General features: G+C 61.0%; 41 protein-coding genes (1 of these 41 only partly in view). 21 read left to right on the top strand and 20 right to left on the bottom strand.

Annotated elements, in window-relative coordinates; translation table 11 throughout:
• Positions 1 to 2,580 carry the 3' portion of an NAD-glutamate dehydrogenase gene (locus LOY36_RS15290; RefSeq protein ID WP_258668635.1) on the top strand. The gene continues 2,328 nt to the left of window position 1, outside the view, so the window shows 2,580 of its 4,908 coding nt (coding positions 2,329-4,908); the start codon falls outside the window, past its left edge; it ends in the stop codon at positions 2,578 to 2,580.
• Between the two features lie 87 nt (positions 2,581 to 2,667).
• Here LOY36_RS15290 and LOY36_RS15285 read toward each other — a convergent pair whose 3' ends face one another.
• From LOY36_RS15285 to LOY36_RS15275, 3 genes are all read right to left on the bottom strand, one after another.
• Positions 2,668 to 3,087 carry a cupin domain-containing protein gene (locus tag LOY36_RS15285; protein WP_258668633.1) on the bottom strand — a complete coding sequence of 140 codons (420 nt, stop codon included), beginning with the start codon at positions 3,085 to 3,087 and terminating at the stop codon, positions 2,668 to 2,670.
• A gap of 306 nt (positions 3,088 to 3,393) precedes the next feature.
• Entirely contained in the window at positions 3,394 to 3,687 is a 294-nt protein-coding gene (locus LOY36_RS15280) for a putative quinol monooxygenase (protein ID WP_258668631.1), read from the bottom strand.
• Positions 3,688 to 3,810: 123 nt separating this feature from the next.
• Entirely contained in the window at positions 3,811 to 5,244 is a 1,434-nt protein-coding gene (locus LOY36_RS15275; RefSeq protein WP_258668629.1) for a PLP-dependent aminotransferase family protein, read from the bottom strand.
• A gap of 208 nt (positions 5,245 to 5,452) precedes the next feature.
• On the opposite strand from LOY36_RS15275, the gene LOY36_RS15270 reads away from it, so the two are divergent.
• The 3 genes from LOY36_RS15270 (at position 5,453) to LOY36_RS15260 (ending at position 7,714) form a co-directional block, all read left to right on the top strand.
• Positions 5,453 to 5,893 carry a carboxymuconolactone decarboxylase family protein gene (locus LOY36_RS15270; protein WP_019579292.1) on the top strand — a complete coding sequence of 147 codons (441 nt, stop codon included), beginning with the start codon at positions 5,453 to 5,455 and terminating at the stop codon, positions 5,891 to 5,893.
• Between the two features lie 92 nt (positions 5,894 to 5,985).
• Positions 5,986 to 6,963, top strand: a complete 978-nt coding sequence (locus tag LOY36_RS15265) for a LysR family transcriptional regulator (RefSeq protein WP_258668627.1) — start codon at positions 5,986 to 5,988, stop codon at positions 6,961 to 6,963.
• A gap of 232 nt (positions 6,964 to 7,195) precedes the next feature.
• On the top strand, positions 7,196 to 7,714 hold the full coding sequence (locus LOY36_RS15260; RefSeq protein WP_258668625.1) for a GNAT family N-acetyltransferase: 519 nt from the start codon (positions 7,196 to 7,198) through the stop codon (positions 7,712 to 7,714).
• A gap of 1 nt (position 7,715) precedes the next feature.
• On the opposite strand, the gene LOY36_RS15255 is transcribed toward LOY36_RS15260, so the two are convergent.
• Entirely contained in the window at positions 7,716 to 8,408 is a 693-nt protein-coding gene (locus LOY36_RS15255; RefSeq protein WP_258668624.1) for an aspartate/glutamate racemase family protein, read from the bottom strand.
• A gap of 77 nt (positions 8,409 to 8,485) precedes the next feature.
• Here LOY36_RS15255 and LOY36_RS15250 point away from each other — a divergent pair, with 77 nt between their 5' ends.
• On the top strand, positions 8,486 to 9,262 hold the full coding sequence (locus LOY36_RS15250) for a helix-turn-helix domain-containing protein (protein ID WP_258668622.1): 777 nt from the start codon (positions 8,486 to 8,488) through the stop codon (positions 9,260 to 9,262).
• A 70-nt stretch (positions 9,263 to 9,332) separates the two neighbouring features.
• Entirely contained in the window at positions 9,333 to 9,827 is a 495-nt protein-coding gene (locus tag LOY36_RS15245; RefSeq protein WP_064618184.1) for a hypothetical protein, read from the top strand.
• Positions 9,828 to 10,021: 194 nt separating this feature from the next.
• Here the strand turns inward: LOY36_RS15245 and LOY36_RS15240 are convergent, their stop codons facing one another.
• Both LOY36_RS15240 and ccoN read right to left on the bottom strand, forming a co-directional pair.
• Positions 10,022 to 10,243 (bottom strand): cbb3-type cytochrome c oxidase subunit 3, encoded by a 222-nt coding sequence (locus tag LOY36_RS15240; protein ID WP_258668620.1) that lies wholly within the window; start codon positions 10,241 to 10,243, stop codon positions 10,022 to 10,024.
• 15 nt (positions 10,244 to 10,258) lie between these two features.
• Positions 10,259 to 11,686 (bottom strand): cytochrome-c oxidase, cbb3-type subunit I, encoded by a 1,428-nt coding sequence (gene ccoN, locus LOY36_RS15235; RefSeq protein WP_026286424.1) that lies wholly within the window; start codon positions 11,684 to 11,686, stop codon positions 10,259 to 10,261.
• Between the two features lie 427 nt (positions 11,687 to 12,113).
• Here ccoN and LOY36_RS15230 point away from each other — a divergent pair, with 427 nt between their 5' ends.
• From LOY36_RS15230 to LOY36_RS15215, 4 genes are all read left to right on the top strand, one after another.
• Entirely contained in the window at positions 12,114 to 13,787 is a 1,674-nt protein-coding gene (locus tag LOY36_RS15230) for a nitrite/sulfite reductase (RefSeq protein WP_258668618.1), read from the top strand.
• Positions 13,784 to 14,278, top strand: a complete 495-nt coding sequence (locus LOY36_RS15225; RefSeq protein WP_258668616.1) for a DUF934 domain-containing protein — start codon at positions 13,784 to 13,786, stop codon at positions 14,276 to 14,278. Before LOY36_RS15230 ends, LOY36_RS15225 begins: the two co-directional genes overlap by 4 nt.
• Before the next feature lie 86 nt (positions 14,279 to 14,364).
• Entirely contained in the window at positions 14,365 to 15,333 is a 969-nt protein-coding gene (locus tag LOY36_RS15220; protein ID WP_258612123.1) for a hypothetical protein, read from the top strand.
• Positions 15,334 to 15,453: 120 nt separating this feature from the next.
• Positions 15,454 to 16,125 carry a DUF3313 domain-containing protein gene (locus tag LOY36_RS15215; protein ID WP_019650018.1) on the top strand — a complete coding sequence of 224 codons (672 nt, stop codon included), beginning with the start codon at positions 15,454 to 15,456 and terminating at the stop codon, positions 16,123 to 16,125.
• Between the two features lie 59 nt (positions 16,126 to 16,184).
• Here the strand turns inward: LOY36_RS15215 and LOY36_RS15210 are convergent, their stop codons facing one another.
• Both LOY36_RS15210 and LOY36_RS15205 read right to left on the bottom strand, forming a co-directional pair.
• Positions 16,185 to 16,322, bottom strand: a complete 138-nt coding sequence (locus LOY36_RS15210; RefSeq protein WP_019650017.1) for a hypothetical protein — start codon at positions 16,320 to 16,322, stop codon at positions 16,185 to 16,187.
• 127 nt (positions 16,323 to 16,449) lie between these two features.
• A complete protein-coding gene (locus tag LOY36_RS15205) occupies positions 16,450 to 16,875 on the bottom strand; it encodes a YciI family protein (RefSeq protein WP_192350688.1) in 426 nt (141 codons plus the stop codon).
• Between the two features lie 194 nt (positions 16,876 to 17,069).
• On the opposite strand from LOY36_RS15205, the gene LOY36_RS15200 reads away from it, so the two are divergent.
• The 8 genes from LOY36_RS15200 to LOY36_RS15165 all read left to right on the top strand — a co-directional run bounded on the left by LOY36_RS15200 (position 17,070) and on the right by LOY36_RS15165 (position 30,920).
• Positions 17,070 to 17,513: a polyketide cyclase gene (locus LOY36_RS15200; protein WP_258668614.1), complete on the top strand. Its 444-nt coding sequence runs from the start codon at positions 17,070 to 17,072 to the stop codon at positions 17,511 to 17,513.
• A 149-nt stretch (positions 17,514 to 17,662) separates the two neighbouring features.
• Entirely contained in the window at positions 17,663 to 18,163 is a 501-nt protein-coding gene (gene tpx / locus LOY36_RS15195; RefSeq protein WP_018926141.1) for a thiol peroxidase, read from the top strand.
• Positions 18,164 to 18,342: 179 nt separating this feature from the next.
• Positions 18,343 to 19,659, top strand: a complete 1,317-nt coding sequence (locus LOY36_RS15190; protein WP_258668613.1) for an MdtA/MuxA family multidrug efflux RND transporter periplasmic adaptor subunit — start codon at positions 18,343 to 18,345, stop codon at positions 19,657 to 19,659.
• Entirely contained in the window at positions 19,656 to 22,751 is a 3,096-nt protein-coding gene (locus LOY36_RS15185; RefSeq protein WP_258668612.1) for an MdtB/MuxB family multidrug efflux RND transporter permease subunit, read from the top strand. The genes LOY36_RS15190 and LOY36_RS15185 overlap by 4 nt, the downstream gene beginning before the upstream one ends.
• Before the next feature lie 247 nt (positions 22,752 to 22,998).
• Positions 22,999 to 26,106 (top strand): efflux RND transporter permease subunit, encoded by a 3,108-nt coding sequence (locus LOY36_RS15180; protein ID WP_258668611.1) that lies wholly within the window; start codon positions 22,999 to 23,001, stop codon positions 26,104 to 26,106.
• A complete protein-coding gene (locus LOY36_RS15175; protein WP_258668610.1) occupies positions 26,103 to 27,584 on the top strand; it encodes an efflux transporter outer membrane subunit in 1,482 nt (493 codons plus the stop codon). Before LOY36_RS15180 ends, LOY36_RS15175 begins: the two co-directional genes overlap by 4 nt.
• 260 nt (positions 27,585 to 27,844) lie before the next feature.
• Positions 27,845 to 29,980, top strand: a complete 2,136-nt coding sequence (locus LOY36_RS15170; RefSeq protein WP_258668609.1) for a bifunctional diguanylate cyclase/phosphodiesterase — start codon at positions 27,845 to 27,847, stop codon at positions 29,978 to 29,980.
• 193 nt (positions 29,981 to 30,173) lie between these two features.
• Positions 30,174 to 30,920: an SDR family oxidoreductase gene (locus LOY36_RS15165; RefSeq protein ID WP_018926135.1), complete on the top strand. Its 747-nt coding sequence runs from the start codon at positions 30,174 to 30,176 to the stop codon at positions 30,918 to 30,920.
• 82 nt (positions 30,921 to 31,002) lie between these two features.
• On the opposite strand, the gene mapR is transcribed toward LOY36_RS15165, so the two are convergent.
• The 3 genes from mapR to LOY36_RS15150 form a co-directional block, all read right to left on the bottom strand.
• The gene (gene mapR / locus LOY36_RS15160) at positions 31,003 to 32,412 is read right to left on the bottom strand and encodes a GntR family transcriptional regulator MpaR (RefSeq protein WP_018926134.1); all 1,410 of its coding nucleotides are present in this window, start codon (positions 32,410 to 32,412) and stop codon (positions 31,003 to 31,005) included.
• A gap of 174 nt (positions 32,413 to 32,586) precedes the next feature.
• The gene (gene ccoG / locus LOY36_RS15155; RefSeq protein WP_258668608.1) at positions 32,587 to 34,017 is read right to left on the bottom strand and encodes a cytochrome c oxidase accessory protein CcoG; all 1,431 of its coding nucleotides are present in this window, start codon (positions 34,015 to 34,017) and stop codon (positions 32,587 to 32,589) included.
• A 195-nt stretch (positions 34,018 to 34,212) separates the two neighbouring features.
• Positions 34,213 to 34,446, bottom strand: a complete 234-nt coding sequence (locus LOY36_RS15150; RefSeq protein WP_258668607.1) for a DUF3203 family protein — start codon at positions 34,444 to 34,446, stop codon at positions 34,213 to 34,215.
• Between the two features lie 264 nt (positions 34,447 to 34,710).
• Between LOY36_RS15150 and LOY36_RS15145 the strand changes: the two genes are divergently transcribed.
• From LOY36_RS15145 to glgB, 3 genes are all read left to right on the top strand, one after another.
• Complete coding sequence (locus LOY36_RS15145; protein WP_258668605.1) at positions 34,711 to 36,708, top strand: alpha-1,4-glucan--maltose-1-phosphate maltosyltransferase; 1,998 nt, start codon at positions 34,711 to 34,713, stop codon at positions 36,706 to 36,708.
• Positions 36,709 to 36,886: 178 nt separating this feature from the next.
• Positions 36,887 to 40,228, top strand: a complete 3,342-nt coding sequence (treS, locus tag LOY36_RS15140; protein WP_258668603.1) for a maltose alpha-D-glucosyltransferase — start codon at positions 36,887 to 36,889, stop codon at positions 40,226 to 40,228.
• A 2-nt stretch (positions 40,229 to 40,230) separates the two neighbouring features.
• Positions 40,231 to 42,462, top strand: a complete 2,232-nt coding sequence (gene glgB, locus LOY36_RS15135; RefSeq protein WP_258668602.1) for a 1,4-alpha-glucan branching protein GlgB — start codon at positions 40,231 to 40,233, stop codon at positions 42,460 to 42,462.
• Between the two features lie 109 nt (positions 42,463 to 42,571).
• Here the strand turns inward: glgB and LOY36_RS15130 are convergent, their stop codons facing one another.
• The 9 genes from LOY36_RS15130 to glgA form a co-directional block, all read right to left on the bottom strand.
• Entirely contained in the window at positions 42,572 to 43,636 is a 1,065-nt protein-coding gene (locus LOY36_RS15130) for an autotransporter outer membrane beta-barrel domain-containing protein (protein ID WP_258668601.1), read from the bottom strand.
• A 426-nt stretch (positions 43,637 to 44,062) separates the two neighbouring features.
• Positions 44,063 to 44,863, bottom strand: a complete 801-nt coding sequence (locus LOY36_RS15125) for an endonuclease/exonuclease/phosphatase family protein (protein WP_019650001.1) — start codon at positions 44,861 to 44,863, stop codon at positions 44,063 to 44,065.
• Positions 44,864 to 45,114: 251 nt separating this feature from the next.
• A complete protein-coding gene (locus LOY36_RS15120) occupies positions 45,115 to 45,873 on the bottom strand; it encodes a PIG-L deacetylase family protein (RefSeq protein WP_019650000.1) in 759 nt (252 codons plus the stop codon).
• A gap of 402 nt (positions 45,874 to 46,275) precedes the next feature.
• Positions 46,276 to 48,432, bottom strand: a complete 2,157-nt coding sequence (gene glgX / locus LOY36_RS15115; RefSeq protein WP_019579260.1) for a glycogen debranching protein GlgX — start codon at positions 48,430 to 48,432, stop codon at positions 46,276 to 46,278.
• A 93-nt stretch (positions 48,433 to 48,525) separates the two neighbouring features.
• On the bottom strand, positions 48,526 to 48,867 hold the full coding sequence (locus LOY36_RS15110) for a DUF2934 domain-containing protein (RefSeq protein ID WP_258668599.1): 342 nt from the start codon (positions 48,865 to 48,867) through the stop codon (positions 48,526 to 48,528).
• 21 nt (positions 48,868 to 48,888) lie between these two features.
• The gene (locus LOY36_RS15105; RefSeq protein ID WP_258668596.1) at positions 48,889 to 51,675 is read right to left on the bottom strand and encodes a malto-oligosyltrehalose synthase; all 2,787 of its coding nucleotides are present in this window, start codon (positions 51,673 to 51,675) and stop codon (positions 48,889 to 48,891) included.
• Positions 51,672 to 53,750, bottom strand: a complete 2,079-nt coding sequence (malQ, locus tag LOY36_RS15100) for a 4-alpha-glucanotransferase (RefSeq protein ID WP_258668594.1) — start codon at positions 53,748 to 53,750, stop codon at positions 51,672 to 51,674. The genes LOY36_RS15105 and malQ overlap by 4 nt, the downstream gene beginning before the upstream one ends.
• Positions 53,747 to 55,543 (bottom strand): malto-oligosyltrehalose trehalohydrolase, encoded by a 1,797-nt coding sequence (gene treZ / locus LOY36_RS15095; protein WP_258668593.1) that lies wholly within the window; start codon positions 55,541 to 55,543, stop codon positions 53,747 to 53,749. Before treZ ends, malQ begins: the two co-directional genes overlap by 4 nt.
• Positions 55,544 to 55,556: 13 nt before the next feature.
• Entirely contained in the window at positions 55,557 to 57,143 is a 1,587-nt protein-coding gene (gene glgA, locus LOY36_RS15090; protein WP_258668592.1) for a glycogen synthase GlgA, read from the bottom strand.
• Positions 57,144 to 57,671: the final 528 nt, after the last annotated feature.

Below are 57,671 nucleotides of genomic sequence, written 5' to 3'. Positions count from 1 at the left end.
TTCAGCTTCAAGTTCAACCCGCACCAGATTCCAGAGCTGCCGAAGCCGGTTCCGAAGTTCGAAATCTTCGTTTACTCGCCGCGCGTCGAAGGTGTGCACCTGCGCTTCGGCAACGTGGCTCGCGGCGGTCTGCGCTGGTCCGACCGTGAAGAAGACTTCCGCACCGAAGTCCTGGGCCTGGTAAAAGCCCAGCAAGTGAAGAACTCGGTCATCGTGCCGGTGGGTGCGAAGGGCGGCTTCCTGCCGCGTCGCCTGCCACTGGGCGGCAGCCGTGACGAGATCGCGGCCGAGGGCATCGCCTGCTACCGCATCTTCATCTCGGGCCTGTTGGACATCACCGACAACCTGAAAGACGGCGCGCTGGTACCGCCGGCCAACGTCGTGCGTCATGACGACGATGACCCGTACCTGGTGGTAGCAGCGGACAAGGGCACTGCGACCTTCTCCGACATCGCCAACGGTATCGCCATCGACTACGGCTTCTGGCTCGGCGACGCGTTCGCATCTGGCGGTTCCGCTGGTTACGACCACAAGAAAATGGGTATCACCGCCAAGGGCGCGTGGGTCGGCGTACAACGCCACTTCCGCGAACGCGGTATCAACGTCCAGGAAGACAGCATCACCGTGGTGGGCGTCGGCGACATGGCCGGTGACGTGTTCGGTAACGGCTTGCTGATGTCCGACAAGCTGCAACTGGTCGCAGCCTTCAACCACCTGCACATCTTCATCGACCCGAACCCGGAGCCTGCCAGCAGCTTCGCCGAGCGTCAGCGCCTGTTCGACCTGCCGCGTTCGGCCTGGTCGGATTACGACACCAGCATCATGTCCGAAGGCGGCGGTATCTTCTCCCGTAGCGCGAAGAGCATTGCCATCTCCGAGCAGATGAAAGAGCGCTTCGACATTCAGGCCGACAAGCTGACCCCGACCGAACTGCTCAACGCCTTGCTCAAGGCACCGGTAGACCTGTTGTGGAACGGCGGTATCGGTACGTACGTCAAAGCCAGCAGCGAAAGCCACGCCGATGTCGGCGACAAGGCCAACGATGCACTGCGCGTGAACGGTAACGAACTGCGCTGCAAGGTTGTGGGCGAGGGCGGTAACCTCGGTATGACTCAGCTGGGTCGCGTCGAGTTCGGCCTCAATGGCGGCGGTTCCAACACCGACTTCATTGACAACGCCGGTGGCGTGGACTGCTCCGACCACGAAGTGAACATCAAGATCCTGCTGAACGAAGTGGTTCAGGCCGGCGACATGACCGACAAGCAACGTAACCAGTTGCTGGCGAGCATGACCGACGAAGTCGGTGGCCTGGTGTTGGGCAACAACTACAAGCAGACCCAGGCATTGTCGCTGGCGGCCCGTCGCGCGTTGCCACGGATCGCTGAATACAAGCGCCTGATGAACGATCTGGAAGCCCGTGGCAAGCTGGATCGCGCCATCGAGTTCCTGCCGTCGGAAGATGCGATCAACGAGCGCGTCGCGGCAGGCCATGGCCTGACCCGTGCCGAGCTGTCGGTGCTGATCTCCTACAGCAAGATCGACCTCAAGGAGCAGTTGCTGGGCTCCCTGGTGCCGGACGACGACTACCTGACCCGCGACATGGAAACCGCTTTCCCGCCGACGCTGGTCAGCAAGTTCTCTGCCGCCATGCGCCGTCACCGCCTGAAGCGCGAAATCGTCAGCACCCAGATCGCCAACGATCTGGTCAACCACATGGGCATCACCTTCGTTCAACGGCTCAAAGAGTCGACCGGCATGAGCCCGGCGAACGTGGCCGGTGCGTATGTGATCGTGCGTGACATTTTCCACCTCCCGCACTGGTTCCGTCAGATCGAGTCCCTGGACTACCTGGTCTCCGCTGATGTGCAACTGGAGCTGATGGACGAGCTGATGCGTCTGGGCCGTCGCGCTACGCGCTGGTTCCTGCGTGCCCGCCGCAACGAGCAGAATGCTGCCCGCGACGTCGCGCATTTCGGTCCGCACCTGAAAGAGTTGGGCCTCAAGCTTGACGAACTGCTCAGTGGCGAGATTCGCGACACCTGGCAGGCTCGCTATCAGGCGTACGTCGAAGCCGGTGTTCCGGAGTTGCTGGCACGCATGGTGGCTGGCACCACGCACCTGTACACCCTGCTGCCGATCATCGAGGCTTCCGACGTGACCGGCCAGGACCCAGCGGACGTGGCCAAGGCCTACTTCGCCGTGGGCAGCGCGCTGGACATTACCTGGTACCTGCAACAGATCAGCGCTCTGCCGGTTGAAAACAACTGGCAGGCCCTGGCCCGTGAAGCGTTCCGCGATGACGTCGACTGGCAACAACGTGCGATCACCATCTCGGTCCTGCAACAGGGCGACGGCACCCAGGACGTGGAAACACGCCTGGAGCTGTGGATGGAGCAGAACGAAGGCATGATCGAACGCTGGCGCGCCATGCTGGTGGAAATCCGTGCCGCCAGCGGCACTGACTACGCCATGTACGCGGTGGCCAACCGTGAATTGCTGGATGTGGCGTTGAGCGGTCAAGCGGTGGTGCCTGCGGCTGTCACTAGCAGCGCAGACGCCGAGCTGGAGCCGGCGGCCTGATAAGCGCTGAATGAAAAAGCCCCGCTCTCGAAAGAGGCGGGGCTTTTTTATGCCTGAAGATTTTGTGGTGGCTGATGGCCTCAGCTATCAGTTTTCCAAAGGAATCAGCACTTTCTCATCCGGGGCCAACACCATGAACACCAACAGCTTGGCGGGTTGGGTAGCGCTGGCGTTTTTCGACACCAGATGTTCAGACCCGGCCGGTTCGTACCAGAATTCGCCAGCCTTGTAGGTGGTCGCTTTTTCGCCTTTGACTTGAGAAGTGATCTCCCCCGATAGCACGTAGGCCATGGCCGTACCCTGGTGTTTATGGGCAATGGAAGATTGGCCCGGCTGGTAATCGACTTCGATCATCAGGGCTTTTTTGCCGGGTGCGTTTTTCAGCATCTGGTCTTGCAGGATGGTGACATTTTCCGAAGGGGCGGCGGTTTCGTGGGCGAATACCGAGGCTGAAACGGTTAGCGTCAGGGCGGCGAAAGAGGCAGCAAAAAAGCGAAGCGCATTCATGGTTGATTACCTGTGGTGGTGAGTCGTCAGGGACCACAGTAAGCGGCGCTATCGGCTAATCAAACGGCCAATTTTCCGGAAGATCAGGGGACCAATCACCGAGGCTACATTACCCGTAGCAGCTGTCGAGCCTGCGAGGCTGCGTTCGGCTGCGAAGCAGTCGTCAAACCAGAGCTTGCGGTACGTCAGGCAGACCGTGTCAGCCGGACTCACGACTGCTTCGCAGCCGAACGCAGCCTCGCAAGCTCGACAGCTGCTACAAGCGAACGCAAGCTGCTATCGGGGTTGCGATCTTTTGATCTTGTTTCAAACGATAGGAAAGCTGTTGAAGTCGACGGCATTGGCCAACCGGCTGTCGATCAGGCCGATAAAACCTTGCACTTCGGGGCGGTTGAAATGCGCTTGCATCGCCGCTTCCGATTGCCAGTGGGCGCTGACCGTCCAGCGGGTGTCGTCCTCGGGGCAGCGGTCGACCATATAGGCGTCACAGCCCGGAAGTTCGCGCAGGGTGTCGACAATCTTTTGCAGTTGTTTGCCCAGTTCGTCCGAGCGACCGGCGGCAGCTCGTATCTTTACGGTGTTGAACACTTGGTTGGACATTACTCACACTCCTGAATCAGGCCGGACGAATCCTGCTCATTGAGGGATAACGCCCATGCAGGATAGGCCTGCCCCCTTGGGCCGCCAATAGCCAATCACCGGATAAAACCGCAGACCAATCCCTCAACCAACCTGCTGCAAAATGTCCCGCAAACGGTCCAGGGCGATGTCGATGTCCAGGGTTTCGATCGCCCCGAACCCCAGGAAAAGCCCGGCCCGTGGCGTTTGCTGGTAAAAAAAGTCGTCCAGGGTATAGAGTCCCACTTCGACTTTTTTCGCGAGTTCGATCACCAACGGAATATCGACCGGCACCTTGCACAGTACCGCCATGTGAAACCCGGCTGTGGTCGGCACCGCTTCGAACCATGGCGAAAGGTCGCCCGCCATCCGCGCCAGGATCCGTTCGCGGCGCCCGGCGTAAATCGTATGGCAACGCCGGATGTGCTTGAGCAGACAGCCCTCGGCGATGAACTTGGCCAGCGCCCATTGGGGCAGGGTGGAGGTGTGCCGGTCGGTGAGCTGCTTGGCGCTGATCACCGCTTCGAGAATCGCCGGCGGCAAAATCGCATACCCCAGCCGCAACTCCGGCAACAGGGTCTTCGAGAAGGTGCCGACGTAGGCGACGATGCCGCGTTCATCCAGGCTTTGCAGCGAGTCGGTGGGCCGGCCTTCATAGCGGAACTCGCTGTCGTAATCGTCCTCGATGATGATCGCCCCCAGTTCGTGGGCCCGCTCCAGCAGCGCCACCCGACGCTCGTGGCTCATGGGCATGCCCAAGGGGAACTGGTGCGAGGGGGTGACATAAATCAGCCGCGTGCCGTCGGGAATGTGCTCGACCTGGATGCCTTGCGCATCGACCGGCACGCCGACCACCGTTGCGCCATGAGTCCCGAACAACAGGCGCGCCGGAGGGTAACCGGGGTCCTCCATGGCCACGAGGCTGCCCGGTTGGGTCAACACCCGGGAAATCAGGTCCAGCGCTTGCTGCGCGCCATTGCACACCACCACGTCTTCGTCCCGACAATTGACCCCGCGGGAAAATGCGATGTGCTGTGCGATTGCATTGCGCAACGCCGGCAGGCCTTCGGGCTGGCTGTAGAAACCCTTGGAACCGGCGATCTGGCGCAAGGCATGGGAGGTACAACGGCGCCAGTCGTCCTGCGGAAACTGGCCCTTGCTGGTTGCACCACCGATAAAGTCGTAGCGCAGCGAGCCTTCCAGCGTCGGGTGGCGCAAGAACGTCGGCAACTTGCGCCAGCTCTCGATGACATCGAAGCTGGCCAATTCCGAATGGCTCTGTTTACGGACGACTTTTGCCGCCCGGGCATTGACGTAGGTGCCTTTGCCGATCACCCCGGTGAGGAAGTTTTCGTAGGTCAGTTGCGCATAGGTGTCGGAAATGGTCTTGCGCGAAATCCCCAGTTGTTCGGCCAGCAAACGGCTGGGCGGCAGCTGCGTGCCGGCTGCCAGGCGCCCGGATTCAATGGCGCTGCGCAGTTGCCGGTACAGCTGGCCTGCCAGATCCTTGCGGCCGTTGATGACAACGTGAAGTTCCATACCGGCGGGGCTCCTGGGGCGATTGTGAGGCGACTGTGCGTCGCGCCAGATTACCTGCATGAGTGACTGCACAGAAGTTGTGTGGGCGAAAAACCGGCAATTGGTCTTCTGTCGGGCGGTCCATGGCTTTTTCGCTGAATTGGCTCTGTAACGCTCGTGCATCAGCGCCTAACGTGGAGATACCGATTCGCGCCACGAGGCCGCCGCCATGACCGTTCGCCTGGATTACTACAGCGCATCGCCCAAGGCGATGAAAGCCATGATCGCCATGGAGGCCTTGACCCGTGATCTGAGCATCGAACCGGCGTTGCTGAACCTGATCAAGATCCGCGCCTCGCAGCTCAATGGTTGCGCCTTCTGCACTGACATGCACTCGGTGGACGCACGTCGTATCGGCGAGACCGATCGGCGGCTGTATGCAATCGTGGTCTGGCGCGACAGCGGCTTTTTCAGCCCTCGGGAGCGGGCGGCCCTGGCCTGGACCGAAGCGGTGACCCTGCTCGCGCAAAGCCATGTGCCGGACGATGTTTATGCACTGGCCCGGGAGCAGTTCGGTGAAGGGGAACTGGTCGACCTGACGATGGCCATCAGCGCCATCAACAGCTGGAATCGCCTGGCGGTGAGCTTTCGGCAAACGCCCAGCAGTTGATTATTGGTTTGGTTTTTACCCGTTTGTCACATCAGATTCATGAACGATCAGCAGGATGAAACGGTCAAGGACAGATCGACAGGGAGTCATCGATGTCATTCATGGAATCCGCCGGGCGTCAGGGCGTGGCCGAGTACCGTTCGCCCGTAGAACACAGCAACGCCTCTCACGCACGGATAGCCGGAATCGATCCGGTGTTACTGCTGGCCTTCAGGGTCAGCGCCCGCTGTGGCTGTTTCATGCAAGCGGCCCGCAGTCTCAACATCAAGTCGACCCAGTTGCGTAAACAATTGGCGCAACTTGAAGCACAACTGCAGCGCTCGCTGTTCTGCCATTCGGGCAATGGCTTTGCCCTCAGTCGTGACGGGTTGCAGCTTCAGGCGCAGTTGATGGCCTTGGCCCGTGAGCGCGATTTGCCAGTGATCGAACAGCCGTTGGTGCGCCTGGCCGTGGCCGAGTCGATCCTGCACGACATCCTCGGTCGCGACCTGGTCTCGCTGCTGCGACGCAACGCCAGCGTGCGCCTGGACATCATCTCCCTCGACAGCGAACTGTCCCTGCGGGCGATCAGCGCCGATGTGGTGGTGTGGCTGGCGGGCACAGATTCGCCGTTACCAGGCCCCAGTTTCGCCATCACCGAGCCCCGGCGTCTGGCACGGCTGGACTACCTGCCGCACATCGCCAAACGCTATTCGCGGGTCGCGGCCCGCCCGGACAGCCTGGGCGACCTGGCCGATTTCATGCTGGTGCAATGGCAACACGACCGCCAGGTCGGCGCCTTCGGGCCGTGGAACAGTCTGGTGGAGCAGCGTCTGGCGGGAGTGGTGCAGTTGCATTCCTATGAGCTGATGCTGGAGATGATCCGCTGCAGCGCCTGTATCGGTTTGCTGCCGCACTACATGAGCCAATTCGATAGGGGGCTGGTGGCATTGCCAGGGCTCTTCAGCCAACCGATGGAGCGCCAGGTGTGGATGGCGATCAATGCCGACTCCCGAAATGAAGCTGCGGTGCAGGCGATCGTCGAGCTGATCCACAATACCTTTAATGAGCGAAGGGAGTGGTTCGAGTAGCTCGACGGATCTTCTGGCAAGAACACTTTTGTGGCGAGGGAGCTTGCTCCCGCTGGGGCGCGTAGCACCCCCAAAACCATTCAAACCGGTGCATCAGACAAACCGGGTTCTCAGAATGGGGGCTGCTTCGCAACCCAACGGGGCGGTGCGGCGTTCCGACAAGCTCCCTCGCCACAGAGGTTTGCACCGTTATAGAGTAAGCGGCCACGTACGCATCAAGGACGAAACACTCATGCCCGCCGACTCCGTCATTACCCTCGAGCGCTTCAGCGAATCCCACATCGAGGGCGTCACCGCCCTCTACAACGACCCGGCTGTGGCCCGTCAGGTGCTGCAAATGCCGTTTCAGTCCACCGAGGTCTGGCGCCAACGCCTGATGGCGGACAACGAACGGGCGGTGAAATTGGTGGCGCTGCATCAGGGCTCGGTCATCGGTAACATCGGCCTGGAACAGTTTTCGCGAATCCGCCGCAGCCATGCAGGCAGCTTCGGCATGGGGGTTGCCGTGGCTTGGCAGGGCAAGGGTGTCGGTTCGAAACTGCTGGCGGCGGCGCTTGATGTCGCCGACAACTGGATGAACCTGCAACGGGTCGAACTCTCGGTGTACGCCGACAACGAAGCGGCCATCGGCCTGTACCGGAAATTTGGCTTCGAGACCGAAGGCCTGTTTCGCGACTACGCCGTGCGTGACGGTCGGCTGGTCGATACCCTGAGCATGGCGCGCCTGCGTCGCACGCCCAAGGCCGATTGAGTCAGTCGCCCAAGGCAAACGCCACCGCCGCCTGCGCGTGCAGTTCGGTGGTGTCGAGCAAGGGCAGGGTGCTGTGCTCGGGTTTGATCAGCAGGCCGATTTCGGTGCAGCCGAGGATGATCGCCTGAGCGCCGCGTTCGGTCAGCGATTCGATTACCCGTCGATAGACCTGGCGCGACGCCTCGCTGATTATCCCGACGCACAACTCGTCATAGATGATCCGGTGCACCGCCTGACGCTCCTCGACCTCCGGCACCAGCACCGTCAGGCCCCAGTCCGTCAGGCGCGCCTTGAGAAAATCCTGTTCCATGGTGAACGCAGTCCCCAGCAAACCCACCCGCAACGCACCGGCGTCCAGTGCCGCCTGACCGGCCGGGTCGGCAATGTGCAGGAACGGAATATCGATCGCAGACTGAATCTGCCCGGCCACCTTATGCATGGTGTTGGTACACAGCACCACGCAGTCGGCACCGCCAGCCTCCAGACGTCGCGCGGCATCCACCAGAATCGCCGCCGCATCGTCCCAGCGCCCGGCATGCTGGGCCTGTTCGACAGGGCCGAAGTCGACGCTGTACATTAGCAATTTCGCCGAACGCAACGGCCCGAGGCGGTCGCGTACCTGTTGGTTGATGAGGCGGTAATACTCAGCGCTGGACTCCCAGCTCATGCCGCCGATAAGGCCGATGGTGCGCATGTCGTGCTCCTGTGAATGGCAAACCCTTGGGGAGAGTGTCCAGTGGATCCTTGTTCCGATCTATCAGGAAATTTCACATGCCGGGTGTGCTGAGCGAGAACCTGTTGGGCGGCAGACTCTGCCTGCGACTCTTGCCCCGTGCGCCTTACAGTGCGCGGGATCCGGCGCAGTCGCGAACCCTCGGGGTGACGCTGGAACGTCAGCAAGGCGTGCATGCGATCGACTCTGACCGACGGACGGATTTCGATACCTGGCCGGGCGTATTGGCGTACACGCCGGTCGGCGTGGAGGTGTTTTCCGAATCGGCCACTGGTGGCGAGTATCTGTTGATGCGGCTGGATGAGCCGTTCGCCAGTGAACTGTTACCGGTCGCCGCTCACCGCATGCAATCTTGCGGCAATCGGCGTGCGCTGACCCTGGCGCGAGATATACGGCGTCAGCTGCTCGCCACGCAGCCCGACCTGCTGGCGCTTGAGCAATGTGCCGTCGCGCTGGTTGGCGTCGCGGGTTCGATAACCGATACAACGCTGCGTGCCACGCCCAAGGCCTTCGCCCGAGTCATGGAGCAGATCGCCGAGCAGTCCCAGCACCCCCTGACGCTGGAACAATTGGCTGCCACCTATGGGCACAACGAACTGCGCTTTCTGCGCGATTTCACCCAGGCTATTGGCCTGACGCCTCACGCCTACCTCATTGAAGTGCGGCTTCAGGCCGCACGCAGGCTGATCGAGCGCACGGCTCTGCCCTTGGCCAGCATCGCTCTGGATGCCGGCTTCGCCCATCAATCCCACATGGGCAGTGCCTTTCGCAAATACCTGGCCATGACCCCTAGCCAGTACCGCTCGCGCTTTTAGTCGTACGCCGGCAGCGCGCATCTGCCATGCTCAAAGTCCGCAGCACCGCTTCAACCAAAGGAACACCGCAATGGACGACGTACAGCAACTGGGCGAGATGCTTCGCCACTACGCAGAAAGCGAAGCGCACAAGAAGCAACTGTTTGAGGCGCAATCGGCCGTGTGGGCGACGCGCATCGGGGAGTTGTTCGATCAGATCCAGCAGTGGCTGGCACCGGTCCTGGCGCCGAACCTGCTGGAAGTGAGCCGCGAGGCGTATGTCGCATCCGGGCCGAGTGTGCCGGTGGAGACGTCGACGTTCAAGACCGAGAAACTGAGCGTCGTTATCGCCGGCAAACCGGTGGAGTTTGTGCCGGACGTGATGGGCGTTGGTGGGCAGATTTCCCTTGCCGTGATGGGGTTGACCGCGGCGCGCTATGGCAGTATTTCGCTGGTGTGCCTGCCACCGTCCAGCGCCTGGCAATGGCGCAAGACCAACGGCCTGAAAGACCCGGACACGTTTGCCTTCGATGCAAACTTTTTGGCGCAGCAACTGCAGAGCCTGATTCCCCGCGAGCGCAACTAATGTCCATGTGATCGACACTCAACCCTGTGGGAACGGGCTTTTGTGGCGAGGGGGCTTGTCGGACCGCCGCACCGCCCCGTTGGGCCGCGCAGCGGACCCAGAACCTGCGAGCGCTGCGCACTCGAACGGGGCGGTGCGGCGGTCCGACAAGCCCCCTCGCCACAAGCCCGCTCCCACAGTGAATTGGGTGTACCTCAGATTTCGAGGTTGCCCCAGCCCGGTTTCAGCTCTTCCGGCGCCACCGCTTTCACGGTTTTGCCGGTCGCCAGTTCAACCCGCCGCGCCACCTCGGGATCATCGGCAAACGGAATCAGGCTGGCATCGTCCAGGCTTTCGGCCGTCTGGTGTTTCAGGCAGTACTCGATCGCCAGCCAAAGCCCCAGCACACCCAATAAATTCAACGCCATTTCGATCATGTCAGGCTCCTTGCCTCAGGCATACTGCGCTTCAAGTTCGGCCATCTTCACATCTGCAACCCGCACCGTACGCCACACGTTATAAGCCATCAGCAGCATGCCGCTGAGGAAAAACACCCCGCCGACAAACCGCACGATGAAGCCCGGATGGCTGGCCTGCAACGCCTCGACGAACGAGTAGGTCAGCGTGCCGTCGTCGTTGATCGCGCGCCACATCAAGCCCTGGGTGATGCCGTTGACCCACATCGAGGCGATGTACAGCACGGTGCCGATGGTCGCCAGCCAGAAGTGCAGGTTAATCAGCGGCACGCTGTGCATTTGCGTGCGGCCGAAGACTTTCGGAACCATGTGATAGATGGCGCCGAAGGTGATCATCGCCACCCAGCCGAGCGCGCCGGCGTGCACGTGGCCGATGGTCCAGTCGGTGTAGTGGGAGAGGGCGTTGACGGTCTTGATCGCCATCATCGGCCCTTCGAAGGTCGACATGCCATAGAAGGCCAGGGACAGCACCAGAAACCGCAGGATCGGGTCGGTGCGCAACTTATGCCAGGCCCCCGACAGCGTCATCATGCCGTTGATCATCCCGCCCCAGCTCGGCGCCAGCAGAATCAGCGACATCGCCATGCCCAGGGACTGCGCCCAGTCCGGCAGCGCGGTGTAGTGCAAATGGTGCGGACCCGCCCAGATGTACAGGGTGATCAGCGCCCAGAAGTGCACGATCGACAAACGATAGGAATACACCGGTCGACCCACCTGTTTCGGCACGAAGTAATACATCATCCCGAGAAACCCGGTGGTGAGGAAAAAGCCTACGGCGTTGTGCCCGTACCACCACTGCACCATGGCGTCGGTGGCCCCGGAGTACACCGGATACGACTTGAACCAGTCCACCGGAATCGACAGGTGATTGACCACATGCAACATGGCGATCACCACGATGAACGCACCGAAAAACCAGTTACCGACGTAGATATGTTTGGTCTTGCGGCGCACCACGGTGGTGAAGAACACGATGGCATAGGCGAGCCAGACCACCGTCATCCACACCGCGCCGGAGAACTCGATCTCGGCGTATTCCTTGGTTGTCGTGTAGCCCAGCGGCAGGCTGATCAGCATCACCACGATCACCGATTGCCAGCCCCAGAAGGTGAATGCAGCGAGTTTGTCCGAGAACAGCCGCACCTGGCAGGTGCGCTGCACGGCGTAGTAACTGGCGGCGAATTGCGCGCTGCCGGCAAAGCCGAAAATCACCAGGCTGGTGTGCAGCGGACGCAAGCGGCCGAAGGTGGTCCACGGCAGGTCGAGGTTCATCTCGGGCCATACCAGTTGCGAGGCGATCCATACCCCCATTGCCATCCCGACGACGCCCCATACCACGGTTGCCACGACGAATTGGCGGACGACCTTGTAGTTATAGGCCAGTCCGATTGTTGCTGTGCTCATGGTCAGTTCTTCCACGGTTGCAAAGTCTTGCCAGGCCACCCGGTCTGGCATGCGATGAACTGTAGAAACCCTGCCGGAAACAAAACAGTCTCAGGAAACTTTCATTTATACGGATCAGATGCGGGGCACGCCTGCGGCCATCAGTCGCGTCCTGATACGGTTTTTTAGTGTTTAGCTGAATCTGTAACACGCTGCGCTGCTGCCGCATAGTTGCACCCCAAGAACGAGCCGCAGAGTTCGATCCACCGCAACTCCTGTGGGAGCTCCTGTGGCGAGGGGGCTTGCCCCCGTTTGAGTGCGTAGCACTCACAAGATCTTCGGTGTATCAGAGATTTTGGGGCTGCTTCGCAACCCAACGGGGGAAAGCCCCCTCGCCACAGGGGCTCCCACAGGTTCTGCGCAAAATTCCTGATGAGGTGGCAGCCACATGTATCAATACGATGACTATGACCGGGCCCTGGTGTTCGAGCGAGTTGCGCAGTTTCGCGATCAGGTCGAGCGTTTCATGGCCGGCGAATTGAGCGAAGAAGAGTTCCTGCCCCTGCGTTTGCAGAACGGCCTGTATATGCAAAAACACGCCTACATGCTGCGCGTGGCGATACCTTACGGCACCCTGAACGCCAGGCAAATGCGCACCCTGGCGAGCATTGCCCGGGACTACGATCGTGGTTACGGCCACTTCACCACCCGGCAGAACATGCAGTTCAACTGGATCGAACTGGCTCAGGTCCCGGACATCCTCGAACGCCTGGCCGAGGTGGAAATGCACGCGATCCAGACCTCCGGCAACTGCGTGCGCAACATCACCACCGAAGCCTTTGCCGGTGTCGCCGCGGACGAGCTGATGGACCCGCGTCCGCTGGCGGAGATTCTGCGGCAATGGTCGACCATCAACCCGGAATTCCTGTTCCTGCCGCGCAAGTTCAAGATCGCCATCTGCTCGGCGAAACAGGACCGCGCGGCAATCATGATGCATGACATCGGCCTTTATCTTTATCGCGACGACAGTGGGCAAATGCTCCTGCGAGTGATTGTTGGCGGCGGGTTGGGGCGCACGCCGATCCTCGGTCTGCAGATTCGCGAAGGCTTGCCGTGGCAGCATTTGCTGTCTTATGTCGAGGCGGTGCTGCGGGTCTACAACCGCCACGGGCGGCGCGATAACAAGTACAAGGCGCGGATCAAGATTCTGGTCAAAGCCCTGGGGATCGAAGCGTTCGCCAAGGAAGTGGAGGAGGAGTGGCAACACCTCAAGGACGGTCCGGCGCAGTTGACCGACGTCGAGTATGAACGTGTTGCCAGCGCCTTTGTGCCACCCGATTACCGTTCACTGGTCGGCACCGACCTGGACTTCGGCACACGCCTGGCCGAGCACCCGGCGTTCGCCCGTTGGGTGACGCGTAACGTTCAGCCGCACAAGGTGCCGGGTTACGCCAGTGTGGTGCTGTCGACCAAACCGGGCATCGCCTCGCCGCCGGGAGATGTCACGGCCGAGCAAATGGACGCGGTGGCGCAATGGTCCGAGCAGTTCGGTTTCGGCGAAATACGCATCGCCCATGAACAGAACATCGTCCTGCCGGACGTGCCCAAGACCGATCTTTACGCGCTGTGGTGCCTGGCCTGCGAGCAAGGCCTGGGGAGTGCCAATATCGGCTTGCTGACCGACATCATCGCGTGCCCCGGCGGCGACTTCTGCGCCCTGGCGAATGCCAAGTCGATCCCCATCGCGCAAGCGATTCAGGCGCGTTTCGACGATCTGGATTACCTGCATGACCTGGGCGACATCAGCCTGAACATCTCCGGCTGCATGAACGCCTGCGGCCACCACCATATCGGCAACATCGGCATCCTTGGCGTCGACAAGAACGGCAGCGAGTGGTACCAGATCACCCTCGGCGGCGCCCAGGGCAAGGACAGCGCGTTGGGCAAGGTCATCGGCCCGTCCTTCAGCGCCGCCGAAGTGCCCGATGTGATTGAACGGATCATCGGCACGTTCGTGCGCTACCGCGAGAGCGAAGAACTGTTCGTCGATACCCTGGCGCGCATCGGTCTGGAGCCATTCAAGGAGCGGGTTTATCCGAAGGTGCTGGAGGTGTCGGCATGAACAATGTGCTGCGTTTGCGAGAGGGCGGCGCCGAGTGGGTGCGCGATGATCCGTGGCAGTTGATTCGTGAAACGACCGGTGAACTGCCGGCCGGGCCGCTGATCCTGCCATTACCCCAGTGGCTGGCCCTTAACGCCGACACCACGACTGCACTCGAAGGTGTCTGGCTCGGTCCTGACGACGAAGTGACAAACCTGACCCCGTGGTTTCCCGACCTGCCGCTGATTGCCCTGGACTTCCCGAGTTTTCGCGACGGACGCGCTTACAGCCAGGCCTATCTGTTGCGCACGCGATTCGGTTGGCAAGGAGAACTGCGCGCGATTGGCGATGTGCTGCGCGATCAACTCAGCCACATGCGCCAATGTGGCTTCGACAGCTTTGCCGTGCGCGAAGACAAGTCTGCCGAAGATGCGCTGAAGGGACTGGCGGGGATGAGCGTGTTGTATGGGCGTTCGGTAATCGAGCCGCGGCCGTTGTTTCGGCGGCGGTAGGGCATCGAGATCTTTTGCTTGGGCCAGTGATGGCATTTTGATAGAGTCCGCGTCTCATAAGGAGTTGGTGAAGAAAGGAGTCTGGTTTGGGCGCGGGCAAGAAGATTTTAGGGTTGATAGCGCTGTTGCTGATGGCGGCCCTGTGGGGCAGTTATTTTTACGTGTTCAAAGAGAACCGTAACGGCCAGCTCGGGGATGCGTTCGACAGCTACGCCTGGTGCGGCACGCCGCCGGCCAGCGATAGCGGCGGGCAGGGCAAGGATCAACTGTCGCTGCGCATCACCAACAACGTTCGCGGCGAGTTCATGCTCTCGGGGGCGGTTGTCGTTTCCGAGCGAACCTTTGATCGCTACGACCTGGGCCGCAACGAACTGCGGCTGCGCATGGAGCCGCTACAGTGGTCCTACGGCGTTGCGCCGATTTTCATGGAACAGGTCAAGATCAAACCCCTGAGCCGTAACCTGTCTTCAGTCAACAAAAGTGCCTACGCCGAACTTGAGTCCCGGCCCATCGACGTCCAGGGGCGTGCGACGGATTTTCCGTTCGACACCTACCGCTACGGTTACAAACCGGTGTTGTACTACCTCAAGGGTAACGAGCGTGTCGATCTGCGCTTCAAAAACGTCACCACCAGCATGCAGATGTCCAACACCTTTACGCCGATCCAGAAGTACAACCGTGTCGAGTACATCAACGAGAAAAATTCGCTGATCAGTGAGCAGGACTACAAGCCCTACGGCGCCAACGAATGCGCGTTCAGCGTCGAGCGCAAGGGCTCGTTCAAGGTGATTGTGTTGCTGTTGTTGCTGGTGATGTGCCTGCCGCTGCTACACGTGTTCTATCGCGACGAGCCGGGCATCGACTTTCTCGCGACGCTGGTGAGTATTGGCGCGATCCGGGTGTTCCTGGTGGGGCCGTTGAACGATTTCCAGTTGTATACCATCGACTTCCTGTTCGGCGCGGTGATCATCCTGGTGGGCACGGTGTCGTTGATCAAGGCGATGCGGGCCAATAGCCGGCGGGAGTTGGCAGCGAAAAGCGGGTCTTCGTGGTGATTATCGCGACCGTGGCGAGAGCTGAAAATTGTGATTTTCGATACAAAAACGCCGGGCATTAGCTATACCTGTAACTCTCGTAGGCAATACCGTTGCCGTCCTTCTGACAGGAGTTAAAGCATGAAGCTTGCGTTAATGATGAGCACACTGTGCATCGCCTCTCTTGGGGTGGCGGGTTGCGCCAGCAAAGTCGTCGAGCCAGACCAGTACTCCGGCTTTCTCAAGGACTACAGCCAGCTCAAGGAAGCCAAGTCGCCATCGGGCGCCGTGGTGATGCGCTGGGTCGATCCCAAGCTCAACGTCAACAAATACACCAGTGCCTACATCGAGCCGACTCAGCTCTATCCCAAACCGCAGCCGACAGCGAAAATCCCTCAGACCACACTGAACGGCATCACCAGCTACTACGATCAGGCGCTCAAGCGCGAACTGGGTAAATCCCTGCCACTGGCCAGCGGTCCCGGCCCAGGCGTGATCGTGGTACGTGCAGCGATTACCGCCGTCAGCAGCAAGACCGAAAGCCTCAAGCCGTATGAAGTGATCCCGATCGCCCTGGTGGCAGCGGCCGTCACCACCGCCAGCGGTGCTCGCGATCAGCAAACCGATCTGGCCACCGAAGCGGTGTTTCTCGATGGCGGCACCAACAAGGTCATCGCCCAGGTGGTGCGCAAGGGCACCGGCAAACCGCTGGAAAACGAAGCTCAGGTGATGAAAGCCGATGACGTGAAAAACGTGATCGATGGCTGGGCTTCGGACATGAATCAATCGTTTGTAAAATTCAAGTCCAAGTAACGCGGGTTTATTGTTCGCGAAGGATCGTTCCCAGGCATGGGAACGATCGATCCCCTTGGCTATTCCCCCGGGATGTCGGCCGGTATGACAGTGAGCGCAACCGGCGCCGCATGACTTTGCATTGTCTGGGCACCGACACCACAACTGGCGAAAAGCGCCATCAGGCTGAATGCCGCGACGCGAAGCAAACCTTTCATAGACGTTTCCTCATTTTCCGACGATGACATTCGGTCTGGCCTGCATGAAGGCTTTTTTTACTCTAGCAGGTGGTTGTCGCGTCAACTGTCTAATCATGCTGCTCCGTTTCAGGGAGTCAGGTTTGCTTCATTGCTTCTTCGCCTGTGCCCGCACGCGCTCTTCCTGTTCGCGCAGTTCCGGGGTGAACTCGGCACCGAAATCTTCGGCCTCGAACACCTGGCGAATTTCGATCTCGGCCTCTGTACCCGGCATCGGGTTGGGGCAGCGCTTGACCCACTCGATCGCTTCCTCTTTCGACTTCACCTGCCACAGCCAGTAGCCGGCGATCAGCTCTTTGGTTTCGGCGAACGGGCCATCGATCACTGTGCGTTTATCTCCCGAGAAGCGCACACGGGCACCTTTACTGCTGGGCTGCAGGCCATCGCAATCGATGAGGATGCCGGCCTTGGCCAGTTCCTCGTTGTAATTGCCCATTGCGGTCATCAGTTCTTCGCTGGGCATCACGCCGGCCTCGGAATCGGGGCTGGCTTTTACAATGATCATGAATCGCATGGTCTTGTCTCCGTTGAAGTTGAGTGATTCATTGCATAGTCGAATGGGCGTGACTTGAATCGACAATGCACCTAAACAAAAATTGTCCTTTTCGTTTTAGTCGATGTTGTAGAAAACAGATGTATTTTCGACATCCTCCTCGCGATCAAATATTCCTGTGAAAACCATCCAACGACCAACGGAAGGTGCCCTCCATGCCCATACTGGAACTCACTACACTGATCCCCGACCGCACTCCGGGGCAAGTCCTCGACTTCTGCCTGGAAGGCGCCAATTTCCCGAAGATCTTTCCGGAACGCGTCACGTCGCGGGGTGATATCGACCTGGATAACCTGCGCATCGAAGTCGGGCGCGAGTTTCGCTTCAGGCACTGGATGTTCAACCTGATCCCGTCGAACTGGACGGTGGTGATCCGGGAGGTCGGCGACATGCATTTCATCGATGAAATGCTCAAGGGGCCGCTGCGTGCCTTTCGTCATGAACATCGGGTGGCGGCGGGAGAGGGCGGTACGCTGTACACCGACCGCGTGACCTATGCGGCGATTGGCGGTGCTTTGACTGAAGGGCTGCTGGTGAATGCCTACATGCGGCGGATTTTCGCGGCGCGGCACCGCAATATGCTGCGGTTGCTCGGGTAGTGCACGTGCATCCAGCCCTGTTGAATTGCAGGTTTGCCTCTCCCGCCACTCATGACAATTTGTGTTTTTGCATAGGTCCCCGGCTCATTTCGTGGTTAACTTCGGCCTCGTCAAAATTCTCTACATCAACGTTCAGAAGGACTCCGTTCATGGCTCAAGTCACTCTTAAAGGCAACCCGGTTCAAGTCAACGGCCAACTGCCACAAGCCGGTTCCCAGGCGCCAGCCTTTTCCCTGGTTGCCGGCAATCTGTCCGACGTGACACTGGCGAGCTTCGCCGGCAAGCGCAAAGTGTTGAACATCTTCCCAAGCGTCGACACCCCGACCTGCGCCACCTCCGTGCGCAAGTTCAACGCCCAGGCCAATGACGTGGCCAACACCGTCGTGCTGTGCATCTCCGCCGACCTGCCGTTCGCCCAAGCCCGCTTCTGCGGCGCCGAAGGCCTGGAAAACGTACAGAACCTGTCGACTCTGCGCGGTGCCGAGTTCAAGGAAAACTACGGCGTGGCCATCGCCGATGGTCCACTCAAAGGCCTGACCGCCCGTGCCGTCGTGGTTCTGGACGAAAACGACAAGGTCCTGCACAGCGAACTGGTCAAGGAAATCGCTGAAGAACCGAACTACGACGCAGCGCTCGCCGTTCTGAAGTAAGCAAAGTTTTACAATTGTTAACGGCCTGGCTCTGTCCAGGCCGTTTTCATTTGTGCTTCAGTGTCTTAGCTAAACCTCCTGTTCCGTAAGCCAAAGGTAAATTGCCGGTAAAGGCGCTTTGCTTAATTCCCGCCAGTGCTTATCGTTCAGCCTCCCGTAGAAAAAAGCGCACGCGCCCAATGGTTGATCATTCCATGCAATCCTCCGCTTCCCGCAATCCTCGTCGCTGGCTGTTCGGCCTGCTTGTCCTGTTGGTCATCGCCGGCCTGTGCTGGAAGTTCTGGCCCGCTGGCAGCAGCCCGAAGGAGGGCGCAGGGCAGAAAGCCGTTGCCGGGCATACTGGTCGTTCGGGGGGGATGCGTCCGGGATTCGGCGGGGCGACGGGACCGGTTCCGGTGCGCGTGGCGCCGGTGGTCAAAGGCGATTTTCCGCTGTATTACAAGGCGCTGGGCACGGTCACGGCGCTGAACACCATCAATGTGCGCAGCCGCGTCGGTGGCGAACTGGTCAAGGTCTATTTCGAAGAAGGGCAGATGGTCAAGGCGGGTGACCTGCTGGCCGAGATCGATCCACGTCCTTATCAGAATGCCTTGCTCCAGGCCGAAGGCACCTTGCTGCAGAATCAGGCGCAATTGAAAAACGCCCAGGTCGACGTCGAGCGCTATCGTGGCCTGTACCGCGAAGACAGCATCGCCAAGCAAACCCTGGACACCGCCGAAGCGCTGGTCGCCCAGTATCAGGGCACGGTCAAGACCAATCAGGCGGCGGTCAACGACGCCAAGCTCAATCTCGAATTCACCAAGATCCGCGCTCCGATCGCCGGGCGCGTGGGCTTGCGGCAGCTGGACGTCGGCAACCTCGTGGCGCCCAACGACACCACGGCGCTGGTGATCATCACCCAGACCCAACCGATCAGCGTGGCGTTTACCTTGCCGGAAAACAGCCTGGACACCGTGCTGACCCGCTATCGCACTGGCGCCAAGCTGCCCGCCGAAGCCTGGGACCGTGGCGACACCCAATTGCAGGCCACCGGCGTGTTGCAGAGCCTCGATAACCAGATTGACGTCACCACCGGCACCCTGAAATTCAAGGCCCGCTACGAGAACCGCGATCAAGCGCTGTTCCCGAATCAGTTCGTCAACGTGCACCTGCTGGCCGATACCCTTAAAGATGTGGTGCTGGCGCCCTCGGCGGCGATCCAGTTCGGCACCAACGGCACGTTCGTCTATGCGCTGGACGGCGACAAGAAGGTTGCCATCCGTCAGTTGAAAGTCGGCGCCAGTGACGGGGAAAACACCGTGATTACCGAAGGCCTGGCCGTCGGTGATCGGGTGGTGCTGGAAGGCACCGACCGCCTGAAGGACGGCAGCGAAGTGGAAGTGGTCAACGACAGCAAGGATGTACCGACCACCCCGACCGAACACCTGCAAGGCAAGTCAGCCGTCACTGCGCCTGACGCGATGGCCACCGACAAGGCGAAAAAGGGCGGCGCATGAACATCTCGCGGCTGTTCATCCTTCGCCCGGTCGCCACGACCCTGAGCATGCTGGCCATTATTCTCGCCGGTGTGATCGCTTATCGGCTGCTGCCGGTGTCGGCATTACCCCAGGTCGATTACCCGACCATCCGCGTCATGACGCTCTATCCCGGCGCCAGCCCGGATGTCATGACCAGCGCCGTGACCGCGCCGCTGGAACGTCAGTTCGGTCAGATGCCCGGCCTGACCCAGATGGCTTCGACCAGTTCCGGTGGTGCCTCGGTGCTGACCCTGCGGTTCAGCCTCGACATCAATATGGACGTCGCCGAGCAGCAAGTGCAGGCGGCGATCAACGCCGCGACCAATTTGCTGCCCAAGGATCTGCCCGCGCCGCCGGTGTACAACAAGGTCAACCCGGCGGATACCCCGGTGCTGACCCTGGCCATCACTTCCAAAACCATGCTGCTGCCCAAGCTCAATGACTTGGTCGACACCCGTATGGCACAGAAAATCGCCCAGATCAGCGGCGTCGGCATGGTCACTATTGCCGGCGGTCAGCGTCAGGCGGTGCGGATCAAGGTCAACCCCGAGGCCCTGGCGGCCAACGGCCTGAACCTGTCGGACGTGCGCACCTTGATCGGTGCCTCCAACGTCAACCAGCCCAAGGGCAACTTCGACGGCCCGACCCGGGTGTCGATGCTCGACGCCAACGACCAGCTGACGTCGCCCAAGGACTACGCCAACCTGATTCTGGCCTATAAAAACGGCGCGCCGTTGCGGCTCAAGGACGTGGCACAAATCGTCGATGGCGCCGAGAACGAACGCCTGGCGGCATGGGCCAATGAAAGCCAGGCCGTGCTGCTGAACATCCAGCGTCAGCCCGGCGCCAACGTCATCGAGGTGGTTGACCGGATCAAGGCCTTGCTGCCGAGCATCACCGACAACCTGCCGGCCGGCCTCGACGTCACCGTGCTCACCGACCGCACCCAGACCATCCGCGCCTCGGTCACCGACGTGCAACACGAACTGCTGATCGCCATCGCCCTGGTGGTGATGGTCACGTTCCTGTTCCTGCGGCGGGCCAGCGCCACGATCATTCCGTCGGTGGCGGTGCCGCTGTCGTTGATCGGCACCTTCGGCGTGATGTACCTCGCCGGGTTTTCGGTCAACAACCTGACCCTGATGGCGCTGACCATCGCCACCGGTTTCGTGGTGGATGATGCGATCGTCATGCTGGAGAACATTTCTCGATTCATCGAAGAGGGCGACAGCCCGCTGCAAGCGGCGCTCAAGGGTGCCAAGCAGATCGGCTTCACCCTGATTTCCCTGACCCTGTCGTTGATCGCGGTGCTGATTCCGTTGCTGTTCATGGCCGACGTGGTGGGGCGTTTGTTCCGCGAGTTCGCGATCACGTTGGCGGTGGCGATCCTGATTTCGCTGGTGGTGTCCCTGACCCTGACGCCGATGATGTGCGCGCGGTTGCTCAAGCGTGAGCCCAAGGAAAAAGATCAGGGCTGGTTCTACCGCTCCAGTGGCGCGACCATCGACTGGATGATCGCCGCCTACGGGCGCAAGTTGCAGTGGGTGCTCAAGCATCAGCCACTGACCTTGCTGGTGGCCATCGGCACCCTGGCATTGACCGTATTCCTGTACATGGTGGTGCCCAAGGGCTTTTTCCCGGTGCAGGACACCGGGGTGATCCAGGGGATTTCTGAGGCGCCGCAGTCGATTTCCTTCGCGGCGATGAGCGAGCGCCAGCAGGAATTGGCCAAGGTGATTCTGGCTGACCCTGCGGTCGAGAGCCTGTCGTCCTACATCGGGGTCGATGGCGACAACTCGACGCTTAATAGCGGTCGGTTACTGATCAACCTCAAGTCTCACAGCCACCGCAACCTGAGCGCCACCCAAGTCATTGCCCGCTTGCAACCGGAGCTGGACAAGCTGGTCGGCATTCGCCTGTTCATGCAGCCGGTGCAGGACCTGACCATCGAAGATAGGGTCAGCCGTACTCAGTACCAGTTCAGCATGTCGTCGCCGGATGCCGAGTTGCTCAACCTGTGGAGCGGGCGTCTGGTCGAAGCCTTGGCGCAACGGCCGGAACTGACCGATGTCGCCAGCGATTTGCAGGACAAGGGTTTGCAGGTTTATCTGGTGATCGACCGCGATGCGGCGTCGCGGGTCGGCGTATCGGTGTCGAACATCACCGACGCGCTGTACGACGCCTTCGGCCAGCGGCAGATTTCCACCATTTACACCCAGGCCAGCCAGTACCGCGTGGTGCTGCAATCGCAGTCCGGCGAGAAGATCGGCCCCGATGCGCTGAACCAGATTCACGTCAAGACCAGCGATGGCGGGCAAGTGCGCCTGTCCAGCCTGGCGCATGTCGAGGAGCGTCAGGCGCAACTGGCGATCACCCACATCGGCCAGTTCCCGGCGGTGATGATGTCATTCAACCTGGCGCCCGGCGTGGCGTTGGGGCATGCGGTGCAGATCATCGATCAGGTGCAGAAAGACATCGGCATGCCGATTGGCGTGCAGACCCAGTTCCAGGGCGCGGCCGAAGCATTCCAGGCGTCTCTGTCGAGCACCTTGCTGCTGATCCTGGCGGCGGTGGTGACCATGTACATCGTGCTCGGCGTGCTCTATGAGAGCTATATCCATCCGATCACCATCCTCTCGACCTTGCCCTCGGCGGCGGTCGGCGCCTTGCTGGCGCTGCTGTTGAGCGGTAATGACCTGGGGATGATCGCGATCATCGGCATCATCTTGCTGATTGGTATCGTGAAAAAGAACGCGATCATGATGATCGACTTCGCCCTCGAGGCTGAACGTAATCAGGGCATGGACCCGCAAGCGGCGATCTATCAGGCGGCACTGCTGCGCTTCCGGCCGATTCTGATGACGACACTGGCGGCGTTGTTCGGCGCGGTGCCACTGATGCTCGCCACCGGCTCCGGCGCGGAATTGCGCCAGCCGCTGGGTCTGGTAATGGTCGGTGGCTTGCTGGTGAGTCAGGTGCTGACGCTGTTCACCACGCCCGTTATCTACTTGTACTTCGACCGCCTGGGACGCCGTTTCGGCAAGTCCGACGCCGAAGAGGTGGAAGTATGATGGCGTCGGGCGGCAAACTCACACATGCGCACGCCCTCAATGCCAGGCGCACACTTTGTGGGAGCGAGCCTCTGTGGCGAGGGGGCTTGCCCCCGTTGGGTCGCGAAGCGGCCCCAAAAACTGCAATCGAGGTGCGCCAGGTACACCGCATGCGGTGGTTTTACGACTGCTACGCAGCCGTACGGGGGCAAGCCCCCTCGCCACAGAGGTTCGCTCCCACAGGGGTGGATGTCGGGAGTGGGCATCGATGAACCTGTCCGGACCTTTCATCAAGCGCCCGGTCGCGACGATGCTGCTGAGCCTGGCGATCATGCTGCTGGGCGGCGTGAGCTTCGGCCTGTTGCCGGTATCGCCACTGCCGCAGATGGATTTCCCGGTGATCGTGGTTCAGGCCAGTCTGCCCGGCGCGAGCCCGGAGGTCATGGCCTCGACCGTGGCCACGCCGCTGGAGCGCTCCTTCGGCACCATCGCCGGGGTCAACACCATGAGCAGCCGTTCCAGTCAGGGCTCGACCCGGGTGATTCTGCAGTTCGACCTGGACCGCGACATCAACGGCGCGGCGCGGGAAGTGCAGGCGGCGATCAACGCCTCGCGCAACTTGCTGCCGAGCGGGATGCGCAGCATGCCGACCTACAAGAAGGTCAACCCGTCCCAGGCGCCGATCATGGTGCTGTCGCTGACCTCGGATGTGCTGGAAAAAGGCCAGCTCTATGACTTGGCCTCGACCATTCTGTCCCAGAGCCTGTCCCAGGTGCAGGGCGTAGGTGAAGTGCAGATCGGCGGCAGTTCGTTGCCGGCGGTGCGCATCGAACTCGAACCCCAGGCGCTCAACCAGTACGGCGTGGCGCTGGACGATGTGCGTACCACCATCGCCAACGCCAACGTGCGCCGGCCCAAGGGCTCAGTCGAAGACGGCCAGCGGCTGTGGCAGGTCCAGGCCAACGATCAACTGGAAAAAGCCAAGGATTACGAGTCGCTGATCATTCACTACGCAGACGGCGCGGCCCTGCGCCTGAAGGATGTGGCCAAGGTCAGCGACAGCGTCGAGGACCGCTATAACAGCGGGTTCTTCAATGACGACGCAGCGGTGTTGCTGGTGATCAACCGCCAGGCCGGCGCCAACATCATCGAGACGGTCAACGAGATCAAGGCGCAGTTGCCGGCATTGCAGGCGGTGCTGCCGGCCAGCGTCAAGCTGAACCTGGCGATGGACCGTTCGCCGGTGATCAAGGCCACCCTGCACGAAGCGGAAATGACCCTGCTGATTGCCGTGGCGCTGGTGATTCTGGTGGTGTTCCTGTTCCTCGGTAATTTTCGCGCCTCGCTGATCCCGACCCTGGCGGTGCCGGTATCGCTGGTGGGCACGTTTGCGGTGATGTACCTCTATGGGTTCTCCCTGAACAACCTGTCGTTGATGGCGCTGATTCTGGCCACCGGGCTGGTAGTGGACGATGCCATCGTTGTGCTGGAGAACATTTCCCGACACATCGACAAGGGCGTACCGCCGATGAAGGCCGCGTACCTCGGGGCGCAGGAAGTCGGCTTCACGCTGCTTTCGATGAACGTCTCGCTGGTGGCGGTGTTCCTGTCGATCCTGTTCATGGGCGGGATCATCGAAAGCCTGTTCCGCGAGTTTTCCATCACCCTGGCGGCGGCCATCGTGGTGTCGTTGCTGGTGTCGCTGACGCTGACGCCGATGCTCTGCGCGCGCTGGCTCAAGCCGCATACGCCGGGGCAGGAAAACCGTCTGCAACGCTGGAGCCAGCGGGCCAATGAGTGGATGGTCGGCAAATACGCCACCAGCCTCGACTGGGTGCTGCGTCATCGCCGACTGACCTTGCTCAGTCTGATCGTGACAATTGGCGTAAACATTGCGCTGTATGTTGTTGTTCCTAAAACCTTTCTTCCACAGCAAGACACCGGCCAGCTGATCGGTTTCGTGCGTGGCGATAATGGCCTGTCGTTCAGCGTGATGCAGCCGAAGATGGAAACCTTCCGCCGCGCGGTGTTGAAAGACGAAGCGGTGCAAAGCGTCGCCGGGTTCATCGGTGGCAACAACGGCACCAATAACGCGTTCATGCTGGTGCGGCTCAAGCCGATCAAGGAACGCAACCTGTCCGCGCAGAAAGTCATCGAGCGTTTGCGCAAGGAAATGCCCAAGGTGCCCGGTGCGCAGTTGATGCTGATGGCCGACCAGGACCTGCAATTCGGTGGCGGTCGCGAGCAAACCACCTCGCAGTATTCCTACATCCTGCAAAGTGGCGATCTCGGTGCGTTACGCGAGTGGTATCCGAAAGTCGTTGCCGCCTTCAAGGCCCTGCCTGAGCTGACGGCGATCGACGCCCGCGAAGGCCGTGGCGCCCAGCAAGTGACGCTGATCGTCGATCGCGACCAGGCCAAGCGGCTGGGCGTGGACATGAACATGGTCACGGCGGTGCTGAACAACGCCTATAGCCAGCGGCAGATTTCGACGATCTACGACAGCCTCAACCAGTATCAGGTGGTGATGGAGGTCAATCCGAAATACGCCCAGGACCCGGTCACCCTGAACCAGGTCAAAGTGATCACTGCTGACGGCGCGCGAATTCCGTTGTCGACCATCGCCCACTATGAAAACAGCCTGGAAGGCGACCGGGTCAGCCACGAAGGCCAGTTCGCTTCGGAAAGCATCGCCTTCGACATGGCCGAAGGGGTGACGGTGGAGCAGGGCTCGGCAGCCATCGAACGAGCGATTGCCAAGGTCGGCCTGCCGGAAGACGTGATCGCGAAAATGGCCGGCACCGCCGACGCCTTCGCCGCCGCACAGAAGAGCCAGCCGTGGATGATTCTCGGCGCGCTGGTCGCGGTGTATCTGGTGCTGGGTGTGCTGTATGAAAGCTACATTCATCCGCTGACCATTCTTTCGACCTTGCCGTCGGCCGGGGTCGGCGCGCTGCTGTCGATCTATGTGCTGGGCGGTGAGTTCAGCCTGATCTCCTTGCTCGGGCTGTTCCTGCTGATCGGCGTGGTGAAGAAAAACGCCATTCTGATGATCGACCTGGCGCTGCAACTGGAACGGCACCAAGGCCTGGAGCCGCTGGAATCGATCCGCAGCGCCTGCCTGCAACGGCTGCGACCGATTCTGATGACCACCCTGGCGGCGATCCTCGGTGCCTTGCCGCTGCTGCTGAGCCGCGCCGAAGGGGCGGAAATGCGTCAGCCGCTGGGCCTGACCATCATCGGCGGGCTGGTCTTCAGCCAGGTGCTGACCCTTTACACCACCCCGGTGGTTTACCTCTATCTCGACAAACTGCGCCATCGTTTCAACCGCTGGCGTGGGGTGCGTACCGATGCTGCTCTGGAAACTCCGCTATGACTGACCGTTCGCTTCTCAACCTGGCTGCACCGCTGATCACGGCCCGAGGCTCGCGTTTGCTGAGCTTGTCGCTGTGCGTGGCAATGCTCAGCGCCTGCGCCATCGGCCCGGATTACCAGCGCCCGCAAACCGCCGCACCTGCGCAGTACAAAGAGGCGGCCGGCTGGCGTCAGGCCAACCCCAGCGACTCGTTGGCGCGCGGTGCCTGGTGGGAGCTGTATGGCGATCAGCAGCTCAACGGCCTGATCGAAAAGCTTAACAGCGCCAACCAGACCGTTGCCCAGTCCGAGGCCCAGTTCCGTCAGGCCCAGGCCTTGGTGCGCAGTGCCCGGGGGGCATTTTTCCCGACGGTGGACCTGACTGTCAGCAAGAACCGCTCCAGCCAGGGCACCGGCAGCAGCAGTTCGAGCCTGAGCAGTTCGTCCAGCGGCATCCGTGACACTTATTCGGCACAGGCCGGGGTCAGTTGGGAAGCCGATATCTGGGGCAAATTGCGCCGAGGCCTGGAAGCCGACACGGCCAATGCCCAGGCGAGTTTTGCCGACCTGGCGGCGATGCGCCTGAGCCAGCAATCGGAGCTGGTGCAGAACTACCTGCAATTGCGGGTGATCGACGAACAGAAACGCCTGCTGGAAGCGACAGTCGAGGCCTATCAGCGCTCGCTGAAAATGACCGAAAACCAGTACCGCGCCGGCGTCTCCGGCAAGGATGCGGTGGCCCAGGCCACCACTCAGCTCAAAACCACTCAGGCGGAAATGGTCGACCTGATCTGGCAGCGCGCGCAGTTCGAGAACGCCATCGCCGTGCTGATCGGCCTGCCGCCGGCCGAATTCAGCCTGGCCGAAACCAAAGACATTCCGGCGTTGCCTCAAGTGCCGCTGAGCCTGCCTTCACAGTTGCTGGAACGCCGTCCGGACATCGCCTCCGCCGAGCGCTCGGTGATGGCCGCCAACGCCAACATCGGCGTGGCCAAAGCTGCCTATTACCCGGACCTTACCCTGAACATGAACGGCGGTTATAGCAGCAGCACCTACGCCAACTGGATCAGCCTGCCGAACCGTTTCTGGTCGGTCGGCCCACAACTGGCCATGACCCTGTTCGACGGTGGCCAGCGCTCGGCGGAGGTCGATCGCAGCGAAGCGGCCTACGACGAGACTGTCGCCAAATACCGCCAGACCGTGCTCGATGGTTTTCGCGAGGTAGAAAATTACCTGGTGCAGCTCAAGGTGCTGGAAGACGAAGCGGTCGTGCGCCAGGAAGCTCTGGATGCGGCGCGCGAGTCCCTTCGCTTGACCCAGAACCAGTACAAGGCCGGGTTGATCGCTTATCTGGATGTGGTGGTGGTTCAGGCCACGGCGTTGAACAACGAACGCAACGTGCTGAACTTGTTGCAGAGTCGGTTGATTGCCAGCGTGCAATTGATTGCCGCGCTGGGCGGTGGGTGGGACGGGCAGCTTCAGGTGAGTGACAAGCAATAACCCCGTCCCTGTGGCGAGGGAGCTTGCTCCCGCTCGGCTGCGAAGCAGTCGCAAACCGATTGATCCGGTTTTGACTGAATGTACGCGTGAGCATCTTTGGGACGGCTTCGCCGTCCAGCGGGAGCAAGCTCCCTCGCCACAATCATCTTGGTGGCCTTTTGATTACTTTGTGAGTGCGTTCGTCCGCGGAATCAGTACAATCGCCGGCTTTGCTCCCCGAGAACAAACACAGTATGGCGGGGGCTGTTGCGAGAAATCCCATGCTCATTGGTAGTTATTCCCTTACGCTGGTTTTCATATCGCTGTGCGTGGCGATACTGGCCTCTTATACCGCGCTTGACCTCACCGGACGCATCGCCACGGCCAAGGGCCAAGCGGTGCATTTATGGACGGCGGGCGGCGCTTTTGCGATGGGCATCGGCGTGTGGTCGATGCATTTCATCGGCATGCTTGCGTTCACATTGCCGATCGACCTGGGCTACGACACCACCCTCACGGCACTGTCGCTGTTGATCGCGGTGCTGTCTTGCGGCTTTGCCCTGTGGCTGGTCAGTCAGCCACGGTTGCCGGCCTGGCAACTGGCGTTCGGCGCGCTGGTCATGGGCGCTGGTATCAGCGCCATGCATTACACCGGCATGGCCGCCATGCGCATGCAGCCGGGCATCGATTACGACCCGACTCTGTTTGGCGCGTCGCTGCTGATTGCCGTCGGCGCGTCGGGCGCGGCGTTATGGATCGCTTTCCGCCTGCGCCAGCACACGCCGCATGTTCGCCTGTTCCGTGCGGGTGCTGCAGTCATCATGGGTATCGCCATCGTCGGCATGCACTATACCGGCATGGCCGCGGCGCGCTTTGCCGTCGGCAGTTTCTGTGGTGCGGCGGTCAGCGGCTTGAACGGCAAGGGGCTGGACAGCCTGGTGCTGATCACCACCTTGGCGATACTGAGCATCGCCTTGCTGACGTCGATCCTCGATGCCCGCCTGGAGGCTCGCACTGCGGACCTCGCCCATTCGCTGACCGTGGCCAACCGCGAACTCACTCAGCTGGCCCTGCACGATACCCTGACCGGTTTGCCCAACCGCATGTTGCTGGCCGACCGTATCGATCAGGCCATGTCGAAAGTGCAGGAGCAGGGCGGCTGTTTTGCGTTGATGTTCATTGATCTGGACGGCTTCAAACCGGTCAACGATGCGTTTGGCCATCACATGGGCGACCAGCTATTGCGCGAAGTTGCACTGCGCCTGCGCGAAGACCTGCGTAGCCAGGACACCCTGGCGCGGATCGGCGGCGACGAGTTCGTGTTGCTGGTGCGCCTGAACGAGCCGAACGATGCGCTGAGCCTGGCGGAGCGTCAGGTCGGGTTGATTGCGCGCTCGTTCCGGGTCGCCGAACATGACTTGCAGATTTCCGCCAGTGTCGGCATCGCGCTCTATCCGGGCAACGGTCAGACGGCCGATGAGTTGCTGATGAACGCCGATGCCGCGATGTACCACGCCAAAGGCGCCGGGAAAAACGGTCATCGCTTCTTCGACGCCTCGATGAACAGCAACGCGCGCAAACAGCTGCAATTGCTCCAGGACTTGCGCAGTGCCGTCGATCAGCAACAGTTCAAACTTTATTACCAGCCCAAATTCGACGCCGGTCATGGCCGACCGGTGGGCGCCGAGGCGTTGCTGCGCTGGGAGCATCCGACCTTGGGCCTGCTGCAGCCGGACACGTTCATTGACCTTGCGGAGAAGACCGGGCTGATCATTCCGATTGGCGAGTGGGTGCTCAACGAGGCCTGCCGGCAGATGCGCGAGTGGTACGTGCTCGGTTACACCGATTGGCGTATCGCGGTGAACCTCTCGGCCTTGCAATTCTGCCATGCGGGGCTGGTGCAGAGCGTTGCCAAAGCCCTGGCCACCCATCATCTGCCGGCCAACAGCCTGACCCTGGAAATCACCGAAACCACCGCCATGAGCGACGCCGATGCGAGCATGACGGTGTTGCAGGAGCTGTCGGAAATGGGCGTCGACCTGTCCATCGATGACTTCGGTACCGGCTATTCGAGCTTGATGTACCTCAAGCGCCTGCCGGCTAATGAGCTGAAGATCGACCGGGGTTTTGTCCGCGATCTGGAGCACGATAGTGACGACGCGGCCATTGTCTCGGCCATCGTCGCCCTGGGCCAGGCGCTGGGCCTGCGGATCGTCGCCGAAGGGGTGGAAACCGGTGTCCAGCAGGACTTCCTGACCCAGCTGGGCTGCGACTCGTTGCAGGGCTACCTGCTCGGGCACCCGCTACCGGCCGATCGCTTCATGGTCGACATTCACCGAGCGGAACAGGTTGGGGACGTCGTACCTGTAGCAGTTGCCGAGCCTGCGAGGCTGCGTTCGGCGGCGAAGCCGTCGTAAACCCTGCATGCAAGGTTGTACCGACACACCGCGATAGCCCATTTCACGACGGCTTCGCCGCCGAACGCAGCCTCGCAGGCTCGGCAGCTGCTACAAGATGTACCATGCCCCTTGATGTGGACCCATGCAAAACCCGCCAATGGCGGTTATTCTTGGCCCCGACTGCTTACGCTTGGAACGGGGGAAAGCCAGCATGGACAAAGTTATCGTCATCACCGGCGGCAGCCGTGGAATCGGCGCCGCCACGGCCCTGTTGGCCGCCGAACAAGGTTATCGGATCTGCATCAATTATCAGTCCGACGAACAGGCGGCGCTCAGTGTGCTGGAGCAAGTCCGCGCACGCGGTGCTCAAGCCATCGCCGTGCGTGCCGACGTCAGCATCGAAGACGAAGTGATCGCTCTGTTTCATCGGGTGGACACCGAACTGGGCCGGGTCACGGCGCTGGTGAACAACGCCGGCACCGTCGGGCAAAAGTCGCGAATCGACGAAATGTCGGAATTCCGCATTCTGAAAATCCTCAAGACCAACGTCCTGGCGCCGATCCTCTGCGCCAAACACGCGATTTTGCGCATGTCGCCCAAACACGGCGGGCAGGGCGGCAGCATCGTCAACGTCTCCTCGGTCGCCTCGCGTTTGGGCTCACCCAACGAGTACGTGGATTACGCCGCGTCAAAGGGGGCGCTGGACACCTTCACCATCGGCCTGTCCAAGGAAGTGGCGGGCGAGGGGATTCGCGTCAATGCGGTGCGTCCGGGTTACATCTACACCGATTTCCATGCATTGAGCGGCGATCCGGACCGGGTCAGCAAGCTGGAATCGGCGATTCCGATGGCACGCGGTGGGCGGCCGGATGAAGTGGCGGAGGCGATTGTGTGGTTGTTGTCGGATAAGGCGTCGTATGCGACCGGGACTTTCGTCGATCTTGGTGGTGGGCGGTAGAGATCAGGAGCAAGATCAAAAGATCAAAAGCAAGATCAAAAGATCGCAGCCTTCGGCCGCTCCTACGCGCCTGTGGGCGCTGTTAAAAGGACCTGACAATCCGCCCCAACGTCTCCATCGCCTTCTCCGAATCCTCGGTCCACGGGCTGCCGTAATTCAACCGGATACAATTTCTGAACCGCTGGGTCGGTGAGAAAATCGGCCCCGGTGCAATGCTGATCCCCTGCGCCAATGCCATCTGGAACAACTTCAACGAATCCATCTGCGGCGGCAGTTCCAGCCACAGGAAGTAACCGCCGGCCGGTTGGCTTACGCGGGTCTGGGCCGGGAAGTAGCGGGCGATGGCGGCGAGCATGGCACTTTGCTGTTCTTCCAGGGCGTAACGCAGTTTGCGCAGGTGCCGGTCGTAGCCGCCGTGTTGCAGGTAATCGGCGATGGCGGCCTGGGCGGGCATCGAAGCGCACAGCGAGGTCATGAGTTTCAGCCGTTCGATTTTCTGCGCATAGCGCCCGGCGGCGACCCAGCCGATGCGGTAGCCGGGGGCCAGGCTCTTGGCGAACGAACCGCAATGCATCACCAGCCCTTCGGTATCGAACGCCTTGGCCGGTTTTGGCGCCTGTTGGCCGTAATAGAGCTCGGCGTAGACGTCATCCTCGATCAGCGGCACCTGATGGCTGCGCAACAACTCCACCAGTTCCTGTTTCTTCGCCTCGGGCATGGTCGCGCCCATGGGGTTCTGGAAACTGGTCATGCACCAGCAGGCCTTGATCGGGTGCCGTTCCAGGGTCTGGGCGAGTACGCCGAGGTCGATGCCGTCTCGCGGGTGGACGGGGATTTCCACGGCTTTGAGCTTCAGCCGTTCCAGCACTTGCAGGCTGGCGTAAAACGCCGGGGCTTCGATGGCCACCAGATCGCCAGGCTCGGTGACGGCTTGCAGGCACAGGTTCAGCGCTTCCAGCGCACCGTTGGTGATCAGCAGTTCTTCCATCGGCAGCATCAGCCCGCCGACCATGTAGCGCAGGGCGATTTGCCGACGCAGTTGCGGGTTGCCCGGCGACATGTCGGTGACCACCATGCGCGGGTCCATCTCCCGGGAAGCACTGGCCAGCGAGCGGGACAAGCGCTGCAGCGGGAACAGCGTGGGGCTGGGGAAGGCCGAGCCGAAGGGTACTGTGGTCGGGTCCTTGATCGAGTCCAGCACTGAGAACACCAGTTCGCTGACGTCGACTTCGGTGGACTCGTTGACCTGGCTGCTGATCACCGGCTCCGAGAACGGGCTTGGTGCATGCGCATTGACGAAGTAGCCGGAACGCGGTCGCGCGCGGATCAGGCCACGACGTTCGAGCAGGTAATAGGCCTGGAACACCGTGGACGGGCTGACGCCGTAGGTCTGGCTGGCGTAGCGTACCGACGGCACCCGATGGCCGGGGCCAAGTACGCCGGAGCGGATCAGTTCAGCGATGTCGTCGGCGAATTTTTCGTAGCGTTTCATCGAGTGCCCGGTTAGTGAATTGTGCATTTTGTGGCGAGGGGGCTTGCCCCCGTTCGGCTGCGCAGCAGTCGTAAACCAGACTGCTCGATATATCTGAATAATGTAGGGGGCCGCTTCGCGACCCAACGGGGGCAAGCCCCCTCGCCACAGGACAAAGGATTGCATCTTAAAGGCTCAGCGGTTCATCGGTGCAACAAACCGGCTCTTGGCCACGCTATAGATGTCCGGCTCATCGCTGTCGACAATTTTGAAACTGATCGTCTGCGAGCTGCTACTTGGCCGTTCCGTGGTCATCGCCACCGACACCGGCACATCGACAATTTCACCGGGGGCCAGGCTCAGTTCGGTCTTGCCTTGCAACTGGAAGCCGTCGTCATCGACCAGCGTCAGACGGTAATCCTGACGTTGCTGGGTCTTGTTGATGACCTTCAGGCTGTAGATGTTTTCGATCTGGCCTTCACTGTTCTCGCGGAACAGGCCACGGTCCTTGCTCACGTCCAGCGACACCATCGGCCGTTCCACCAGGGCCAGGGCGAAGGCGCCGATCATCACCAACAGCACCGCGGTGTAACCGATCAGGCGCGGGCGCAGCAGGTGGGTCTTGCCACCCTGCAATTGATGCTCCGAGGTGTAGCTGATCAGCCCTCGGTCGTAACCCATTTTGTCCATGATCGAATCGCAGGCGTCGATGCATGCGGCGCAACCGATGCATTCCATCTGCAAGCCATCGCGGATGTCGATGCCGGTCGGGCAAACCTGGACGCACACCTGACAGTCGATGCAATCGCCCAGTCCGACCTCGGCGGGTTTCACTTCACGTTTGCGCGGGCCACGGTTTTCGCCGCGAGCCACGTCGTAGGAAATGGTCAGGGTGTCCTTGTCGAACATCACGCTCTGGAACCGCGCATACGGGCACATGTGCATGCACACGGCTTCACGTAGCCAGCCGGCGTTGATGTAAGTGGCGCCGGTGAAAAACAGCACCCAGAACAGGCTGACACCGCCGATTTGCAAAGTCAGCAGCTCTTCGGCCAGGGGCCGGATCGGTGTGAAGTAGCCGACAAAGGTCAGGCCGGTGAGCAGGCTGATCGCCAGCCACAAGGTGTGTTTGGCCGAGCGGCGGAGCAGTTTGTTCAGGCCCCAGGGCGCGGCTTGCAGCTTGATCCGCTGGTTGCGCTCGCCTTCGGTGATCTTCTCGCACCACATGAAGATCCAGGTCCAGGAGCTCTGCGGGCAGGTGTAACCGCACCAGACCCGGCCTGCGAACACGGTGATCGCAAACAGACCGAAGGCGGCAATGATCAGCAGCGCCGACAGCAGGATGAAATCCTGGGGCCAGAAGGTCGCGCCGAAGATGTGGAACTTGCTTTCGGACAGGTCCCAGAGCACCGCCTGGCGGCCGCCCCAGTTCAGCCACACCGTGCCGAAGAACAGCAGAAACAGAAACCCCGCGCCGCTCATGCGCAGGGTGCGGAACAGGCCGGTGAAGCTGCGGGTGTGGATCAGGTTGTCGCTGGACTTGGCCTTCATCTTTGGACGCGAAGGCTCGTTGTTTTTTATGAATGAGGCAGGTTCAACGGTTCGGACGGGGATTCTATCGCTCATGGTCTTTCGCTCATCAGCCTCCATCAGGCCTGAGCACTATGACCAGCGATCTGTTTGCATAACAGACTCAGCTAACGCAATAAAAAGCGGATCAGATGGATTGCCAACACCCGCCTGCGACAACTTGATGCACCCGCAAGGGCGGGCTGCAAGTGCCTGTGTCAGGCGCTGGCGGGGTGTGTTGATACGGGTCAGTCAAATCACCGAATCACTGTTCGTGGCCTTCAAATGCCGGCGACCGTCCACGGCGCCTGCTACGGTCAATGCATCGGCTTCTGCTTCGGTGATGTAGAAGCGCTGGCCGTCGAGGTCCACTGCCGACATGGATTTTTCCTCGTCAGTGATTATGGTGATATCAGGGCAAAGGCGAATTTCTTCGCTGTCCTCGGTGATGAAGAAGCAGGTCTGGTTTTCGATTCGCAAAGTCATAGAGGAGGCCTTTTTGCGGATTCATTAAGTGTTAGGACGCATTGGCCGGTGATTGTTCTGTGCAACCGATAGATGGCGTGAGTCGTGCTTAAGTTAGTTGACCCGTGCCGGGAGGATTCGATTCCCGAAAGACCTGGCAGATCCCTCTGAACTTTGCCGGCGCCTGTCGCTCGGAAGCTATGTAAGTTCATCCCGGGGCAGACTGCTCCGTGTGAACGATGACCAGGCACAAGAGCGTCCTTGGGGCGTAAGGAGAGATGCTCGATGACCGCTGAAAAACCCACAGAACTGAGCTACAACCCGCATATACCGCTGTCCCAGGCGTTACTGCTGCCGCGTATCGTGATTGAAAACACCATGCCGACCCTCGATGGCGGGCAATTCGCCGTTAAAGCCGTGGTCGGTCAGGACGTGGTGGTGACCAGCAAAGTGTTTGCCGACGGTCACGACAAACTGGCCGTGCGCATCCGCTGGCGTGCCGAAGGCGACGACACCTGGCAGAGCGAGGTGATGGCCGAACTGGGCAATAACGGCTGGAAGGGCCAGTTCCGTGTCGAGAAGCAGGGCCGCTATGTGTTCTGCCTTGAAGCGTGGATCGATCAGTACGCCAGCTTTTGTTATGAGCTGGAAAAAAAGCACATGGCCGGCGTCTCGGTCAGCCTGGAGCTGCAGGAAGGGCGCACTCATGTGCAGCAGGCGGCCGAACGCAGCGAAGGCCAACTGAGCGAACAACTGGCGGCGTTGCACCATGAGTTGTCCGGTCTGCTCGAAACCGAGCAGGTCGCCTTGTTTTTGCACCAACGCAGCGCGGACTTGATGGCCCAGGCCGACCATCGGCCCTTCGTGAGTCTGAGTCCTGAGTACCCGGTGGATGTTGAGCGGGAGTTGGCGCAGTTCGCCAGTTGGTATGAATTGTTCCCGCGCTCGATCACTGATGACCCGACCCGGCATGGCACCTTCAACGATGTGCATACGCGGCTGGCGATGATCCAGGACATGGGTTTCGACGTGCTGTATTTCACGCCGATCCACCCGATCGGCCGCAGCTTCCGCAAAGGCCCGAATAACTCGCTGACCGCCGGCCCTGACGATCCGGGCAGCCCTTACGCCATCGGCAGCGAAGAAGGCGGGCATGAGGCGATTCACTCGGAACTGGGCAGCCGCGAAGATTTTCGCCGGCTGGTCGCGGCGGCGGCCGAGCACGGGCTGGAAGTGGCCCTCGACTTCGCGATTCAGTGTTCCCAGGATCACCCGTGGCTCAAACAGCATCCGGGCTGGTTCAACTGGCGGCCGGACGGCACGATCAAATACGCCGAGAACCCGCCGAAGAAGTACCAGGACATCGTCAACGTCGATTTCTATGCCGTGGACGCGATTCCCAGCCTGTGGGTCGAGTTGCGCGACATCGTGGTGGGTTGGGTCGAGGAGGGCGTGAAGCTGTTTCGCGTTGATAACCCCCACACCAAACCGTTGCCGTTCTGGCAGTGGTTGATCGCCGATGTGCGGGCGCTGTACCCCGATGTGATTTTTCTGGCGGAAGCCTTTACCACGCCGGCAATGATGGCGCGTCTGGGCAAGGTCGGTTATTCCCAGAGCTACACCTATTTCACCTGGCGCAACACCAAGACCGAACTGGCGACCTATTTCACCGAACTCAACGAGTCGCCGTGGCGCGAATGCTACCGACCGAATTTTTTCGTCAATACGCCGGACATCAACCCGGCATTCCTGCATGACTCCGGGCGCCCCGGTTTTCTGATTCGTGCCGCGCTGGCGACCATGGGCTCCGGTTTGTGGGGCATGTATTCGGGCTTTGAACTGTGTGAAGCGGCGCCGGTGCCGGGTAAGGAGGAGTACCTCAATTCCGAGAAGTACGAGATTCGCCCACGGGACTTCACCGCGCCGGGCAACATCATTGCCGAAATCGCCCAGCTGAACCGCATCCGCCGGCAGAACCCGGCGCTGCACACGCACCTGGGCCTGAAGGTCTACAACGCCTGGAACGACAACATTCTGTACTTCGGCAAACGCAGTGTGGACGGCAGCAATTTCATTCTGGTGGCCGTCAGCCTCGATCCGCATAACGTCCAGGAAGCGAATTTTGAATTGCCGCTGTGGGAAATGGGCCTGCCCGACGATGCCAGCACCCAGGGCGAAGACTTGATGAACGGCCACCGCTGGACCTGGCACGGCAAGTACCAGTTCATGCGGATCGAACCGTGGCATCTGCCGTTCGGGATTTGGCGGATTACCGCTTCTTGACTGTGGCGAGGGGGCTTTTGTGGCGAGGGGGCTTGCTCCCGCTGGGTCGCGCAGCGGCCCCAGACAATATGTCAGTCACACCTCTTTTGCAGGTTTTACGACTGCTTCGCAGCCGAGCGGGAGCAAGCTCCCTCGCCACAGGTCCGGCGGTTTTATTCGAATTAAACAGGAGTTTCAAATGGCGAAGAAACCCAGGTCAGCCACCTTCATCAAAGACCCGCTCTGGTACAAGGATGCGGTGATCTACCAGGTTCACGTTAAGTCTTTTTTCGACTCCAACAATGACGGGATCGGCGACTTTCCCGGCCTTATCGCCAAACTCGATTACATTGCCGATCTGGGCGTCAACACCATCTGGCTGTTGCCGTTCTACCCCTCGCCACGACGCGACGATGGCTATGACATCGCCGAATACCGTGGCGTGCACCCCGACTACGGCACTCTGGCCGATGCCAAGCGTTTCATTGCCGAGGCCCACGAACGTGGCTTGCGGGTGATTACCGAACTGGTCATCAACCACACCTCGGACCAGCACCCGTGGTTCCAGCGCGCGCGCAAGGCCAAGCCCGGCTCGGCGGCCCGCGACTTCTATGTCTGGTCCGATAACGACCAGAAATACGACGGCACCCGCATCATCTTTCTCGACACCGAGAAGTCCAACTGGACCTGGGATCCGGTGGCCGGTCAGTATTTCTGGCACCGCTTCTATTCCCACCAGCCGGACCTGAATTTCGACAACCCGCAAGTGATGAAAGCGGTGCTGTCGGTGATGCGCTACTGGCTCGACATGGGCATCGACGGCCTGCGGCTGGACGCGATCCCGTACCTGATCGAGCGCGACGGCACCAACAACGAAAACCTCCCCGAGACCCACGACGTCCTCAAGCAGATCCGCGCCGAGATAGACGCCAATTACCCCGACCGCATGCTGCTGGCCGAGGCTAATCAGTGGCCGGAAGACACTCAGTTGTATTTTGGAAACACCGACGCCAAAGGCCAGAACGGCGACGAATGCCACATGGCGTTTCACTTCCCGCTGATGCCGCGCATGTACATGGCGCTGGCCCAGGAAGATCGTTTCCCGATTACCGACATTCTGCGCCAGACACCGGAAATCCCTGCCAACTGCCAGTGGGCGATTTTCCTGCGCAACCACGATGAACTGACCCTGGAAATGGTCACCGACAAGGAGCGCGATTACCTGTGGAACTACTACGCGGCCGACCGTCGGGCGCGGATCAACCTGGGGATTCGCCGGCGTCTGGCGCCATTGATGGAGCGCGATCGTCGTCGCGTGGAGCTGCTCAACAGTCTGTTGCTGTCGATGCCCGGCACGCCGACCCTGTATTACGGCGATGAAATCGGCATGGGTGACAACATCTACCTCGGCGACCGCGACGGTGTGCGCACGCCGATGCAATGGTCAATCGACCGTAACGGCGGCTTTTCCCGCGCCGATCCGGCCAGCCTGGTGTTGCCGCCGATCATGGACCCGCAATACGGCTATCTGTCGGTTAACGTCGAAACCCAGGCCGGTGATCCTCATTCATTGTTGAACTGGACCCGGCGCATGCTCGCGATACGCAAGCAGTCCAAGGCCTTCGGTCGCGGCACGCTGAAGATGCTGTCGCCGAGCAATCGACGGATCCTGGCCTATACCCGCGAATTCACCGGGGCGGACGGCAAGCACGAGATCATTTTGTGCGTGGCCAACGTGTCCCGCAGCGCACAAGCGGCGGAGCTGGATTTGTCGGCGTATGTCGGCATGGTCCCGGTGGAGATGCTCGGCGGCAATGCGTTTCCGCCGATCGGCCAGTTGAATTTCCTGTTGACGCTGGCGCCTTACGGCTTCTATTGGTTCGGCCTGGCGGCGGAGAACCAGATGCCGAGCTGGCACGTGGAGCCGGCGCAAAGCCTGCCGGATTTCACCACCCTGGTGCTGATGAAGCGCATGGAAGAGCTGCTCGAAGCGCCGTCCCGGCACTCGCTGGAGCAGGGTATTTTGCCGAGCTGGTTGCAGAATCGCCGCTGGTTCGCCGGTAAGGACGGCACCATCGACAGCGTCAATCTCGCTTACGGCGTGCGCTTCGGCGACCCGCAGCATCCGGTGCTGTTGAGTGAAATCGACGTCACCAGCGCTGGCCAGACCAGCCGCTATCAATTGCCGTTCGGCTTTATTTCCGAGGAACAGGTTGGCGCGGCGTTGCCGCAGCAATTGGCGCTGGCCAGGGTCCGGCGCGGTCGCCAGGTCGGCCTGATCACCGACGCCTTCAGCCTCGACAGCTTTGTTCATGCGGTGTTGCAGGGGTTGCAGGCCAGCACGGTGCTGCCGTCGGACGGTGGCGAGATCCGTTTCGAGCCAACCGACGAATTGGCCAAACTGGGGCTGAGCGCCGAGTCGGAAGTGCGTTACCTGTCTGCCGAGCAATCCAACAGTTCGGTGGTGATCGGCGCCAGTCTGGTGTTGAAGTTGATCCGCAAGGTCGCGTCAGGGGTGCACCCGGAACTGGAAATGAGCGCGTACCTGACCCATGCCGGTTTCAAAAATATTTCGCCGCTGCTGGGGGCGGTGATCCGTCGCGATGCGGCGGGCTTGGACACGCTGTTGATGATCGCCCAAGGTTACTTGAGCAATCAGGGCGACGCGTGGGAATGGACCCAGAACAACCTCGAACGAGCGCTTCGCGATGAGCTCGCCGATGCCGTGTCCGAGCAGGAGCAGCACTACAACGCCCTCGGCGAGCTGAAGGATTTTGCCGGCATGCTCGGCCAGCGCCTGGGGGAGATGCATCAGGTACTGGCGACCCCAAGCGCCAACCTGGACTTTGCCCCACACATCATGAGTCAGAAAGATGCCCTGGCCTCGGCCAAGGACGTGGCGGCGCAGCTGGAGCATGCACTGAAGCTGCTCAAGCAGCATCAAACCGAACTGAGCGCGGCGGATCAGGCATTGGTCAGCCGATTGCTGGACAACAAAAAAGCCATCCTCAGCCATGTTCAGGAGTTGGGTAAAAAGACTGCTGGCGGCTTGCGTATTCGCGTCCATGGCGACTTGCACCTGGGGCAAGTGCTGGTGATCAAGGGCGATGCCTACCTGATCGATTTTGAGGGTGAACCCGCGCGGCCGCTGCGTGAGCGCCGCGGTAAACACAGCCCCTATAAAGACGTCAGCGGCGTGTTGCGCTCCTTCGATTACGCCGCGGCGATGGCGATCAATGTACACAACGTCGACAACACGGCGGATGCCCAGGCGGCGCGTCAACGGGTCGCCGATCGCTATTTGAAAGAGGCGCGACAATCATTTGTCGACGCTTATCGGCTGGCGGCAGCTAGTCTTGCTCATGCATGGCAAGATCCCGAAGGCGAGGACGCTGCGCTGGCGTTGTTCGGGCTGGAGAAGGCGGCTTATGAAGTGGCCTATGAGGCGGAAAATCGCCCCACCTGGCTACCGGTGCCGTTACACGGTTTATATGGATTATTGAGTGGGCTTAAACCCTTTTCCGATCTTGGTGGAGAGTAGTCATGAGTTTCTCGAACAAGGAACAGGGGCACGTTAAAGAGGCGCTGCTGCCCAAGGCGCGGGACATCGACGCATTGGTACGCGCCGAACATCAGGATCCCTTCTCAATTCTCGGCCCGCACGGCGATGGCGCCGGCGGGCAATTCATTCGGGCCTATCTGCCGGATGCCTTGAGTGTGCAAGTGGTGGACAAGGCCTCCGGAGAAGAACTCGGCAGCCTTGAGGCCACCCAAACCCCGGGGCTGTTCGTCGGTCATTTCGAACAGGCACGGCCCTATTTGTTGCGAACCCGTTGGGCCGGCGGCGAGCAACTGGCCGAAGACCCCTACAGCTTTGGCCCGTTACTCGGTGAGATGGACTTGTACCTGTTCGCCGAGGGCAATCACCGCGACCTGAGCGGTTGCCTCGGCGCACAGCTGAAGACGGTCGATGGCGCGGATGGCGTGCGTTTCGCCGTGTGGGCACCGAATGCCAGAAGGGTCTCGGTGGTCGGCGATTTCAACGTCTGGGACGGTCGTCGGCATCCGATGCGCCTGCGTCATCCTTCCGGTGTCTGGGAGTTGTTCATTCCGCGCCTGCAAGCGGGGGAAGCCTACAAATACGAAATCCTCGGCGCCCACGGCATTCTGCCGCTCAAGGCCGACCCGATGGCCCTGGCCACCGCGCTGCCTCCGGACACCGCATCAAAAGTCGCCTCGCCACTGAAAGTCGACTGGCAGGACCAGGACTGGATGCAGTCCCGCAGCGAGCGTCAGCGAACCAGTGCACCGCTGTCGATCTATGAGTTGCATGCCGGTTCCTGGCAATGCGAACTGGATGACCTGGGCGAAGTCGCCCGTCAGTACACCTGGCCCGAGCTGGCCGAGCGGCTGATTCCGTATGTGAAAGAGCTGGGTTTCACTCACATCGAATTGATGCCGATCATGGAACATCCGTTCGGTGGTTCGTGGGGTTATCAACTGTTGTCGCAATTCGCCCCGAGCGCCCGTTACGGCTCGCCGGATGAATTTGCCGCTTTCGTCAACGCCTGTCACCAGGCCGAAATCGGCGTGATCCTTGATTGGGTGCCGGCGCATTTCCCGACCGATGTCCATGGCCTGGCGCAGTTCGACGGCACCGCGTTGTACGAATACGGCAACCCGATGGAGGGCTTTCACCAGGACTGGGACACGCTGATCTACAACCTGGGCCGCACCGAGGTGCACGGCTACATGCTGGCGTCGGCGCTGCACTGGCTCAAGCATTTCCATGTCGATGGACTGCGGGTCGACGCAGTGGCGTCGATGCTGTATCGCGATTACTCGCGCAAGGCTGGCGAGTGGGTGCCCAACCGTCACGGCGGTCGGGAGAATCTGGAGGCCATCGATTTCCTTCGCCATCTCAATGACGTGGTGGCCCTGGAAGCACCGGGTGCACTGGTGATTGCCGAAGAGTCCACCGCGTGGCCGGGTGTCAGCCAGAGCACGCAACAGGGCGGGCTGGGTTTTGCCTATAAGTGGAACATGGGCTGGATGCACGATTCGCTGCATTACATTCAGCAGGATCCGGTGTACCGCGCCCATCATCACAATGAACTGAGTTTCGGCCTGGTGTATGCCTGGTCCGAGCGTTTCATCCTGCCGATTTCCCACGACGAAGTGGTACACGGCAAGCATTCGCTGATCGACAAAATGCCCGGCGACCGTTGGCAGAAGTTTGCCAACCTGCGGGCTTACCTGAGTTTCATGTGGACCCATCCGGGCAAGAAACTGTTGTTCATGGGCTGCGAGTTCGGCCAGTGGCGCGAATGGAATCACGATCAGCAGCTGGACTGGTACTTGCTGCAATATCCGGAACACCAGGGTGTGCGCAAACTGGTCGGCGACTTGAATCGGTTGTATCGCGAAGAGCCGGCCCTGCACGATCAGGACGATGTACCGCAGGGCTTCCAGTGGTTGATCGGCGACGACGCGATCAACAGCGTTTATGCCTGGCTACGCTGGAGCAAGGAGGGCAGGCCGGTATTGGTGGTGGCCAACTTCACCCCGGTGCCGCGTCAGTCCTACCGCGTCGGCGTGCCGTTTGCCGGGCGCTGGGTCGAGTTGATCAACAGCGACGCCGACACCTATGCCGGGTCCAATTACGGTAACGGTGGCGGGGTGTTCACCGAGGAAGAACCGAGCCATGGGCAGGCTCTTTCCCTGGTGTTGAATTTGCCGCCGTTGGCGGTGTTGATTTTGCGGCCGGAGGGGTGATCGAAAAGATCGCAGGCTTCGCCAGCTCCTACGGGATCGGGGCCGTCCCAGGTGGGCGGGACAACGCTGAACTGTAGGAGCTGCCGAAGGCTGCGATCTTTTGATCTTTTTACCACCGCATCCGCACCCCGAGGCTGCCAATCAACCCGTTCAAATCATTGTCATCCACATTGCTGCTGTAATCGGCGCTGATATACAGGCTGACCAAAGGCGTCATCCTGGCCACCAACCCCAGGCCTACGTCCACTGTCGATGAATTGCGGCTGCTGCTGATTTTGTCGACCTGATCCAGGCTCACGGTGTTGCCGGTGTACACCGTGTGCCACACGTTGGTCCGCACATAGGGTTCGACCGGCAAGCCATTGATATCGTAACTGCCTTTCAAACGTGCACCGACCCGTCCGCTCCAGGACGTCAGGTCGCTGGACGAGGCGTTGCCTGACCCGGCATACGGCGTATCCAGCGTGATGCGTTGATTGATCAACTGCGCTTGGGGTTCAACCACCCAGTTTTCGCTCAGGCCAATCGGGAAACCACCTTCCACCGACACTGTCATCGCGCTGCCTTCGGTGGTTTGTCGCACGCCCTGGTCGTTGCGGCTAAAACCGCTGACCCGGCCGCCGCTGGCCGTCAAGTCGACGTGCCAGCCTTGCGGCCCGGTCAGGCTCCAGTAGGCACCAAGGCTCTGGCCTTGAAGGTTGAGCGTGTCGTGGCTGGGGTCGGCGAGGGCGCGGCTGGTCAGCAGGCCGTTGTCGTTGCCCTGGAATTGAGCGGTGCCGCCGATCAGTCCGACCCGTTGGGTACTACCGCTGTTGCTTTGCACGGTCAGGAGCGCCGGGCCTTTGAATTCGCTGGCTCCGGGGATCGTGCCCTGGGCCAGATAATCGGTTTGGGCCTGCCGCGACGTCGGGCCATAGGCGTGGTCCCAGGCCAGGGGCGCGGCGTCTTCGATCGTCAGGCGTGAGCTGGGTAAGTCTGAGTTGACGCGTAAGCGGTCGGGATACGTGGCCAAGCCGAAGGGCAAGGTAATTGTCGGCAATTGCTGGCTGTACCAGGGCGTTGTTTCGTCCTCGGCAGACGACGCTCGCACCTCCATGGATGAGCACAGCAGGAGTGAACCGGAGACAACGCAAAAAGTGAATTTTATCTCTTGTGGGGTGAATGAAGTTCTCATGGAGGTCTACCTTGCAATCGCATGCGTATCTCGCTGTGGCGTCTCTCCTACCCCGAATGAGGGGCGACCGAATGGATTGAGGCAAGGTCCGACCCGCCCGTTTTACGGGTGTCTGGAGGCTTGCCCCTGATGGATTTCCGGGGGTAGTAAGGACTAGCTAAGAAGACCGATGGCGCTGCGTCAAGAAAATGGCCGATAAGTGGTGCGGCTATTTTAGGCTCTGTAAGTGACTGATTATTGGCGCTGATCTAAGTTGTTGTTTGTACGAAAAATCATCCTGAAAGGTGCAATCCAGACGTATTGGGTAGTGGGCTATCGGTTGCGTGACGGATGAACAGTGCAAAATTCATGAGCAAGTCCGTGACGTGATTACTGTCATTTTTTCTGCTTCAGGCAGCAGTTCTTGGCGCCTGTCGCTTGACGGTGTTACAGGCGCACCTCCACCGCCAGCGGCAAATGGTCCGACAGGTGCGTCCAGGGCTTGTAGCCGAGTATGCGTGGCTCATGACTGCTGGCATTGCGCAGGTAGATGCGGTCCAGGCGCAGCAGGGGAAACCGTGCCGGGTAGGTTTTCGCCGGGCGGCCGTGGTGGCGTTCGAATGCTTCATGCAGGTAGTCGCGTCGGGCGAGGGTAGCATTGCCTTGCAACTGCCAGTCGTTGAAGTCGCCGGCAATGATTACCGGGGCGTCGTCTGGTAACGATTCGAGCAACAGGCAGAGCAACTGCAGCTGGAGTTGTCGATGGCTTTCCAACAGGCTCAAGTGCACGCAAATGGCATGCACTTCGGCATGGCCCGGTACATCCAGGACACAGTGCAGCAAGCCGCGCCGCTCGGGGCCGGTGATCGAGACATCGAGGTTGCGAAATTCGCGGATCGGGTATTTCGACAGCAGGGCATTGCCGTGATGGCCGTCGGGGTAGACCGCGTTGCGACCGTAAGCGAAATCGCTCCACATGCTGTCGGCCAGGAATTCGTACTGCGAGGTCGGTGGCCAATCGTTGTAACGGGAAGAATGGCGGTCGTGTTCACCGACCACTTCCTGCAGGAACACCAGGTCCGCCGACGTACTGCGTACCGCTTCGCGCAGTTCCGGGAGGATGAAGCGTCGGTTGAGGGCGGTGAAACCCTTGTGAGTATTGACCGTCAGTACTCTGAGTCGGCGAATCGTCGGGGGCGTGTTCGATGGCACTGATTCGACGGCTTGGCGTTCGGCATCGTGGGTCACGTTCACTCCTCTGAATCAGGGCTGCTGTATGTATGCGACTGATGCGTGGGCGAGCAGTTCAAACACATTCACCACACCCGTAGCAGCTGTCGAGCACCGCGAGGCAGCGTTCGGTGTGGGCCGCATTCGGACGTAGCCGTCGTGAATCCGGCTGACGCGGTTTGCCTGATGCACCGTAAGTTCCGGTTTTACGACGGCTACGCCGCCGAACGCAGCCTCGCAGGCTCGGCAGCTGCTACGAGCGAGTCCGATCAGACAAACACAATTTCATACGGCAACCGCATGCGTTCCAGAATCACTCGTGGCAGCAGCGGGGCGATGCCGATCGCCGGTTCGCCGTCGAGCTGGCTGGCGTAGGCATAGGTGGCGTGGCTTTTGCGCGCGACAGTCCAGGTGTCGAGGCGTAGCTTGCGTGCGCGATGCCAAGGAAGTTGCCCGTGGTCGCGCATCGGCCAGTGCCAGGCCCAGACCGGTATTTCGTTGAGCGTCGCCCCGACCAGGGCGGCGGCCCTGGCGCTGGCCCGGCCGACAGCGTCGTGGTCGACGTTGCCGTCTTCGCGCCAGGTGGTGAATACCACATCGCCGGGGCGCAGGTAGCGGACGATGAACTGGGTCAATTCTGACTCCCGCTCGTCCAGAGCGTTGTCGGTGAAGCCGCCGCGAATCCACTTCAGGCTGTGCATCGGCAAGCCGAGCCGGCGCAAGGCTTCGACACTTTCCTGGGGGCGGAACACGCTCAGGCGTTTTTCTGACCACTGTCGCGACCCCGGATGGCTGGCGCTGCCATCGGTAATCGAGATCAGTTGCAGAGGATGACCAAGGGCGCACAACAGTTGCAGCAGGCCACCGCAAGTCACCACTTCATCGCCGGGATGCGGGGCGATTATCACCGCGCGAGCTCCAGCAGGGACCAGTGTTTCGGTGTTGATGACGGGGATGTTGTCCAGTTGTGGGGCGCTGTTCCAGATCTGCGCAGACAAGCTGTTTTCGCTGATGGAAACCGGTTTCATAGGCGCTACATCCTTGTTCTGTCTGGCCCTCAGTCGTGCGCAATGCTTGCAAGGGCGCAAGCCTGGCAGACCCGTGAAGGCGGGTAGATAGCAATGTGCGGCGCTCCGAACCCTGGATTGCCGCGGTCAGAGTATTGCCCATGAAACGCTATTCGTCGCCTCAGCCTTTGGTCTCATGCGGTTTTTTTAACCCTGGCTGTGTCAGGCTTTGCAAAAAGTCACCGAAACCGTCCCTTGGTAGCAGCTGCCGAGCCTGCGAGGCTGCGTTCGGCTGCGAAGCAGTCGTGAAGTCAAACGATGCGATCTTGCAGATATACCGTGCACTCAGGTTTTACGGCGGCTGCGCAGCCGAACGCAGCCTCGCAGGCTCGGCAGCTGCTACAGATATTATGGTGATCACTTTCACTCTTCTTCCTCATGCTGCAGTTCAAACAACAGCAGCGAACGGCCAGTAACCGAATATTGGCGACCAAACTCAAAGCGTTCCTGGCCCCGAATCGACGGTTGATTGGTATCGATCATGCAGGTCCAGAAACCGCCGTCAGGCACTTCCGGCAGCAGGAAGTTGACGATGTCATGGTGCGCGTTGACCACCAGCAGCAGGGTTGCGTCGGCACCCTTGCGGCGAATGCCGGTTTCCTGGGCGCGGCCATCGAGCAGTATGCCCATGCAGCGACCGTGACCTTCTTCCCATTGCTCATTGGACATTTCGCTGCCGTCCGGGGCCAGCCAGGTCACGTCCTTGACCCCGATGTCTTCGTTGTAATTGCCCACCAGGAAGCGCCCGCGCCGCAGGATCGGATAGGCCAGGCGCAACTTGATCAGGCGTTTGACGAACTTGAGCAGCGCCTTGCCGTCTTCGCTCAGGTCCCAATTGACCCAACCGATCTCGCTGTCCTGGCAATAGGCATTGTTGTTGCCTTTCTGGGTGCGGGCGAACTCGTCGCCGGCCACCAGCATCGGCGTACCCTGGGACAGCAGCAGCGTGGCGAAGAAGTTGCGCATCTGCCGCAGGCGCAGGGCATTGATCTCGGGATCGTCGGTGGGGCCTTCGACGCCGTGGTTCCACGACAGGTTGTTGTTGCTGCCGTCCTGATTGTTCTCGTCGTTGGCCTCGTTGTGCTTGTCGTTGTACGACACCAGATCGTTGAGGGTGAAACCGTCGTGGGCGGTGACGAAGTTCAGCGAAGCATACGGTCGACGGCCGCGCTGGTTGAACATCTCTCCGGAGGCGGTCATGCGGCTGGCGAAGTCGGCAAGCTGGCCGTCGTCACCTTTCCAGAACGCGCGCACGGTGTCGCGAAATTTGTCGTTCCATTCGACCCAGCCCGGTGGGAAGTTCCCGACCTGATAACCGCCGGGGCCACAGTCCCAGGATTCGGAAATCAATTTCACCTGACGCAGCACCGGGTCCTGACGACAGGCAACAAGGAAGCTGTGCCGTTCGTCAAAGCCGTCATGGTAGCGGCCGAGGATGGTTGCCAGGTCGAAACGGAAACCGTCCACGTGCATTTCCGTGGCCCAGTAACGCAGCGAGTCGGTGACCATTTGCAGCACGCACGGGTGGCTCAGGTCCAGGGTGTTGCCGGTGCCGGAATCGTTGATGTAGTAGCGTTTGTCGTCGGGCCTCAAACGGTAGTAAGAGGCGTTGTCGATGCCGCGCATGGACAGGGTCGGGCCTTGTTCGTTGCCCTCGGCGGTGTGGTTGTAGACCACGTCGAGGATCACTTCCAGATTGGCCTCGTGCAGGTGCGCGACCATCTCCTTGAACTCGGCGATCTTGCCGCTGGCCAGGTAGCGCGGGTCCGGGGCAAAGAACGCGATGCTGTTGTAACCCCAATAATTGGTCATGCCTTTGTGCAGCAGATGCTGGTCGTTGACGAAGGCATGGATCGGCAGCAACTCCACGGTCGATACGCCGAGCTTGCGGATATGTTCCAGCACGTCATCGACCATCAACCCGGCGAAGGTGCCGCGCAGGTTCTCGGGAACGGCGGGGTGAAGCATGCTGAAACCGCGTACGTGAGTCTCATAAATGATCGTCTTGTCCCATGGCACGCTGACCCGATGGTCATGGCCCCAGGTGTGGGCCGGGTCGATCACTTTGCACTTGGGCACGAAGGGCGCGCTGTCGCGCTCATCGAAACTGAGGTCGGCGTCGGGGTGGCCGATGGTGAAGCCGAACAACGCTTCGGACCATTTCAATTGGCCGACCAACTGTTTGGCATAGGGGTCGATCAGCAGTTTGTTCGGGTTGAAGCGATGACCGTTGGCCGGGTCGTACGGCCCGTACACGCGATAGCCGTAGATCAGCCCCGGATGGGCGTCGGGCAAGTAGCCGTGGTAGATCTCGTCGGTGTATTCCGGCAGCTCGATACGCTCCAGTTCCACCTCGCCGGCATCGTCGAAGATGCACAGTTCGACCTTGGTCGCGTTAGCCGAAAACAGCGCGAAATTGACCCCCAGGCCATCCCAGGTCGCGCCTAGCGGGAAGGGCAAGCCTTCACGGATTCGCGAGGCCTCGTGAGGTTCGGGCGCGGTTTTCTTTGGACTGGTCATAGCTGCTCCTGCAACGGTATTTTTCGAGGGCGAATGCGCTCTCGGTGGCGAGCGGGCTCGCCACGAAGTCAATCAGGACAAGACAGTGAAGCGTCAGACCTCGGGTGGTTTACGCGCGGTGCGCGGCTTTTTCACGGTGGTTTTTTCGCCCGGCGGGATCACTGCCGAAGCGGCAGCGGGTTTGGCTTTGGGCTTGGCGCGGGGTTTGGTTTCGAGGCCCTTGCCATTGACCAGCTTGCCATCGGGCTTGCCGGCCGCGGGCTTGCTTGCGGTTTTGCTGCTGCTCGTTTTGGCTGGTTTGCCGGGCGCCAGGGCTTCGGCCTCGGCGAGTTTGCAGGCCATCTCCCAATGGCGGGCTTCCTGGCCCTCGGGTTTTCCTTCGGATTCCCAGATTTGATAGGCAAATTCGCGAATGCGTTTTTCGTCGGTACTCATCGCAATGCTCCTGAACTGAACTCAAGTTTGGGTAAAGAGATTGACCGGGAAATCCCCCAGCGCGGCGCCGACCATCAGCTCCTTGTGTTTTGTGACTGCGACGCTGGTAAAAAGTCCCTTCAGATTTTCTTCGGTGGCCGTGAACGGCAATTTGATTCGGGTATCGCCCCACAGCGACGCGTCAATCTGGGGGGCGGCACTGTTTTCCAGCAGTCCGGCACAACGTATCGGTACGGCCACGATTGCCCGTTTCCCCTGCCATTCTCGAGCAAACGCCAGTACCCGGTGAGCCTGGCTGCCAATCACTTCAAGGGCTTGATAAGTGCCTTTTTGAAACAGTTCGGCATGCCCGGCACGCCGGTTCAGCGCCCGGGCGATCAAGGTTTGCTTGATGCGCCCGTTACGCCAGTTCGCCAACAGAGCGGACAGGTCAAGCGGTAGGTGCATGGCCTGCTGACGGCTGACGTAATCCACCGGCCGGCGGTTATCCGGATCGACCAGCGAGAAGTCCCAGAACTCGTTGCCCTGATAGAGATCCGGCACTCCCGGCACGGTCATTCGCAGCAAGGTTTGCGCCAATCCATTCAGTGCACCCGGGACGGCAATGCGTTGAGCGGCTGCCTCGATGGCCGCGCGCAATGGCTGACCTTCGGGGCTTAGCAGCAGGCGTTCGAGAAACCCGTGGGTCGCCTGTTCATACACCTCGTTTGATGCGCTCCAGCTGCTTTGTAACTTGGCTTCGCGCAGGGCTTTGCGTTGCCACTGCCAGAGGCGTTTGGCGTAGTCCTCGAGCGCAGGTTGATCGTCGCTACACAATTCCAGTGGCCAACTGCCGAGGATTGCTTGATACAGAATCAGTTCGTCGCCCGCCGAGGGCGCGCCGGGGTCGCTGCGCAGTTCGCCCGCGAGGGTTTGCCAGTGCTCGACCTGTTCGGCGTACCAGGCGCTGCGCTCGCTCAACACCGCCAGCCGCGCGCGGGTATCTTCACCACGTTTGTGGTCGTGGGTCGCGGTGGCCAGCAGGTTGTCGGGGAACTCGGCGAGGCGATTGGCGCAGGCGGCATGGAAGTCGGCAACCGGGGCGCTGAACTGCTCGGTGTTGTAGCCGACATCGTTGCGCGACAGCAGCACCGCCGAGCGATAAAGCGCGGTGTCTTCCACCGCTTTGGCGGCCGTCGGTGAGGTCAGTTGCTGGAAGCGCACGCAGGCATGCTTGAGCAGTTTGCGTGGACGGCCCACCGGGCGCTTGCGCCAGGGTTGGCCACCGAGCCAGCCGGCCAGGCAATCGAGCACCGGCCAGTCGGCCTCGCCAAGGGTTTGCCTGGCACCGGCCATGGCCTGCTGGAAAAACATCTCGTCCTGGGCCGCGCGACCCAACGGGCTGATGTAAGTGCGGTACACCGGGAAGTGCACGATCAGTTCCTGCAAGGCCCGCCGGATCGCGCCGAGGGTCAGGTCCCGGGTCATCAGGTCGTCCCGGGCCACTTGCAACATGGCGTGGGCAACACTTTCGAAATCGCCTGCGAGGGAGCCGTTGAGAATCTGCTGGCGCGCCAGTTGTGCCTCCTGGCGGAAATCGGCGGGCCGTTCGCTGTGCCGGCTCCAGAGTTCGCCCAAGGCCTGGGCGCCTTCGGGGTCGTGTTGCAGCAGCGACAACTGGTTCATGAATTCGTAACCGGTACTGCCATCGACGCACCAGTCGCGGTGCAGGGTTTCGCCTTCGCCGAGGATCTTTTCGACGTAGATCGGCAGGTGTCGGCCCGGTGCCAGGCGATCGACCCTGCGCCGCAGTTTGCGGCAGTAGCCCCGCGGGTCGGCGAGGCCGTCGATGTGGTCGATGCGCAGCCCGTCGACCAGACCTTCGGCCACCAGCTCGAAGATTTTTGCATGGGTCGCCTCGAACACCGCCGGCCGTTCGACGCGCAGGCCGCCCAGTTCATTGATATCGAAAAAGCGCCGCCAGTTGATGTCGTCCGCCGCGGTGCGCCAACTGGCCAGGCGATAACTCTGGCGCTCCAGCAACGTGTGCAGGCGCTGGAAACCTTCGGGGGTAAGCGAGTCGTAAGTGCTGAGGGTGTACTGGATGGCATCTAGGATGGCCGGATCGCTAGCCAGTTCGCGCAGTTCCGTTTTCAGTGGAACCGCCAGGCTGTGGGCATCGCTCTGGTAACTCAAGGTGCTGAAGCGGTCTGCCAGGGATTTGAGTCGTTCAGCCTGCTCGACATTCAATCGGTCATCGGCCTTGAGCAGTTCGCCATAGTCGGTCGGGCAAATAGGGAAGTGGTGCTCATAGTGCTCGACATGAAAGGCGCCGCGGCGGGCATCGAAACGCAAGGGCAGGGTGCCGTCCTGCAAGGCGATGCCGTAGTCGCTGCCCAGGAAGGGCAAGAGCAACTGGCCTTCCATCAACGGGTCGGGCGAGTGCCATTGAATGTCGAAGAATTCGCCGTAGGGGCTCAGCCGTCCCCATTCCAGCAAGTCGAGCCACCAGGGATTGTCGCCCCCGCCGACGGCCATGTGGTTGGAGACGATGTCGAGAATCAGCCCCATATGATGTTCGCGCAACGCAGCGACCAAACGGCGTAACGCCGCTTCGCCGCCCAGTTCAGGGTTGACCGTGGTCGGGTCTACCACATCGTAGCCGTGCATGGAGCCGGCGCGGGCGGCGAGTAGCGGCGAGGCATAGAGATGACTGATGCCCAGGCTGGAAAAATACGGCACCAGTGGCACCGCTTGATCCAGGGTGAAGCCTTGATGAAATTGCAGCCGCAGGGTCGCCCGCAGCGGCTGGCTGAGCGGTTGATTCATTGGTCACGCTCGGCCGCCTGAAGTCGCGCACAGGCGAGCAGTTCGAGGCGGCGGGCCGCATCCGGATCATCGAGCAGTGCCTCGCTGTCGCCGGGCAACCGGCGGGACCAGTTGGGGTGGGTGTCGGTGGTGCCGGGCAGGTTGGCCTGCTGTTCGATACCCAGGGCATCTTCCAGCGGCAACAACACCAACGGCGCGCGGGTATGACCGAGGAACCGGATGGCGGCGTCGAGCACTTGATCGGTTTCATGGGACTCTTCGCGAAAGTTCTGCGGGTCCTGGCTCAGCACTCGGCGCAAGCCTTCGCGCTCGCGTTCGCGATGGCGGCGCCATTCGATTTCGCCCGTGGCGTCGGTCAGGCCCAGGCGCGCGCTCCAATCGATATCGCGGCTATGCCACCAGCCATTGAGCGTCGGCAGATCATGGGTGCTGGTGGTGGCCAGGGCGTTGTCCGGCCAGTCGAGAATCGGTTTGAAGTGCGTGTTGTCCTGTTCGAACAACAGCACGCGCATGCCGAGGATCGAGCGTGCGATGAGTTTTTCACGCAGGCCATCGGGCACGGTGCCGAGGTCTTCGCCGAGGACGATGGCCTGATGCCGATGGGATTCGAGGGTCAGCAGGCGTAGCAGATCATCCACCGGATAATAGAGGTACGCTCCGTCGCTGGGCGGTGCGTCTTTAGGGATCACCCACAGCCGTTGCAGGCCCATGACGTGATCGATGCGCAGGCCGCCGGCATGGGCGAAATTGGCCCGCAGCATTTCGATGAACGCGCGAAAGCCGTTACGCACCAGACCTTCGGGGGAAAACGCGGATATCCCCCAGCCCTGGCCGGTGCGGTTGAGGATGTCGGGTGGCGCACCCACGGTCAGCGAGGCGAGTAATTCGTCCTGGCGACTCCAGGCCTGGCTGCCGCCGCCGTCAGCGCCCACCGCCAGGTCGGCGATCAGGCCGATGCCCATGCCGGCACCACGGGCGGCGGTTTGTGCGCGCTCCAGGCTGCGCGCAATCAGCCATTGGCAGAATGCGTAATAGCCGATGCGGGCCGAGTTCTCTTCGGCAAATTGCGCCAGGGCGGCGCTGCGCGGGTTACGCCATTGCTCGGGCCACTCGCGCCAGTCGAGGCTTTCACCGCGCCTTGCACGGGCTTCCTGGATCGCTTCGAAGCGGCAATGATTTTCCAGCGCTTCGCCACCGGCGTGGCGGAAGCTGCTGAAGTCGGCATGCAAGGGGTGTGCGCCGTGGGTGAATCCTTCGTACAAGGCTTCCAGCAAGCGATGTTTGGCCTCGGCGGCGGTGGGCCAGTCGATCAGCGGCAATGCCTCGAGGTGCTTGAGTTCGGCGGCAAGGTCGGTGGCGTCGATTGCGGTGCGCAGGGCACGCTCGCCGAGAATTGCACCGGGCGCCGCGTACAGGCTATTGAGGAACAAACGGCTGGACGGCGAGTAAGGGCTGTAACGCTGGGTGTCGCCGCTGAACATCGCATGCAGCGGGCTGATCGCCAACGCTTCGGCGCCCCGTTCGCCGGCCACCCGGGCCAGATCTTCGAGGGCCTGGGTATCGCCGAAACCGCCATCGCCGGGGCGGCGCAGCGAATACAACTGCACGCTCAGGCCCCAGGCGCGCGGGGTTTGACTGTCAACGGCGTCGCCGACGCTGTAGCAGCGCTCGGGCGCCACCGCCAGGGTGAACGACTGATCGTCGATGCTGACGTGCTGATAACCCACCGGCACCAAACCGGGCAAAACAGCGTTGTCATCGAGCTTGAGGTTGAGCCGCGAGCCGTCTTCGAGATGGATCTCACACGGGGTTTGCGGTGCAAAGTAGTGGGCCAGATCAAGACCGACGCCAACGTCGCAGGTCAGCAGCGGCGGCAGGTGCCGGGTTTGCTGTGCCTCCTGCAGTTGCAGCAGGCTGGCGTCGATTTCCTGGGCGGTGCTGGCGGGATGGCCAAGCCCGATAAGCACTGAGCGCAGCACCGCCGGCGTGACTTTTTGTGGCCGGCCGTTGGCGTCGATCCAGTCGACGGCCAGGCCGGCTCGGCTGGCCAGTATTTCCAGTTGCGCATCGCTCATGGTCGCTCTCCATCCGGGGGTAGCAAAGGGGCTGCGGCTGTGAGGCTGACGAGCGCGCAATACGGGGCAAGGGTGCCCTGATCCAACAGACCGGCCGAGTGCGGCGGGTATTCGAACAGCAGCGTCGCGTCGGCCTGTGGGGTGTGGACCACGGCTGCGTCGCTGAGGTTCAGGTCAATGCGCAACTGACTGCCATCGCCCAGCCGCCAGCGTGCCGACACCGCGCCCTCGGCCAGTAGCTGCGCGCCCAGCGCATGGGCGCCGGGCAACTGCGGGATGATGTGTTGATGGCGGATTTGCAGCAGTCGACGATACAGCTCATGAATGGCCGGTTGCCGGGTGGCGGTCAGCTTCGGCCGCGACGCTTCGAAAGTCTGCATCGCGTTCGGGTCGGGAATCTGCTTGCGTTTGTGCGGGTCGGCAAAGGCGCTGAAGGCCGCGAATTCGTTGCGTCGACCTTCGCGCACCAACTCCGCCAGTTCACCGTGGTGGCTGGTGAAGAACAGGAACGGTTGCTCGGCGGCGAACTCATCGCCCATGAACATCAGCGGGATCATCGGCGACAACAGCAGCAACACGGTGGCGGCGTTGAGGGCCTCGGAACGGGCCAGTTGATGCAGCCGCTCGCCAAAGGCGCGGTTGCCGATCTGGTCGTGGTTCTGCAGGAACAGCACGAAGGCCGTCGGCGGCAAGTGACCGCTCGGTTCACCGCGCGGCGTACCGTGGCGGGTGATATGGCCTTGAAACACGAAACCCTGGCTCAGGCAACGGGCCAGTTGTTCGGTGGGGTTTTGCGCATAGTCGGCGTAATAGGCGTCGGTTTCACCGGTGAGCAACACGTGCAGGGCGTTATGGCTGTCGTCGTTCCACTGCGCGTCGAAACCTTGCTCCAGCAGGCTGGCCTGGTTGTGCTCGTTTTCCGCCATCAGCCACACGTGCCGCGCCGGATCGATTTGCCGGCGAACCCGTTGCGCCAGCTCTTGCAGGAAGTCCGGGTCTTCGATGGCGTGCACGGCATCCAGGCGCAGGCCGTCGAAGCGGTATTCCAGCAACCACATCAACGCATTGTCGATAAAGAAGTCACGCACCTCGCGCCGGCGAAAGTCGATGGCTGCGCCCCACGGGGTGTGTTGGTCTTCGCGGAAAAAGCCTTTGGCGTAGCGATGCAGGTAATTGCCGTCCGGGCCGAAGTGGTTGTAGACCACGTCGAGAATCACCGCCAGGCCATGGCCGTGGGCCGTGTCGATCAGGTGTTTGAGTTGTTCGGGCGAACCGTAGGAGGCCTGTGGTGCGTAAGGCAGAACCCCGTCATAGCCCCAATTGCGTTCGCCGGGAAACTGCGCCAACGGCATCAGTTCGATGGCGGTAATCCCCAACTCGACCAAGCGCGCCAGATGCTGCTCGACCTCGCTGAAACCGCCGAGCGCACCGACATGCAGTTCGTAGATCACCGCCTCGTTCCATGGCCGACCTTGCCAGGCACTGTGTTGCCAGCGATAGGCGAGGGGATCGACCACCACGCTGTGGCTGCCGATATCCCCTGCCTGCGCGCGGGAGGCCGGGTCCGGCACCTCCAGCTCGCCATCGATGTTGTAGCGGTAGCGGGTACCCGCGGGGCAGCGGGTCTTGATCACAAACCAGCCATCGGCCTGAGGCAGCAGTGGCAGGGATTGTCCGTTTTCCAGTTCAAGACTGACGTAAAACGCATCTGGCGCCCACAAGGCAAAACGCGTGTGTTCAGCGTCCAGCATGATTGCGCCGTGGGGCCAGGTTTCAAGAGTCCGTAACGGCATCGTTGAAAACCTCTTACTGTTTGCCCGATTTACCCAGCGCTTTAGCCACCAGTTGTTCGTAGAGTTCGGCGTAGGGTTCGACCGCCTTGCACCAGTTGAAAGGCGCCGCCATGGCCCGGCAACGCATGGCGTTGAGCAGGCCGGGGAAGGCGAACACCTTGAACGCGCGGCTCAGGGCTTCGCGATAGCTCTCCACGGTGGATTCGTCGAAAAGAAAACCGGTCACGCCGTTTTCAATGGTGTCGGCCAGGCCGCCGGTATTGCGCGCCACCGGCAATGAACCGAAGCGCTGGGCGTACATCTGGCTCAGGCCGCAAGGTTCGTAACGCGAAGGCATCAGCAGGAAATCACTGCCGGCAAACATCCGGCGGGCGTCGGTTTCATTGAAGCCGATGTGCACGCCGATTTGCCCGGGGAAGCGCAACGCCAGCTCACGCATGGCTTGTTCTTCTTCCGGTTCGCCACGGCCGATAATCGCGATCTGCCCGCCGTTGGCGACAATGTATTCGGCCACCGCTTCGGTCAGGTCCAGGCCTTTCTGGTAGACAAGTCGCGAGACCACGGCGAACAGCGGGCCTTCGCAATCATTCAGGCCGAACAACCGGCGAACGTGCGCCGCGTTGACTGCTTTACCGTCCCAGTCGCCGATGCCGAACGGGCAGAACAGGTGCGGATCGGTGGCTGCGTCCCAGCTTTCATCGATGCCATTGGGAATCCCGCTGAGCAGACCTTGCTGGGTCTTGGCGGCGAGAAAACCGTCGAGGCCGCAGCCGAAGGCCGGCGTGGTGATTTCCTGGGCATAGGTGGCGCTGACGGTGGTGATGTGACTCGAGTAGGCCATGCCGGCCTTGAGGAACGACATCTTGCCGTAAAACTCCATGCCTTCTTGCTGCAAGGCGTGCACGGGAATACCGAGTTCCGGGCACGAACCGAGGCTGGTGACGCCCTGGTACGCCAGATTGTGGATGGTGAACAGGGTCGGGGTGCGTTGGCCACGCCAGTGCATATAGGCAGGGGCCAGGCCGGCGGGCCAATCGTGGGCGTGCACCAGATCCGGGCACCAGTGAATTTGTGCGAGGTTGGCGGCGATATCGGCGGCCGCAAGGCCCAGGCGGGCGAAACGAATATGGTTGTCTGGCCAGTCACGGCCGTTGTTGGCGCCGTAGGGTGAACCTTCGCGCTCATACAGTTCAGGGCAGATCAACACGTAAATGACCAGGCCGTCAGGCATGTCCATGCGCCCGATCTTGCAGGGCGGCAACGCGGCGTGCCCGCCCAGTTCACCGATGATATGAATCGGATTTTCGCTGTTCAGCACTTGCGGGTAACCGGGGATCAACACCCGGACATCGTGCAGGTGAGCCATGGCTCGCGGCAGCGCGGCGGAAACGTCGCCCAGGCCACCGGTCTTCACCAGATCGGCAATCTCCGAGGTAACGAACAACACTTTCTTCTTGTTGGGATTCTGACGGACTACCGGTGCCAACGCCTTGGTGACCGGGACGCTGACCGATTTGGCGGTAAGGGCTCCCACGGTGTTGGCTTCGCCGACCTGCTGAAGAGCACGTTCTCCCTGAACATCTAACGCCGTACTGATCATATGCATCTCCCCGTGTTGTTGATCTGATTCCAGGCCTGGCACAAACGGTGTTGGCCAATTCCTGTGGCCGGGCGCAAACGCGCTACGCATCGGTGAGCAAGTGCTGCCCATGCGCTGAAGCTCAATGGGTGGAGTGGCTGTTGCAAGGAATGCACCAGTCGCTGTGCCCTACCTTTCAGCTGACCTGAAGCCAGCACCAAAAGTTTCTATTTATTTCACCGAATGACCAGTCGGTTTTATTCCCCGAAAACAGTCTAGGCCAGAACCTAGAGCGGGGTGGTCAACCGGACAAATTGTTCGACAATCGGTTGGAGGAGGGTACAAAACACACGGGCTTTATGGGGGAACGCACCGACGAAGGGCAGGTTTGTTTTTTGGAGTGGGTCAAATCGGGACCAGTAAGTCACGATAGTTGGGCACGATGGAATAGGGATTGCACCATTGCGGTGCGCAGGATTCAGGAGGGTGTGGTGGATTTGAGGGACTCTTCGCGGGCAGGCCGCGCTCTCACAGGGGAATGCATTTCAC

The sequence above is a fragment of the Pseudomonas sp. B21-019 genome (genome assembly GCF_024749225.1).
Taxonomy (GTDB): domain Bacteria; phylum Pseudomonadota; class Gammaproteobacteria; order Pseudomonadales; family Pseudomonadaceae; genus Aquipseudomonas.
This window is presented reverse-complemented; position numbering and strand designations above follow the sequence as displayed.

What these genes read in the sequence shown, in the direction of transcription:
- LOY36_RS15285 (WP_258668633.1), bottom strand. Translation starts at nt 3,087, where the DNA reads ATGAATGCGCTTCGCTTTTTTGCTGCCTCTTTCGCCGCCCTGACGCTA.
- LOY36_RS15280 (WP_258668631.1), bottom strand. Translation starts at nt 3,687, where the DNA reads ATGTCCAACCAAGTGTTCAACACCGTAAAGATACGAGCTGCCGCCGGT.
- LOY36_RS15275 (WP_258668629.1), bottom strand. Translation starts at nt 5,244, where the DNA reads ATGGAACTTCACGTTGTCATCAACGGCCGCAAGGATCTGGCAGGCCAG.
- LOY36_RS15270 (WP_019579292.1), top strand. Translation starts at nt 5,453, where the DNA reads ATGACCGTTCGCCTGGATTACTACAGCGCATCGCCCAAGGCGATGAAA.
- LOY36_RS15265 (WP_258668627.1), top strand. Translation starts at nt 5,986, where the DNA reads ATGTCATTCATGGAATCCGCCGGGCGTCAGGGCGTGGCCGAGTACCGT.
- LOY36_RS15260 (WP_258668625.1), top strand. Translation starts at nt 7,196, where the DNA reads ATGCCCGCCGACTCCGTCATTACCCTCGAGCGCTTCAGCGAATCCCAC.
- LOY36_RS15255 (WP_258668624.1), bottom strand. Translation starts at nt 8,408, where the DNA reads ATGCGCACCATCGGCCTTATCGGCGGCATGAGCTGGGAGTCCAGCGCT.
- LOY36_RS15250 (WP_258668622.1), top strand. Translation starts at nt 8,486, where the DNA reads ATGCCGGGTGTGCTGAGCGAGAACCTGTTGGGCGGCAGACTCTGCCTG.
- LOY36_RS15245 (WP_064618184.1), top strand. Translation starts at nt 9,333, where the DNA reads ATGGACGACGTACAGCAACTGGGCGAGATGCTTCGCCACTACGCAGAA.
- LOY36_RS15240 (WP_258668620.1), bottom strand. Translation starts at nt 10,243, where the DNA reads ATGATCGAAATGGCGTTGAATTTATTGGGTGTGCTGGGGCTTTGGCTG.
- ccoN (WP_026286424.1), bottom strand. Translation starts at nt 11,686, where the DNA reads ATGAGCACAGCAACAATCGGACTGGCCTATAACTACAAGGTCGTCCGC.
- LOY36_RS15230 (WP_258668618.1), top strand. Translation starts at nt 12,114, where the DNA reads ATGTATCAATACGATGACTATGACCGGGCCCTGGTGTTCGAGCGAGTT.
- LOY36_RS15225 (WP_258668616.1), top strand. Translation starts at nt 13,784, where the DNA reads ATGAACAATGTGCTGCGTTTGCGAGAGGGCGGCGCCGAGTGGGTGCGC.
- LOY36_RS15215 (WP_019650018.1), top strand. Translation starts at nt 15,454, where the DNA reads ATGAAGCTTGCGTTAATGATGAGCACACTGTGCATCGCCTCTCTTGGG.
- LOY36_RS15210 (WP_019650017.1), bottom strand. Translation starts at nt 16,322, where the DNA reads ATGAAAGGTTTGCTTCGCGTCGCGGCATTCAGCCTGATGGCGCTTTTC.
- LOY36_RS15205 (WP_192350688.1), bottom strand. Translation starts at nt 16,875, where the DNA reads ATGCGATTCATGATCATTGTAAAAGCCAGCCCCGATTCCGAGGCCGGC.
- LOY36_RS15200 (WP_258668614.1), top strand. Translation starts at nt 17,070, where the DNA reads ATGCCCATACTGGAACTCACTACACTGATCCCCGACCGCACTCCGGGG.
- tpx (WP_018926141.1), top strand. Translation starts at nt 17,663, where the DNA reads ATGGCTCAAGTCACTCTTAAAGGCAACCCGGTTCAAGTCAACGGCCAA.
- LOY36_RS15190 (WP_258668613.1), top strand. Translation starts at nt 18,343, where the DNA reads ATGGTTGATCATTCCATGCAATCCTCCGCTTCCCGCAATCCTCGTCGC.
- LOY36_RS15185 (WP_258668612.1), top strand. Translation starts at nt 19,656, where the DNA reads ATGAACATCTCGCGGCTGTTCATCCTTCGCCCGGTCGCCACGACCCTG.
- LOY36_RS15180 (WP_258668611.1), top strand. Translation starts at nt 22,999, where the DNA reads ATGAACCTGTCCGGACCTTTCATCAAGCGCCCGGTCGCGACGATGCTG.
- LOY36_RS15175 (WP_258668610.1), top strand. Translation starts at nt 26,103, where the DNA reads ATGACTGACCGTTCGCTTCTCAACCTGGCTGCACCGCTGATCACGGCC.
- LOY36_RS15170 (WP_258668609.1), top strand. Translation starts at nt 27,845, where the DNA reads ATGCTCATTGGTAGTTATTCCCTTACGCTGGTTTTCATATCGCTGTGC.
- LOY36_RS15165 (WP_018926135.1), top strand. Translation starts at nt 30,174, where the DNA reads ATGGACAAAGTTATCGTCATCACCGGCGGCAGCCGTGGAATCGGCGCC.
- mapR (WP_018926134.1), bottom strand. Translation starts at nt 32,412, where the DNA reads ATGAAACGCTACGAAAAATTCGCCGACGACATCGCTGAACTGATCCGC.
- ccoG (WP_258668608.1), bottom strand. Translation starts at nt 34,017, where the DNA reads ATGAGCGATAGAATCCCCGTCCGAACCGTTGAACCTGCCTCATTCATA.
- LOY36_RS15150 (WP_258668607.1), bottom strand. Translation starts at nt 34,446, where the DNA reads ATGACTTTGCGAATCGAAAACCAGACCTGCTTCTTCATCACCGAGGAC.
- LOY36_RS15145 (WP_258668605.1), top strand. Translation starts at nt 34,711, where the DNA reads ATGACCGCTGAAAAACCCACAGAACTGAGCTACAACCCGCATATACCG.
- treS (WP_258668603.1), top strand. Translation starts at nt 36,887, where the DNA reads ATGGCGAAGAAACCCAGGTCAGCCACCTTCATCAAAGACCCGCTCTGG.
- glgB (WP_258668602.1), top strand. Translation starts at nt 40,231, where the DNA reads ATGAGTTTCTCGAACAAGGAACAGGGGCACGTTAAAGAGGCGCTGCTG.
- LOY36_RS15130 (WP_258668601.1), bottom strand. Translation starts at nt 43,636, where the DNA reads ATGAGAACTTCATTCACCCCACAAGAGATAAAATTCACTTTTTGCGTT.
- LOY36_RS15120 (WP_019650000.1), bottom strand. Translation starts at nt 45,873, where the DNA reads ATGAAACCGGTTTCCATCAGCGAAAACAGCTTGTCTGCGCAGATCTGG.
- glgX (WP_019579260.1), bottom strand. Translation starts at nt 48,432, where the DNA reads ATGACCAGTCCAAAGAAAACCGCGCCCGAACCTCACGAGGCCTCGCGA.
- LOY36_RS15110 (WP_258668599.1), bottom strand. Translation starts at nt 48,867, where the DNA reads ATGAGTACCGACGAAAAACGCATTCGCGAATTTGCCTATCAAATCTGG.
- LOY36_RS15105 (WP_258668596.1), bottom strand. Translation starts at nt 51,675, where the DNA reads ATGAATCAACCGCTCAGCCAGCCGCTGCGGGCGACCCTGCGGCTGCAA.
- malQ (WP_258668594.1), bottom strand. Translation starts at nt 53,750, where the DNA reads ATGAGCGATGCGCAACTGGAAATACTGGCCAGCCGAGCCGGCCTGGCC.
- treZ (WP_258668593.1), bottom strand. Translation starts at nt 55,543, where the DNA reads ATGCCGTTACGGACTCTTGAAACCTGGCCCCACGGCGCAATCATGCTG.
- glgA (WP_258668592.1), bottom strand. Translation starts at nt 57,143, where the DNA reads ATGATCAGTACGGCGTTAGATGTTCAGGGAGAACGTGCTCTTCAGCAG.